51 protein-coding genes and 1 rRNA gene (1 of these 52 running past the window's edge) are annotated in these 51059 nt (G+C 70.2%); 22 read left to right on the top strand and 30 right to left on the bottom strand.

Annotated elements, in window-relative coordinates:
* Positions 1-88 (top strand): 5S ribosomal RNA (gene rrf / locus ACFYUV_RS23620); the annotation flags it as partial.
* 990 nt (positions 89-1078) lie between these two features.
* On the opposite strand, the gene ACFYUV_RS23615 is transcribed toward rrf, so the two are convergent.
* Together ACFYUV_RS23615 and ACFYUV_RS23610 are read right to left on the bottom strand one after the other, a co-directional pair.
* On the bottom strand, positions 1079-2533 hold the full coding sequence (locus tag ACFYUV_RS23615) for a PQQ-binding-like beta-propeller repeat protein (RefSeq protein WP_387671293.1): 1455 nt from the start codon (positions 2531-2533) through the stop codon (positions 1079-1081).
* Positions 2534-2867: 334 nt separating this feature from the next.
* The gene (locus ACFYUV_RS23610) at positions 2868-4220 is read right to left on the bottom strand and encodes a hypothetical protein (protein WP_387671291.1); all 1353 of its coding nucleotides are present in this window, start codon (positions 4218-4220) and stop codon (positions 2868-2870) included.
* Between the two features lie 317 nt (positions 4221-4537).
* Between ACFYUV_RS23610 and ACFYUV_RS23605 the strand changes: the two genes are divergently transcribed.
* Positions 4538-5566, top strand: a complete 1029-nt coding sequence (locus ACFYUV_RS23605; protein WP_387671290.1) for a serine hydrolase — start codon at positions 4538-4540, stop codon at positions 5564-5566.
* Here the strand turns inward: ACFYUV_RS23605 and ACFYUV_RS23600 are convergent.
* From ACFYUV_RS23600 to pstS, 5 genes are read right to left on the bottom strand one after another with little or no spacing between them, the layout of a single operon-like run.
* Complete coding sequence (locus ACFYUV_RS23600; protein WP_358289033.1) at positions 5535-6260, bottom strand: response regulator transcription factor; 726 nt, start codon at positions 6258-6260, stop codon at positions 5535-5537. The genes ACFYUV_RS23605 and ACFYUV_RS23600 overlap by 32 nt on opposite strands.
* The gene (pstB, locus tag ACFYUV_RS23595) at positions 6260-7036 is read right to left on the bottom strand and encodes a phosphate ABC transporter ATP-binding protein PstB (RefSeq protein WP_352322866.1); all 777 of its coding nucleotides are present in this window, start codon (positions 7034-7036) and stop codon (positions 6260-6262) included. The genes ACFYUV_RS23600 and pstB overlap by 1 nt, the downstream gene beginning before the upstream one ends.
* 15 nt (positions 7037-7051) lie before the next feature.
* Positions 7052-7924, bottom strand: coding sequence for a phosphate ABC transporter permease PstA (gene pstA / locus ACFYUV_RS23590; RefSeq protein WP_387671288.1), 873 nt, complete (start codon positions 7922-7924; stop codon positions 7052-7054).
* The gene (gene pstC / locus ACFYUV_RS23585) at positions 7921-8901 is read right to left on the bottom strand and encodes a phosphate ABC transporter permease subunit PstC (RefSeq protein ID WP_352322868.1); all 981 of its coding nucleotides are present in this window, start codon (positions 8899-8901) and stop codon (positions 7921-7923) included. Before pstC ends, pstA begins: the two co-directional genes overlap by 4 nt.
* 6 nt (positions 8902-8907) lie before the next feature.
* The gene (gene pstS / locus ACFYUV_RS23580; RefSeq protein WP_387671286.1) at positions 8908-10023 is read right to left on the bottom strand and encodes a phosphate ABC transporter substrate-binding protein PstS; all 1116 of its coding nucleotides are present in this window, start codon (positions 10021-10023) and stop codon (positions 8908-8910) included.
* A 137-nt stretch (positions 10024-10160) separates the two neighbouring features.
* On the opposite strand from pstS, the gene ACFYUV_RS23575 reads away from it, so the two are divergent.
* The 3 genes from ACFYUV_RS23575 to ACFYUV_RS23565 all read left to right on the top strand — a co-directional run bounded on the left by ACFYUV_RS23575 (position 10161) and on the right by ACFYUV_RS23565 (position 11944).
* A complete protein-coding gene (locus ACFYUV_RS23575; RefSeq protein WP_387671284.1) occupies positions 10161-10634 on the top strand; it encodes a low molecular weight protein-tyrosine-phosphatase in 474 nt (157 codons plus the stop codon).
* Entirely contained in the window at positions 10621-11406 is a 786-nt protein-coding gene (locus ACFYUV_RS23570) for a fructosamine kinase family protein (protein WP_387671282.1), read from the top strand. The genes ACFYUV_RS23575 and ACFYUV_RS23570 overlap by 14 nt, the downstream gene beginning before the upstream one ends.
* A 166-nt stretch (positions 11407-11572) precedes the next feature.
* A complete protein-coding gene (locus tag ACFYUV_RS23565) occupies positions 11573-11944 on the top strand; it encodes an Rv3235 family protein (RefSeq protein WP_352366048.1) in 372 nt (123 codons plus the stop codon).
* Positions 11945-11953: 9 nt separating this feature from the next.
* Here ACFYUV_RS23565 and hisN read toward each other — a convergent pair whose 3' ends face one another.
* A complete protein-coding gene (hisN, locus tag ACFYUV_RS23560) occupies positions 11954-12787 on the bottom strand; it encodes a histidinol-phosphatase (RefSeq protein ID WP_387671280.1) in 834 nt (277 codons plus the stop codon).
* 54 nt (positions 12788-12841) lie between these two features.
* On the opposite strand from hisN, the gene ACFYUV_RS23555 reads away from it, so the two are divergent.
* Entirely contained in the window at positions 12842-13297 is a 456-nt protein-coding gene (locus ACFYUV_RS23555; protein ID WP_387671278.1) for a DUF4442 domain-containing protein, read from the top strand.
* An 11-nt stretch (positions 13298-13308) separates the two neighbouring features.
* Here the strand turns inward: ACFYUV_RS23555 and rsgA are convergent, their stop codons facing one another.
* Complete coding sequence (rsgA, locus tag ACFYUV_RS23550; protein ID WP_358289078.1) at positions 13309-14340, bottom strand: ribosome small subunit-dependent GTPase A; 1032 nt, start codon at positions 14338-14340, stop codon at positions 13309-13311.
* Between the two features lie 91 nt (positions 14341-14431).
* Positions 14432-15706, bottom strand: coding sequence for a 3-phosphoshikimate 1-carboxyvinyltransferase (gene aroA / locus ACFYUV_RS23545; RefSeq protein ID WP_358289015.1), 1275 nt, complete (start codon positions 15704-15706; stop codon positions 14432-14434).
* Positions 15707-15897: 191 nt separating this feature from the next.
* Here aroA and ACFYUV_RS23540 point away from each other — a divergent pair, with 191 nt between their 5' ends.
* Together ACFYUV_RS23540 and ACFYUV_RS23535 are read left to right on the top strand one after the other, a co-directional pair.
* Complete coding sequence (locus ACFYUV_RS23540; RefSeq protein WP_358289013.1) at positions 15898-16641, top strand: SOS response-associated peptidase; 744 nt, start codon at positions 15898-15900, stop codon at positions 16639-16641.
* A 156-nt stretch (positions 16642-16797) separates the two neighbouring features.
* Positions 16798-17130, top strand: a complete 333-nt coding sequence (locus tag ACFYUV_RS23535) for a TraR/DksA C4-type zinc finger protein (protein WP_364330906.1) — start codon at positions 16798-16800, stop codon at positions 17128-17130.
* Between the two features lie 86 nt (positions 17131-17216).
* On the opposite strand, the gene ACFYUV_RS23530 is transcribed toward ACFYUV_RS23535, so the two are convergent.
* On the bottom strand, positions 17217-17957 hold the full coding sequence (locus tag ACFYUV_RS23530) for a methyltransferase domain-containing protein (RefSeq protein WP_352322877.1): 741 nt from the start codon (positions 17955-17957) through the stop codon (positions 17217-17219).
* 123 nt (positions 17958-18080) lie between these two features.
* Between ACFYUV_RS23530 and ACFYUV_RS23525 the strand changes: the two genes are divergently transcribed.
* From ACFYUV_RS23525 to ACFYUV_RS23495, 7 genes are all read left to right on the top strand, one after another.
* Positions 18081-18797 carry a sigma-70 family RNA polymerase sigma factor gene (locus tag ACFYUV_RS23525; RefSeq protein WP_387654924.1) on the top strand — a complete coding sequence of 239 codons (717 nt, stop codon included), beginning with the start codon at positions 18081-18083 and terminating at the stop codon, positions 18795-18797.
* A complete protein-coding gene (gene rsrA, locus ACFYUV_RS23520) occupies positions 18794-19060 on the top strand; it encodes a mycothiol system anti-sigma-R factor (protein WP_352322878.1) in 267 nt (88 codons plus the stop codon). The genes ACFYUV_RS23525 and rsrA overlap by 4 nt, the downstream gene beginning before the upstream one ends.
* A 10-nt stretch (positions 19061-19070) precedes the next feature.
* Positions 19071-20009, top strand: coding sequence for an NAD-dependent epimerase/dehydratase family protein (locus ACFYUV_RS23515; protein ID WP_358289007.1), 939 nt, complete (start codon positions 19071-19073; stop codon positions 20007-20009).
* A gap of 225 nt (positions 20010-20234) precedes the next feature.
* Positions 20235-21590, top strand: coding sequence for an HD-GYP domain-containing protein (locus ACFYUV_RS23510; protein ID WP_387671274.1), 1356 nt, complete (start codon positions 20235-20237; stop codon positions 21588-21590).
* Positions 21587-22885, top strand: coding sequence for an HD-GYP domain-containing protein (locus tag ACFYUV_RS23505; protein ID WP_387671273.1), 1299 nt, complete (start codon positions 21587-21589; stop codon positions 22883-22885). Before ACFYUV_RS23510 ends, ACFYUV_RS23505 begins: the two co-directional genes overlap by 4 nt.
* A 99-nt stretch (positions 22886-22984) precedes the next feature.
* Positions 22985-24364 (top strand): acetyl/propionyl/methylcrotonyl-CoA carboxylase subunit alpha, encoded by a 1380-nt coding sequence (locus ACFYUV_RS23500; RefSeq protein ID WP_387671271.1) that lies wholly within the window; start codon positions 22985-22987, stop codon positions 24362-24364.
* Positions 24365-24406: 42 nt separating this feature from the next.
* Complete coding sequence (locus tag ACFYUV_RS23495) at positions 24407-24619, top strand: biotin/lipoyl-binding carrier protein (protein ID WP_358289001.1); 213 nt, start codon at positions 24407-24409, stop codon at positions 24617-24619.
* Here the strand turns inward: ACFYUV_RS23495 and ACFYUV_RS23490 are convergent.
* A complete protein-coding gene (locus ACFYUV_RS23490) occupies positions 24609-24992 on the bottom strand; it encodes a thioesterase family protein (RefSeq protein WP_358288998.1) in 384 nt (127 codons plus the stop codon). The two genes, ACFYUV_RS23495 and ACFYUV_RS23490, sit on opposite strands and share 11 nt — an antisense overlap.
* Before the next feature lie 239 nt (positions 24993-25231).
* Here ACFYUV_RS23490 and ACFYUV_RS23485 point away from each other — a divergent pair, with 239 nt between their 5' ends.
* A complete protein-coding gene (locus ACFYUV_RS23485; protein WP_387671269.1) occupies positions 25232-26929 on the top strand; it encodes a serine/threonine protein kinase in 1698 nt (565 codons plus the stop codon).
* A gap of 4 nt (positions 26930-26933) precedes the next feature.
* Here ACFYUV_RS23485 and ACFYUV_RS23480 read toward each other — a convergent pair whose 3' ends face one another.
* The 4 genes from ACFYUV_RS23480 to ACFYUV_RS23465 all read right to left on the bottom strand — a co-directional run bounded on the left by ACFYUV_RS23480 (position 26934) and on the right by ACFYUV_RS23465 (position 31224).
* Positions 26934-28580, bottom strand: a complete 1647-nt coding sequence (locus ACFYUV_RS23480; RefSeq protein ID WP_387671267.1) for an acetolactate synthase — start codon at positions 28578-28580, stop codon at positions 26934-26936.
* A 63-nt stretch (positions 28581-28643) separates the two neighbouring features.
* Entirely contained in the window at positions 28644-29423 is a 780-nt protein-coding gene (locus ACFYUV_RS23475) for a DUF4097 family beta strand repeat-containing protein (protein WP_387671265.1), read from the bottom strand.
* Complete coding sequence (locus ACFYUV_RS23470; RefSeq protein WP_352366075.1) at positions 29420-30073, bottom strand: response regulator transcription factor; 654 nt, start codon at positions 30071-30073, stop codon at positions 29420-29422. Before ACFYUV_RS23470 ends, ACFYUV_RS23475 begins: the two co-directional genes overlap by 4 nt.
* Positions 30064-31224 (bottom strand): histidine kinase, encoded by a 1161-nt coding sequence (locus ACFYUV_RS23465; RefSeq protein WP_387671263.1) that lies wholly within the window; start codon positions 31222-31224, stop codon positions 30064-30066. Before ACFYUV_RS23465 ends, ACFYUV_RS23470 begins: the two co-directional genes overlap by 10 nt.
* A 135-nt stretch (positions 31225-31359) precedes the next feature.
* Between ACFYUV_RS23465 and ACFYUV_RS23460 the strand changes: the two genes are divergently transcribed.
* Positions 31360-31935, top strand: a complete 576-nt coding sequence (locus ACFYUV_RS23460) for a hypothetical protein (RefSeq protein ID WP_387671262.1) — start codon at positions 31360-31362, stop codon at positions 31933-31935.
* Here the strand turns inward: ACFYUV_RS23460 and bioD are convergent.
* Together bioD and ACFYUV_RS23450 are read right to left on the bottom strand one after the other, a co-directional pair.
* Positions 31932-32639: a dethiobiotin synthase gene (bioD, locus tag ACFYUV_RS23455; protein ID WP_387671260.1), complete on the bottom strand. Its 708-nt coding sequence runs from the start codon at positions 32637-32639 to the stop codon at positions 31932-31934. The genes ACFYUV_RS23460 and bioD overlap by 4 nt on opposite strands.
* A 35-nt stretch (positions 32640-32674) precedes the next feature.
* The gene (locus ACFYUV_RS23450; protein WP_125648113.1) at positions 32675-33394 is read right to left on the bottom strand and encodes a GntR family transcriptional regulator; all 720 of its coding nucleotides are present in this window, start codon (positions 33392-33394) and stop codon (positions 32675-32677) included.
* Positions 33395-33868: 474 nt separating this feature from the next.
* Between ACFYUV_RS23450 and ACFYUV_RS23445 the strand changes: the two genes are divergently transcribed.
* Complete coding sequence (locus ACFYUV_RS23445; RefSeq protein ID WP_387671259.1) at positions 33869-35338, top strand: histidine kinase N-terminal domain-containing protein; 1470 nt, start codon at positions 33869-33871, stop codon at positions 35336-35338.
* 183 nt (positions 35339-35521) lie between these two features.
* On the opposite strand, the gene ACFYUV_RS23440 is transcribed toward ACFYUV_RS23445, so the two are convergent.
* Entirely contained in the window at positions 35522-35776 is a 255-nt protein-coding gene (locus ACFYUV_RS23440; protein WP_113705541.1) for a WhiB family transcriptional regulator, read from the bottom strand.
* 275 nt (positions 35777-36051) lie between these two features.
* On the bottom strand, positions 36052-37026 hold the full coding sequence (locus ACFYUV_RS23435) for a diacylglycerol/lipid kinase family protein (RefSeq protein ID WP_387671257.1): 975 nt from the start codon (positions 37024-37026) through the stop codon (positions 36052-36054).
* Positions 37027-37115: 89 nt separating this feature from the next.
* Here ACFYUV_RS23435 and ACFYUV_RS23430 point away from each other — a divergent pair, with 89 nt between their 5' ends.
* Positions 37116-37499 carry a hypothetical protein gene (locus tag ACFYUV_RS23430; protein WP_387671255.1) on the top strand — a complete coding sequence of 128 codons (384 nt, stop codon included), beginning with the start codon at positions 37116-37118 and terminating at the stop codon, positions 37497-37499.
* Here ACFYUV_RS23430 and ACFYUV_RS23425 read toward each other — a convergent pair.
* The 3 genes from ACFYUV_RS23425 to sodN form a co-directional block, all read right to left on the bottom strand.
* A complete protein-coding gene (locus ACFYUV_RS23425) occupies positions 37496-38275 on the bottom strand; it encodes an RNA polymerase sigma factor SigF (RefSeq protein WP_352352343.1) in 780 nt (259 codons plus the stop codon). The two genes, ACFYUV_RS23430 and ACFYUV_RS23425, sit on opposite strands and share 4 nt — an antisense overlap.
* 17 nt (positions 38276-38292) lie before the next feature.
* The gene (locus ACFYUV_RS23420; RefSeq protein WP_352352342.1) at positions 38293-38718 is read right to left on the bottom strand and encodes an anti-sigma factor; all 426 of its coding nucleotides are present in this window, start codon (positions 38716-38718) and stop codon (positions 38293-38295) included.
* 126 nt (positions 38719-38844) lie between these two features.
* Positions 38845-39246, bottom strand: a complete 402-nt coding sequence (sodN, locus tag ACFYUV_RS23415) for a superoxide dismutase, Ni (protein WP_352331376.1) — start codon at positions 39244-39246, stop codon at positions 38845-38847.
* A gap of 89 nt (positions 39247-39335) precedes the next feature.
* Between sodN and ACFYUV_RS23410 the strand changes: the two genes are divergently transcribed.
* Positions 39336-39629 (top strand): S24 family peptidase, encoded by a 294-nt coding sequence (locus tag ACFYUV_RS23410; RefSeq protein ID WP_387671253.1) that lies wholly within the window; start codon positions 39336-39338, stop codon positions 39627-39629.
* A gap of 15 nt (positions 39630-39644) precedes the next feature.
* Here ACFYUV_RS23410 and ACFYUV_RS23405 read toward each other — a convergent pair whose 3' ends face one another.
* Genes ACFYUV_RS23405 through ACFYUV_RS23390 form a run of 4 tightly spaced genes read right to left on the bottom strand, consistent with a single transcriptional unit; the run spans position 39645 to position 42557 of the window.
* Entirely contained in the window at positions 39645-40073 is a 429-nt protein-coding gene (locus ACFYUV_RS23405) for a CGNR zinc finger domain-containing protein (RefSeq protein ID WP_352331380.1), read from the bottom strand.
* 55 nt (positions 40074-40128) lie between these two features.
* Positions 40129-40872 carry an amino acid ABC transporter ATP-binding protein gene (locus tag ACFYUV_RS23400; RefSeq protein WP_352352340.1) on the bottom strand — a complete coding sequence of 248 codons (744 nt, stop codon included), beginning with the start codon at positions 40870-40872 and terminating at the stop codon, positions 40129-40131.
* A complete protein-coding gene (locus tag ACFYUV_RS23395; RefSeq protein WP_358288969.1) occupies positions 40869-41696 on the bottom strand; it encodes an amino acid ABC transporter permease in 828 nt (275 codons plus the stop codon). The genes ACFYUV_RS23400 and ACFYUV_RS23395 overlap by 4 nt, the downstream gene beginning before the upstream one ends.
* A gap of 3 nt (positions 41697-41699) precedes the next feature.
* Positions 41700-42557: an ABC transporter substrate-binding protein gene (locus ACFYUV_RS23390; protein ID WP_387671251.1), complete on the bottom strand. Its 858-nt coding sequence runs from the start codon at positions 42555-42557 to the stop codon at positions 41700-41702.
* Between the two features lie 263 nt (positions 42558-42820).
* Between ACFYUV_RS23390 and ACFYUV_RS23385 the strand changes: the two genes are divergently transcribed.
* Together ACFYUV_RS23385 and ACFYUV_RS23380 are read left to right on the top strand one after the other, a co-directional pair.
* Positions 42821-44029, top strand: coding sequence for an NADP-dependent malic enzyme (locus tag ACFYUV_RS23385; RefSeq protein WP_358288964.1), 1209 nt, complete (start codon positions 42821-42823; stop codon positions 44027-44029).
* A 302-nt stretch (positions 44030-44331) separates the two neighbouring features.
* The gene (locus ACFYUV_RS23380) at positions 44332-45690 is read left to right on the top strand and encodes a hypothetical protein (protein ID WP_387671249.1); all 1359 of its coding nucleotides are present in this window, start codon (positions 44332-44334) and stop codon (positions 45688-45690) included.
* A 127-nt stretch (positions 45691-45817) separates the two neighbouring features.
* Here the strand turns inward: ACFYUV_RS23380 and ACFYUV_RS23375 are convergent, their stop codons facing one another.
* From ACFYUV_RS23375 to ACFYUV_RS23365, 3 genes are all read right to left on the bottom strand, one after another.
* Positions 45818-47401 (bottom strand): trypsin-like serine peptidase, encoded by a 1584-nt coding sequence (locus ACFYUV_RS23375; protein ID WP_387671247.1) that lies wholly within the window; start codon positions 47399-47401, stop codon positions 45818-45820.
* A 181-nt stretch (positions 47402-47582) separates the two neighbouring features.
* Positions 47583-49178, bottom strand: a complete 1596-nt coding sequence (locus tag ACFYUV_RS23370) for a hypothetical protein (protein WP_358288957.1) — start codon at positions 49176-49178, stop codon at positions 47583-47585.
* Positions 49179-49617: 439 nt separating this feature from the next.
* A protein-coding gene (locus ACFYUV_RS23365) for a trypsin-like serine peptidase (RefSeq protein WP_387671245.1) crosses the window boundary here: on the bottom strand, positions 49618-51059 show its 3' portion. It continues 142 nt past the right edge of the window; the window shows 1442 of its 1584 coding nt (coding positions 143-1584); its start codon lies off the right edge, out of view; it ends in the stop codon at positions 49618-49620.

The following is a 51059-nucleotide window of genomic DNA, read 5'->3' as shown; positions in this document are numbered from 1 at the left end:
CGGTTACATTCCGAACCCGGAAGTTAAGCTTCTCTGCGCCGATGGTACTGCACTCGGGAGGGTGTGGGAGAGTAGGTCACCGCCGGACAATCTTTGGGAAGGGCCCCGACTTCGGTCGGGGCCCTTTCTGCATTTCCGGGGTGTTTCTTCCATTCCGGGTGTGGTGGTGTGGTGCTGAGGGTGGGCGGTGCTGGTTCAGGGGGCCGGCTCGTGGCGGGTCCAGTGGATCCCCGGCCCCTGGCCCCCCGGCCCCCTGGGCCGGTGCGCTGGTGGGCCGGTCGGCCGCTTGGAGGTGCGCTGTCGCAAGGCGGAGGTGGCGCTTTCGGTGGATCGCAGCCGGTTCCGGCTCTGGTCAGTCCGAGCCGGCCCGTTTTGGAGAGTTAGGGTTCGTGTCCCGCCCCATTTCGTAGGAGATCAAGGGGGCGTAGCCGGCCCGGCCTCGCCGGAGACCCAAGGGCTCGTATCCGGCCCCTGAGCTGACGTTCCTCAAGCGCCGTCCTGGGGGGCGGCCCTATGCCTGCGCTGAGTGCCGGCCGTCAACCGCCTGCGCGCGGTGGTGCTGATCCCCGCGACCGCAGACAGACTTCAGGTGTCATCAGCCCGCAGGTCCAGCACATCTCCGCGTTTCAGACCGGTCCCCGCCTACGTAGAGCCGATGGGGACGGGGCGGAGGAATTGAGGCGAGTGTGGGGGCGTCATGCCCTCCGGCACCTGATGCATCTCCGGCATACGCCAGGCATGCCCCGGACTGTCACCGCGTCCCAGGCTTCCCCGGGCTCTCGGGATCTCTCAGCCTCCTGGTCAGGCGCCCGGCCAGGAGGTTGGCTGGCCTTGATGCGCCGTCCATTCATGGAGTGGCGCTGGGGGGCCCTGCTGGTGGGAGCAGTGGGTTGGGGCGCCCCGGATCGTTCTGCCCAGCAGAGTCACTCACAGGCCCATCAACCGCGCCTCACACATGCAACCCGCCACCTGACGCGGTGCAGGGCTGGGGATGTGGTTGTGAAGGTGGGAAGACGGGAGAAGGGCCTCACGCCGGGTGCGTGGGGCCCTTCTGTTGTTGGGGTCAGGATCTTTGGGGTCAGGATTTGGTGTTGACGTAGGTGACGGCGTATCTGGTGGCTACGGAGGTCCAGGGGACGGTGATCACTACGCCGTTGCGTTCGAAGACGCGGGCCTTTTCGGCCTCGGTGCCGTACTTCTGGGGGAGGGTGGCCAGTTCGGTGGCTTTGCCGGTGGCGGCGTCCAGGCGGATCAGGCGGGGGGCCAGGTCGCGGCGGTCGCCGGTTTCGACGGCCAGCAGGCCCTGGTCGTCGGCGCGGACGTAGGTGAGGATCGTGTCATGGGTGCCGGACGATTCCCACAGCTGCTTGCCGGTCTTCAGGTCGTAGGCGAGGGCCTTGTTACGGGAGCGCATGCTCTGCGGGACGTTCTCCGGGAACGTGGCCAGGTAGAGGCAGTCACCGTGGATGGTGTAGCGGTGTTGTTCGAACAGGCCGTTGACCATGGCCACGGTGTTCATGGCGAGCATGTCCACCTCGGGGGTCTTGAACTCGGTCACCTTGGTCGCGGCGTCGGAGTAGACCGTGAAGTTGTTCTGGCCGCCGGACTCGCTGCGGATGATGGCAGGAGCGGCTGACAGAAGGCTGGTCATGAGGCTGAGCTCGCCCAGCGTGGCCTGCTTGGTGATCTTGCCGGTCTTCGGGTCGAGGTACTGGAGGCGGGTGCCGCCTCGGAAGGTGCAGTCGAGGATGACGGCGACCCGGGTGGGGGCGGTGTTGATGTCCTTGATGTGGCAGCCGTCGTCGGCGGATGCGGCGGCGCTCCACAGTTTGTGGCCGTCGGAGAGGCGGTAGGCGACCACCGCGTCGTCCAGCTCGGTGACGGCCACGCCGTCGGCGCTCATGATGCGGGGGACGTTGATGGAGTTGGCGAGGGTGGACTTCTCGGCCGGGATCTTGATCTTCCAGGTGAGCTTGCCCGTGGTGGCGTCGATGCCGGCCAGGTGGTCGCACGAGTTGCTGCTGCCGTACGCGATGGCGGCCTTGCCGCCGGACAGGTCCGGGGTGGCGCCGCAGAGCTGGGCGCCCGGCGAGGGGATGCCCCAGGAACGTTTTCCGGACGCCAGGTCGTAGGCGAGGACGCCGTCCTTCTGGGCGCGGATGACGACCTTGTCGGTCAGCCAGCTGCCGAAGGCCAGGGCGGTGGTGAAGTCCCAGCTTCCGGCGTTGGGGAGGGGGACGTCCCATTCCGCCCCGTCGCCGCCCCCGTCGCCGAATGCGGTGATGCCGCCGCCGGTCGTCCCGGTGGTGGCGACGAACCAGGCGGTGCCCGTGCTGACGGAGAGGAGGACCACGGCCGCGCCGGTGGCCAGCAGGGCGGTCTTCCACTTGGGCCGGGGGCTCTGCTGCGGGGGCGCGGGCTGGCCGCCGTACGGTGTGCCGCTGCCGGGTGCGGGGGGCTGCGGGGGTTGCCCGTAGGGCGAGGGTGCGCCGGGGGAGGGAGGGTTCGGCGGGTATGTGGGCTGGTTGCCCATGGATGGTGGGTAGGTGGGCTGATTGCCCGTGGGGGGTGGATATGTGGGTTGGTTGCCTGGTGGCGGTGGGTATGCGGCTGGGTTGCCCGTTGGCGGGGCATACGCGCCGGGAGAAGGAGCGTAAGGATTGGCGGGTGGTTGCGGGTGGCCCGCGGGTGGGTAGGCGGCCGGGGCCGTGCCCTGCGGGGGGTACGCGGCCGGGCTCTGGGGCCACGGCTGCGCGGGCGGAGGATAGGAGCCGGCGTTGGGAGCCGGCTGGCCGTACGGGTTGGGGGGTGGGGAGCCGTACGGGCCGGGTGGGGTGTTGGAGTGGTCGGTCATGGTTGCTCCCCGTTCAGGCCAGCTGCCCGCGGACGTACGACGCCCACTGCCGTTCGAAGTCCGCCTTGCTCACGCCCAGCACCTTGAACAGTGCCGCCTCGCTGTCGTCGCCCTTGGCCCGGTAGGCCGCGATCACCGCGCTGGTCAGCTTCTGCTCGCCGTACCGCTGGGCGATGTAGCGCATGGCCAGGTGTCCCATCAGGTAGTGCACGTTCGTCATGCCGTTGGCGTCCCACGACGGGTTGTCGGGGAGCTGGCCCGAGAAGCGGGTGCTGAGGCGGCCGGCCAGGTACGCGCGGCCTTCTTGGAAGCGGATGTTCTGGTTGATGGGGTGGCCGCGGTTGGCGGAGTACTCGGCGAAGCCCTCGATGACCCAGTTGGGCTTGCCGAAGAGGGAGAAGTCGGCGCTGTCCAGCCCGGCCAGCAGGGAATGGGCCAGCTCGTGCGTGCTGATCTCCAGAATGCCCTCGGACGACCGGAAGAAGGACGTGGTGGTGTCCATGACCACCCGGGTGCCGCCGACCTTGACGTCGTCGCCCAGGGAGGCCCAGGCGAGCATGGGGATGGACACGCCCGCTTCGTGCGCCTTCTCCTTGCGGAACAGGTTGCCGAGCTGGTTCTGCCCCTCGACCAGCGCGACCGCGAACCCGGCCGGCACGGGCGCGGTGGCGTCGCCGTTGCGTTTCCAGAAGTCCAGGTTCTTCTTCGCCGCGTTGGCGACCACCGGGGCGACGCGCCTGGCCATGGCCGCGTCCTGGGGACGGGCCAGGACGATGCTGGCGCCGGCGCGGACGACGGTGATGTCGGGCCAGATGTCCCACGGGCCCGGGTAGTACACGGACTTGCTGCCCTCGCTCACCATGGGTGGCGGCGCGCCGTCCACCTTGGTGACGACCAGTGGCGCGTCCTTGGACGCCTTCTCCAGCGTCCAGCGGTACCACTCCGAGACCGGCCGCAGGTCGATGCCGGCGAACCGGTGGACGAACGCGACGTCCTGGGTGAACTTCAGGGCTCGCCCGAAGCTGTCCTCGGCGCGGCCCTCGCGACGCATCACCTTGTACGACGCCTCGCTGAGCGGCACCTTGCGCAGGTTCGTGAACACCTTGCGCTGGTCGCGGACGAGCGCCGCGTTGCCCTTGTCGAAGATCGAGGTGAACGCGTCGGCGTTCCCGCTGCTCAGCGCCTTGCCGTGCTCGTAGACCAGCTTCTCGATCTCCTGGTCGGTGACGATCACGGCGTTCGGGTCGCTCTTGCCCGACGCCTCCTGGCGGCGTAACGGGTCCTGGACGCCGTTGATGCGGCCGCGCAGGACGAGGCCGACGCCGGCGCCCACGGCGATCGCCACCACGAGCGAGACGATGCCCATGGTGACCCAGAAGCCGGTCCGGCGCCTGGGCGGAGAAGGAGGATTGGATGGAGGTGGCGGTGGCGGCGGCTGCATGGCCGGCCACTGTTGCTGCTGCTGTTGCCCCTGATACTGCGGAAAACTCGGCCCCGTTGTCACTTTTGCCCCGAGAGTGCTGACAAACCCCGAAAGAGGGGAATCGTACCAGTGGCCACATCGCGAGTCTTCGGGGTGGTCGGGTTCTATGTGGAGTGGTGAGTAGGTGAAGATGTTTTCCGGCGACTCGTAGCGCGGTGTTGCCATTTTTCGTGATAATTCACCGCATGATCGCGGGCAGCGTGAGGACGCTTCCACGGCTGGCCATCGCGCTCGCCCTCCTGCCGCCGCTCCTCGCCCCAGGCACAGCCGCGGGGACGGCACTGCCGACGCACGCGGCGCCGGGGACGGTGGGTGCACACGTGGCGGTGCCAGGGCAGGTGAGCGCCCCGGAGCCGGGGACCCTGCGCGCCGCGCCCGGGCCGGTACGCATGCCGCACCACCTCGGCCCCCCGGCGATCGCCGTAACGGTCCCGGCCAAGAAGGCGAAGGCCGTGAAAACCGTCCAGGCCAAGACGGAGGCCGTGAAGCCCGTCCCGGCCAAGAAGATCACCGAGCGGCTCGACCGCTTCCTGGCGGGCCGGCCGGGGCCGGTCACGGCCATGGTCAAGGATCTGACGACCGGCCGCGTCTACCGCTACCACCCGGGCGAACGGCTGATCACCGCCAGCACGGCCAAGGTCCAGATCCTGATGGCGCTGCTGCTCGGGAAACCGTGGCGCAGGCTGCCCGGGTCCGTCAGGCGCGACGCCGAGCTCATGATCCGCTACAGCGACAACCACGCGGCCGACCGCCTGTGGTTGCGCATCGGCGGCGCGGCGGGCTTCACCGAGGCCGGCAGGAGGTTCGGGCTCAGGCACACCAGGGGCGTCCCGGGGGACTGCGTCGACCTCTACTGCTGGGGCATCACCGAGACGTCGGTGGACGACCAGGTCCGCCTGATGAAGGCGCTGGTGTCCGGGAAGAGCCCGCTCAAGGCGAAGGAGCGCGCGCAGGTGCTCGAACTGATGGGCGCGGTCGTCCGCGGCCAGGACTGGGGGGTCTCCGCCGCGGCCTGCGCGGGCGAGCGCGTGCGTCTGAAGAACGGCTGGCTGAAGCGCGTCTCCAACGGGCGCTGGGCCACGGTCAGCGTGGGGCTGATCCGGGGCCGCGGCCACGACTACGCGGTCGCCGTCCTCACCGAGGGCAGCGCCGAGGTGGGGGACGGCATCGCGACCGTCGAGGGCGTCGCCGCGCGGATCATGCGGGACTTCCGGAGGTGCCGGGCGTGACCAGCCGGTAGCCGACGCCGCGCACGGTCTGGATGAGCTGGTCGTCGTTGTCGCCGAGGCGCGCGCGCAGCCGTTTGACGTGCACCGCGATCGTGTTCGTGGACGTGGTCGCGGCGGCGTGCCACACGTGCCGCATGATCTGCTCGCGGGTGACCGTGCGGTCGGCGTTGCGCATCAGGTACTGCAGCAGCTCGAACTCGCGCAGCGGGAGGTGCACGGCGCGGCCCTCGACGCGTACCTGGTAGGCCTGGACGTCCAGTTCGACGCCGCCGACGGCCAGGACCTTGCGGGACTCGGGGGAGGACGCCTGGATGAACGGCAGCAGTTCCGGCACCCGGTACGGCCGGGCCACGCAGGCCGCCGCCCCCGCCGCGAGCGCGCGTACGGCCTGCTCGGCGTTCCCCTCGCCGACGCCGAGCAGGACGGGCACGGCTCGCGCGAGCCGTACCGCGCGGACGAAGTCGACCGCGTCGATGACCGGGAGCGTGGCCGACACGAGCACCACGTCCGGCTGCAGCGCTCCCGCCTGGAGCAGCCCTTGGGCGCCGTCCGGCGCGCCGGTGACGGCCACGCCCTCGCGTTCCAGCGCCGTGGCCAGGTCGTCGACCACGGCGTCGTCGGGGTCGGCGATGAGCAGTACGGGCTTGGTCCGCGTGTCCCCGTTCATCGTGGATGCCGCCTGCTGTGGGGTCATCAGCCGAAGCGTCCCGTGATGTAGTCCTCTGTTGCCTTCTCCGAAGGGTTGGTGAACATGCGGGAGGTCTCGTCCATCTCGATGACCTTGCCGGGCTTGCCCTGGGCGGCCAGGTTGAAGAACGCGGTCCGGTCGCTGACCCGGGCGGCCTGCTGCATGTTGTGGGTCACGATCACGATCGTGAACTCTTCCTTGAGCTGGGCCATCAGGTCCTCGATGGCCAGCGTCGAGATCGGGTCGAGCGCCGAGCACGGCTCGTCCATGAGCAGGACCTGCGGCTTGACCGCGATCGCGCGGGCGATGCACAGACGCTGCTGCTGACCGCCGGACAGGCCGGCGCCGGGCTTGTTCAGCCGGTCCTTGACCTCGTTCCAGAGGTTGGCGCCCTTCAGCGACTCCTCCACGATGCCGTCGAGGGTGGACTTGCCGACCCGGCCGTTGAGGCGGAGCCCGGCGGCCACGTTCTCGTAGATCGACATCGTGGGGAACGGGTTGGGGCGCTGGAAGACCATGCCGACCATGCGCCGGACCGAGACGGGCTCGACGGTGGGGGCGTACAGGTCTTCGCCGTCGAGCATGACCTTGCCCTCGACGCGGGCGCCGGGGATCACCTCGTGCATGCGGTTGAGCGTGCGCAGGAACGTCGACTTGCCGCATCCGGACGGGCCGATGAACGCGGTGATCGAGCGCGGCTCGATGGTCATCGACACGTCCTCGATCGCCTTGTGCGACCCGTAGTACGCGTCGAGGCCCGAGACCTGGATCTGCTTGGACATTGTGGCGGTTACCCCCTATCGGCCCCTGGCGGGCCTGCGCCACCAGGCGATCAGGCGCGCCACCAGGTTGAGCAGCATGACGATCAGGATCAGCGTGAGGGCTCCGGCCCAGGCACGGTCGATGGCGGTGTCGTTGGGACGGGCCGCCTGGTCGAAGACGAAGAGCGGAAGGCCCATCTGCGGCCCGCTGAACGGATCGTTGTTGATGGAGTCGGTGAAGAACACCGTGAGCAGCAGCGGCGCGGTCTCGCCGGCCACGCGGGCGACGGCCAGCATGACGCCGGTGACGATGCCCGTGAACGCGGTCGGCAGCACGACCTTCAGGATCGTGCGCCACTTGGCCACGCCCAGCGCGTACGAGGCTTCGCGCAGGTCGTTGGGCACCAGCCGGAGCATTTCCTCGGCCGATCTGACCACGGTCGGCATCATCAGGATCGACAGCGCCAGCGCGCCGGCGAAGCCGGAGAACGGGTTGCCCAGGAAGAGCACCCAGAAGGCGAGGATGAACAGGCCGGAAACGACTGAAGGGACGCCGGTCATGACGTCCACGAAGAAGCTGATGGCCCGGCTCAGGCGGCCGCCGTGGCCGTACTCGACCAGGTAGATGGCGGTGAACAGGCCGATCGGGACCGAGATGAGCGAGGCCAGCAGGACCTGCTCCAAGGTGCCGACGATGGCGTGGTAGGCGCCGCCGCCGACGTCGCGGGCGCCGATGTTCCGCATCGAGTGGGTGAGGAACTCCAGGTCGAAGCGGGCCAGGCCGTTCGAGATCACCAGCCAGAGGACCGAGATGAGCGGCACCACGGCCAGCGCGAACGCCAGGTAGACCAGCCCCTGGACGAACCTGTCCTTGATCCGGCGGCCGGTCGAGATGTGCTGGATGGTCATGCCCCCACCGCCCTGAACTCCTTGCGCCGGTTGATCACCATGCGTGCGCCCATGTTGACCAGCAGCGTGATGACGAACAGCACCAGACCGGAGGCGATCAGCGCGCCCCGGCCGACCTGCGTGGCCTCGCCGAAGCCGTTGGCGATGTTGGCCGCGATGCTGTTGGCGTGCGGGGTGAGGATCTCGAAGCTGATGTCGAAGGTGGCGGGGAAGATCAGCGCGACCGCGATGGTCTCGCCCATCGCGCGGCCGAGGCCGAGCATGGCGGCGCTGATGACGCCGGGCCGGCCGAACGGCAGCACGGCCATCCTGATCATCTCCCAGCGGGTGGCGCCGAGCGCCAGGGCCGCCTCCTCGTTCATCTTCGGGGCCTGGAGGAACACCTCGCGCGAGATGGCCGCGATGATCGGCAGGATCATGATCGCCAGGACGATGCCGCCGGCGAGCATGGTCTTGCCGCCGATGGCCCCCTCGCCGGAGAACAGCGGGAACCAGCCGAGGTGCTCGTTGAGCCACTGCGACGGCGTGCGCAGCAGCGGCACCAGGAACGTCACGCCCCACAGGCCGTAGACGACGCTGGGCACGGCGGCCAGCAGGTCGACCAGGTAGCCGAGCGGCCCGGCCAGGCGGCGGGGCGCGTAGTGGGAGATGAACAGCGCCACGCCCACCGCGATGGGGGTGGCGATGACCAGCGCGATCGCCGAGCTGAGGACGGTGCCGAAGGCCAGCGCGCCGATGCCGAAGACCTGGCTGCCGTTGGGCTCCCAGATCAGGTCGGTGAAGAAGTTGCCCTTGTTCGCCTGCAGGGCCGGGACGGCCTCGCTGATGAGGAACACGGCGATGGCCGCCATGATCCCCAGCAGCAGGACGCCGGCACCGGTGGAGACGAACTTGAAGGGGCCTTCACCATGGCTGCGCCGCGAGGCGGACCGGCGCGTGGCCGGCCCGCCCCCACGGGTACGAACGTTGGTCGTCATGCTGTGCTAGGAGATCGCGCCGACGGCGGTGCGGACCTTGGTGAGCAGCTCGCCCGCGAGCGGGGCGTAGCCGAGGTCCTTCAGCGCGGCCTGGCCCTCGTCGCTGGAGGTGTAGGTGAGGAACTCCTTGACGAGCTTGGCCTGCTCGGGCGCGAGGCCCTTCTCGCAGGTGATCTCGTACGTCACCAGCACGATCGGGTACGCGCCCGCCGTCTTGGTGGCGTAGTCGATGCTCAGCTTCAGGTCGTTGCCGGTGCCGGTGATCTCGGCGGTCTCGACCGTCTTGGCCGCGCTGTCGGCGGTCAGCTCGACGAACTCGCCGGAGCCGTTGGCCACCTTGGCCTTGCTGAGCTGGGAGTTCTCGGCGAAGGAGAGCTCGACGTAACCGATGGAGCCCTCGGTGCTCTTGACGCTGGCCGCGACCTGGTCCGAGCCCTTGGCGCCCTGGCCCTTGGCCTCGGCGGGCCACGCCTTGGCGGGCTCGTACGGCCAGCCGGCGGTCGCCTTGAGGAACTTGGTGAAGTTGTCGCTGGTGCCCGACTCGTCCGAGCGGTGGAAGGCCGAGATCGGCGTGGACGGGAGCTTGGCGTCGGGGTTGTCGGCCTTGATGGCCGCGTCGTCCCACTTGGTGATCTTGCTGTCGAAGATGCCGCCGATGGTCTTGGGCGACAGCTGCAGGCCGTCCACGCCGGGGAGGTTGTAGACCACCGCGACCGGGCCGGTCACCATCGGGATGTTGATGGCCTTGCCGGTCTTGCACCGGGCGTCGGCCTGGGCGGGCTCGCCCTTGTCGTCCTTGAGAGCGGAGTCCGAACCCGCGAAGTCGACCGTGCCCGCGATGAACGACTGCACACCGGCACCCGAACCGCTCGGCTGGTAGTTCAGGCTCACGCCCGAGTTCTTGGCCTGGAAGTCCTTCTTCCACTGGTCGATCGCGTTGGCCTGGGCCGACGAGCCGGCGGCGTTGATGGTGCCGCTCAGGCCGTTGTCGTTGCCCGCGGCGGGAGCACTGGCGGAGCTGGTGCCGGTCGTGCCCCCGGAGCTGTTGTTGTCTGTGCCGCACGCAGCGAGCGAGAGCGCGCCGACGACGGCGACGGCGGCGAGCCGGCCTGCATACTTCACGGTTGGGTTCCCCTCACTTGGTCCTTAGTCGTCCATGAAGCTATGCAGGCAAAGTGACTCAGACCCCCCAACAAGGGTGAACGTTCGGTGAACGCGCCTGGTCGTCTCCATCAATGTGACCAGCGAAGATGGGATACATGAGCTATCGCGTGTGTCTCGTGTGCATGGGCAACATCTGCCGTTCCCCGATGGCGGAGGTGGTGCTCCGCCGGACCCTGGAGGAGCGCGGGCTCGGCGGCCGGGTCGTCGTCGAGAGCGCGGGCACCGGCGGCTGGCACGCCGGCGATCCGATGGACGAGCGGGCGCTGGGCATCCTGGCCGAGCACGGCTACGACGGCGCCGCCCACCGCGCCAGGCAGTTCACGCGGGACTGGTTCGACCGCTACGACCTGGTGCTGGCGATGGATCGCGACAACGCGGCCAACCTGCGCCGCCTGGCGCCCGCCGGCGTCGAGGTGCGCCTGTTCCGCTCGTTCGACCCCGGCGCGCCGGACGGCGCCGAGGTGCCCGACCCCTATTACGGTGGCCGCGAGGGTTTCGAGGAGGTGCTGACCATGCTGGAGACGGCCTCCAAGGGCGTGGCCGCGCACATCGCCGATGAGATCGACTGAGGACCTCGGCTCCTCCCACGGCCGGCGGTTGCAGCGCGGCGTGCTGGAGGACGGGCGGCAGGCGTTCGCCAAGATCGGTCCCGCCTCCGACGTGTTCGCCTCCGAGGCCGCCGGGTTGCGCTGGCTGGGCGAGGCGATCGCCGTGCCCGAGGTCGTGGAGGCCGGTCCCGACCGGCTGGTGTTGTCGTGGGTGCCGCAGGAGGCGCCCACCGCCGAGGCGGCCCTGCGGTTCGGCCGTGACCTGGCCCGTCTGCACCGCGCCGGGGCGGCGGGGTTCGGCGCGCCCTGGCCGGGGTTCATCGCCGAGCTGCCCATGGACAACTCGCCCGACGGTGACTGGCCGTCCTTCTACGCCTCCCGGCGGGTGTTGCCGTTCCTGCGCCGGGCGCGGCTGCCGGTCGCGGACGTGACGCTGGTCGAGCGGGCCGTGGCGCGGTTCGCCGAGGTGGCCGGGCCGCCGGAGCCGCCCGCCCGCGTCCATGGGGATCTGTGGAGCGGGAACGTGTTGTGGTCCGGCGGCACCGGGGTGCTGGTCGATCCGGCGGCCCACGGCGGGCACCGGGAGACGGATCTGGCCATGCTGGCCCTGTTCGGGCTGCCGTACCTGGATCGGGTGATGGGGGCGTACCAGGAGGAGTTCCCGCTCGCGCCGGGGTGGCGGGCGCGGGTGCCGTTGCACCAGCTCCATCCGCTGCTGGTGCACGTGGTGCTGTACGGAGCCTCCTACCGCGACTCGTTGATGAATGCGGTCGCCCGGGTGTTGTCGCTCTGAACAACCGATAAAGAAATAGGGGATCCAGCCCCGCGATGCATTTCTCCGCCCAAGGGGAGGAAAGAGGACGGCGGCCGGGTAAAGTTGGCGGATTTCGTATCCGGCGGCCCCGGCCGAAAACTCATTAAGGCGTTTCCTTCTTCCCCCTGAGTCAATTGGAGGGCGCATGGCGGACGACTCCACGCACGGCGCACTGGCCCTGACCCCGCTCGTCTGGGGCCCGCCCGGAGCCCGGCCCGACGAACGCAGGCTGCGTCAGCTCGGGCAGGCGCTGGCCGAGGTGCTGACGGGCCGCCGCCCGCCGGAGTCGGTGGCCGACCGGCTCACCGGCGGGGCCTACCGCGACCTCGTCAGGGCCGGGCGGATGATCTCCGCCGATCGGCCGCCGTTCGTCGGGAGCCCGCACGTCAAGGAGCCGAGGGACGGTGCCGTCGAGATGTGCGTGCTGGTGCACTGCGGCGAGCGCAGCCACGTCCTGGCCGTACGGCTGGAGCGGCACGGCCATCGATGGTTGTGCACCGACTTCGAGACGGCCTGAAGCGGGCCGTCAGGAGGTGATCGTGGTGCCGTTGAGCCGGTTCAGCACCTCGTCGTGGAGGGCGCCGTTCGTGCAGACCAGGCTGCCGCCCTCCAGGCCGCGCACGCCGGCGAGGTCGGTCCAGACGCCGCCGGCCTCCTCGACGATCACGGTGAGGGCCGCCATGTCCCAGGGCGACAGCTCCGGCTCGGCGGAGATGTCGGCCGAGCCCTCGGCGACCATCATGTGCGACCAGAAGTCGCCGTACGCGCGGGTGCGCCAGCAGGCGCGGCCGAGGTCGAGGAAGTTGTCCAGCTTGCCGAGCTCCTCCCAGCCGCCGAAGCTGGAGTAGGAGAAGGAGGCGTCCTCCAGCGCGGTGACCGAGGAGACGCTCATCCTGGTGGCCTTCGCCAGGCTCTTGCCGGTCCAGGCACCGCCGCCGGTGGCCGCCCACCAGCGACGGCCGAGCGCGGGGGCCGACACCAGGCCGACGACGACCTTGCCGTACTCCATGAGCGCGATCAGCGTGGCCCACACGGGCACGCCGCGCACGTAGTTCTTGGTGCCGTCGATGGGGTCGATGATCCACGACCGGGCTCCCCACCCGGTCTTGCCGAACTCCTCGCCCACCACCGCGTCGCGCGGCCGGGCCCGGCGCAGCGTGCCGCGGATGGCCTCCTCGACGGCGCGGTCGGCGTCGCTGACCGGCGTCAGGTCGGGCTTGGTCTCGACCTTGAGGTCGACCGCCTTGAAGCGCCGCATGGTCAGGTCGTCGGCGGCGTCCGCCATGACGTGAGCGAGGCGTAGATCGTCGTTGTAACCCTGCACGGTCAGCCACGCTATCGCGTCGGTCGTGCCGGACATCAGTCACCGGCGCCCCTTTTCTGGTAACTCCCTTTTCGCCTACTGACCAGTAACATGTCTCCTATGTCCACTGATGTAGGTGCCTTCCTTCTCGAAACCGTTCCCTTCGCCCGGACGTTGGGGATCGTGTTCGACGCGGTCGAGGACGGCCGGGCGGAATGCCGGCTGCCCGACCGGCCCGAACTGCACAACCACGTGGCCGGGCCGCACGCGGGCACGCTGTTCACCCTGGCCGAGTCGGCGTCGGGCGCGGCGGTGCTGTCCAGGTTCGGCGACCAGCTCAGCCGCAGCGTGCCGCTGCCCACGACGGCGACCATCGAGTTCCGGAAGGTGGCCCTGGGGGAGGTGCGGGCCGAGGCGCGCGTGGCCGCATCGAGGGAGGAGGTCGTCGGCAAGCTGGACGCCGGCGAGCGGCCCGTCTTCGACGTGCTGGTCGACGTGCGCGACGCGGCCGGCACCCTGGTCTCCAGCCTCACCGTCACCTGGACGCTGCGCCCCAACCGCCCCTGAACGGCCGGTGATCAGGCGGCGGGCTCGTCGGGGGCGCCCTCGCGGCTGGACAGCAGGCGGCGCAGCGACTCCAGGCGGGCCGGGTCGGCGTTGCCCGCGGCCGCCCAGGCGTCGAGCGCGCAGCCGTCGCCGAGATGGGTGCAGCCCTTCGGGCAGGTGACCGTGCCCTCCACCAGGTCGGGGAAGGCGGCCAGCACGGTCTCGACCGACACGTGGGCCAGGCCGAAGCTGCGCACCCCCGGCGTGTCGATGATCCAGCCGCCCTCGGGCAGCTCCAGCGCGACGGCCGAGGTGGAGGTGTGCCGGCCGCGGCCGGTGACCGCGTTGACGTGCGAGACCGCGCGGTTGGCGTCGGGCACCAGGGCGTTGACCAGGGTGGACTTGCCCACGCCCGAATGGCCCACCAGCACGCTGATGCGGCCGGCCAGGTGGTCGCGCAGCTCGTCGAGGGAGCCGCCCTTGTGGACCACGATGTGCGGCACGCCCAGCGGCTCGTACAGGGCGACCAGCTCGTCGGGTGGGGCGAGGTCGGACTTGGTCAGGCAGAGCAGGGCGTCGATCTCGGCGTCGAACGCCGCCACCAGGATCCGGTCGATCATCCGGGGCCGGGGCGGCGGGTCGGCCAGCGCCGTGACGATCACGAGCTGGTCGGCGTTGGCCACGACCGGGCGCTCGATGCCGTCGGTGTCGTCGGTGTCGTCGGCCGAGCGGCGCAACATCGAGGTGCGCGGCTCCACCCGGACCACCCTGGCCAGCGTGTCGGGCAGGCCCGACACGTCGCCGACCAGGGCCACCCGGTCGCCGACCACGATGCCCTTGCGGCCCAGCTCGCGGGCCTTCATGGCGACCACGAGCCGGCGCTGCTGCTGCTTGCGCTTGTGGCCGCGGTCGGGCTCGACCAGGGTGGTGTAGCGGCCCCGGTCGACGGCGACCACGAAGCCCTCCACGGCGTCCTCGTGCGCGGGACGGATGCGGGTGCGCGGGCGCGAGCCCTTGCCCGGCCTGACCCGTACGTCGTCCTCGTCGTATTCCCGCTTTCTCAGCGGTCCGCTCCCATGCGCTCGCTTCCTCTCACGCCGGACCCTCCTGCGAAGTGCCCCCGCCGCCTGCCGCGAAACGCGCGATCATCGCCGCTCATCGGGCCTCCAGCATCGCCGCCCACATCTGGACGAACTCGGGCAACGTCTTGGCGGTCGTCGCGATGTTCTCCACCTCCACGCCCGGCACGGCGAGGCCGATCACGGCCCCGGCCGTGGCCATGCGGTGGTCGTCGTAGCTGTGGAACACGCCGCCGTGCAGCGGGCGGGGACGGATGAGCAGGCCGTCGGCCGTCTCCTCCGCGTCGCCGCCGAGGGCGTTGATCTCGGTGGCCAGCGCGGCCAGCCGGTCGGTCTCGTGGCCGCGCAGGTGGCCGACCCCGCGGATGCGGCTCGGCGTGGTGGCCAGGGCGGCCAGCGCGGCGATCGTGGGGGTCAGCTCGCCCACCTCATGGAGGTCGGCGTCGAGGCCCTTGACCTCGCCCGTGCCGGTGACGACCAGGTCGTCGCCGTCGCGGGTCACCGTGGCGCCCATGGTGGTGAGCAGGCCGCGCAGCGCGTCGCCCGGCTGGGTGGTCTCCGCCGGCCAGCCGGGGACCGTGACCGTGCCGCCCGTGACCAGCGCGGCGGCCAGGAACGGCGCCGCGTTGGACAGGTCGGGCTCGACCGTCATGTCCCTGGCCGCGATCGGGCCCGGCTCGACCCGCCAGACGTCGCGCTCGGTGTCGTCGACCTTGACCCCGGCCTCCCGCAGCATGTGGACGGTCATCTCGATGTGCGGCTGGGAGGGCACCGGCGGGCCGACGTGCCGGATCGTCACGCCCTTCGCGAACCGCGCCGCCGTCAGCATCAGCCCTGAGACGAACTGCGAGGAGCCGGAGGCGTCGATCGTGACCTCGCCGCCGGTCAGCGGCCCGGTGATGGTGAACGGGAGCGCGTCGTTGTCGATGCGCGCCCCGAGCGCGCGCAGGGCGTCGAGGATCGGGCCCATCGGACGCCTGCGGGCGTAGGGGTCGCCGTCGAAGAAGACCGGGCCGTCGGCCAGCGCCGCCATCGGCGGGACGAACCGCATGACCGTGCCCGCGAGCCCCGCGTCGATGCGCGCGCCGCCGCGGACCGGGCCCGGCGTCACCTCCCAGTCGACCGCGTCGGTGGTCTCGCGCACGGCCGTCAGCGTGGCGCCGAGCGCGCGCAGGGCCGACACCATGAGGTCGGCGTCGCGGCTGCGCAGCGCCTGGCGGACGACGCCCGGACCGTCGGCCAGCGCGGCGAGCAGCAGCGCCCGGTTGGTGACGGACTTGGAGCCGGGCAGGCGGACGGAGGCGTTGACGGGCGTGTCGGCCGTCGGCGCGGGCCAGTGCTGAGCGGGCATGTCCAAAGCCTACTGGCCCTGGTACGGCCCGTTCACGGCCTGTGGACGACGCGTCGCCCTTCCGCGGGGCCGAGACGCCCCGGCCGGACGCGTCGCCCTTTCGCCGAGCCGAGCCGATCCGAGCCGAGCCGGGCCGCCCCGGCCGGAGGCGAAGCCGCGAGCGACACCCCGGCGTATGGCAATGTGGGGACATGTGCGGTAGATACGCCTCGGCGCGCAAGAAGCACGAGCTGCTGGAGGAGTTCCAGGTCGAGCTCGACGGCGAGCCCGACAAGGAGCTGGGCGCCGACTTCAACGTCGCCCCCACCAAGAACGTCTACGCGGTCATGAGCCGGTCCTCCAAGGAGGACGAGCACGCGGTCCGGCAGCTCAGGATCGTCAGGTGGGGTCTCGTGCCCGTCTGGGCCAAGGATCCGTCGATCGGCTCCCGGCTGATCAACGCCAGGGCCGAGACGCTGGCCGAGAAGCCGTCGTTCCGGCAGGCGTTCGCCAAGCGCAGATGCCTGATCCCGGCCGACGGCTACTTCGAGTGGATGGCCGTCGAGGGCGAGAAGAAGAAGCAGCCGTACTTCATCCACCCGGCCGACGGCGGCGTGCTGGCCATGGCGGGCCTGTACGAGTTCTGGAAGGACCGCACCCGCGACGACGACGACCCGCTCAAGTGGCTGGTGACCTGCACGGTCATCACCACGGACGCCGAGGACCAGCTCGGCCGCATCCACGACAGGATGCCCATGATGATCGAGCGCGACCGCTGGGCCGACTGGCTGGACCCGGCCCTCACCGACACCGAGCGCGCCTCACGACTCCTGGTGCCCGCGGAGGCCGGGAGGCTGGCGGCATATCCCGTTTCTACTGATGTCAATAATGTCCGGAACAATGGGCCGGATCTCATCAAACCGCTCCCCGACGAGGAGGAAGCCGGCCTTTTCTAAAGGTGTAAGAAGCATGGTAAGTGGGCATTCGGTGAGGAAAGCGATGCGACCGTTCACTCGGTGTCACCGCCACGACATGCCCCTAATTGCGCCGGGCGGGACAACCGGGGAGTCCCAGCCGCGGGCTTCCCCCCTTTCACCCGGAGGTGCGGATTCGTGGACGTCACGACCGCTCGTCAGCGGCTCGAAGACATGCTCGCGGAGCTGGACCGCTCGATCGGGGTCCTCCAGGGCGACCCCGTCGCGATCCGTGAGCACTCGGCGGCCGACGCGGGCTCCGACCTCACCGACGCCGACCGCGCGCAGGCCATGCTCACCGTGGCGACCGCGCAACGCCGCGCGGTGACCGAGGCGATCAGACGCCTGGACGAAGGCGCGTACGGCAGGTGCGTCGACTGCGACGAGCCGGTGCCCGAGGGCCGGCTGGAGGCCCGCCCGGAGGCCGCCCGCTGCGTGCCGTGCCAGGGAAGACGCGAACGCCGCCGCTGATCCGCGAAGGAACCGGAGGCCGCCGGACGAGGAGAACGGCGGCCTCGGGAACGGCCGGCGGTCAGGGAAACCGGTCGGCGGGTCGGTCAGCTCTTGCGGGCGCTGGCCACCAGGTGGATGCCCACCGTGTCGTCATCATCGGGATGGGCGTCGAGCTCGGTGCGCACGAGCCAGGTCAGGGCCCGCCCGTCGGACCCGAGCACGTGGTCCACCGTGGACGGCGACAACACCGTGCGCGGCCGCATCCACTCCACCTCCAGCCCGGCCCCCATCAGCAGCTCGCGGAGCTGGCCGCTGCTGAAGCAGCGCGTGATGCTGCCGTCGGGCCAGGGCACCAGCATGACCTCGCCGGTCTGCCGCAGGTGCTGCCACTGCTCCTGCTCGGCCAGGATCGCCATGCCCAGCACCAGCGAGTCGACGCACACCAGCGCCCGCCCGCCCGGACGCAGCACCCTGGCCACGTCGCTCATCGCCGACTCGGCCATGAGCTCGATCGACATCGCGCGTTCCTCGGCGACCACCGCGTCGACGCTCTCATCGGGAAGAAACGCCAGATCATCGGCGCGTACGTGCCGAACCCGGTCGGCGTCCCGCAAACGGGACTGCGCGTCCACGGTCCGGCGGAAGTCGAGCACCTCGATCACCCGGTGTCCCGCCCTCGCGGCCTGGCCGGACCAGCGTCCGCGGCCGCCGGACAGATCGAGGATCACCGACGGTTCGCCGGGGAGCCAGCGGTTCAGTTGCTCGGCGGCGACGGCGCGGTAGAAGGTCCAGTACGGCCCGAGCGTCCCAGAGCCGTTCAGTTCCTCGGCCGGAATGGGCAGCACACGCGACTCCTGAGTTCCGGAAAAAGGGCTACCAGCCGGTACGTATGGACGTTCCCCGCACCGGGTCCTCTGTACCTTCTATCTTGCGGGAACAGACAAGGGCGCGGGCGTGTTGCGACGAGCATGCTCACATTGGAAAGACCGCGCCCCGATGACCAGGAGGTCATCGGCCAGCGGGTATTCTCCCCTGAGTACGGTGTACCGCCACAGCCGGCCACCGGTGATCTTAGGGGGGTGGGTCCGGTGCCCGCGACAGGCGCGGAGACTCTGGAGCAGCGCAGCGAGCGGTTCGAGCGCGACGTCATGCCGTATCTCGAACAGCTCTACTCCGCCGCGCTCCGGATGACCCGGAATCCAGCGGACGCGGAGGACCTGCTTCAGGAGACCTTCGCCAAGGCGTTCGCGTCGTTCCACCAGTTCCAGGAGGGCACGAACCTCAAGGCGTGGCTCTACCGGATCCTGACGAACACGTTCATCAACAGCTACCGCAAGAAGCAGCGTGAGCCCAAGCAGTCCGGCACCGAGGAGATCGAGGACTGGCAGCTCGCGCGCGCCGAGTCCCACACCTCGAGCGGGCTGAAGTCGGCCGAGGTCGAGGCGCTGGAGCACCTCCCCGACGGCGACATCAAGCAGGCGCTCGCGGCGCTGCCGGAAGAGTTCAGGATCGCCGTCTACCTCGCCGACGTCGAAGGCTTCCCCTACAAGGAGATCGCCGACATCATGGGCACTCCCATCGGCACCGTGATGTCCAGGCTGCATCGGGGACGCAGGCAGCTCCGGGGCCTCCTTGAGGACTACGCCCGCGAGCGCGGCCTGGTCCCCTCGGAGGGATCGAAATGAGCTGTGGCAACCCGCACGACACCGACTGTCGCGAGGTGCTGGACAAGGTCTACGCCTATCTCGACGGCGAGCTGACCGACGGTGACGTCTCCGACATCCGCGTGCATCTCGACGAGTGCAGCCCGTGCCTGAAGGAGTACGACCTCGACAAGGCGGTCAAGGCGCTCGTGGCCAAGCACTGCGGCTGCGACCCCGTCCCCGCCGATCTGCGTTCCAAGGTGCTGGCCCGGATCGAGCAGGTGAGGTCGGAGCTGGCCGACTAGGATTCACGCCATGCGCGTCCTAGTCACCGGTGGTGCCGGTTTCATCGGGTCGAATCTCGTCGACCGCCTGCTCGCGGACGGACACGAGGTCGTCGCCGTAGACGACCTGTCCTCCGGCAGCAGGGACAACCTGGTCAACGCCGCCGAGAGCGACCGTTTCAGCCTGCACGTCCTCGACGTGCGAGACCCGGCGATCATCGGGCTGGCGGCCGAGCTGCGGCCCGAGGTCATCTGCCACCTGGCCGCCCAGATCAGCGTACGCAGGAGCGTGGCCGACCCCGTCCACGACGCCCGGCTCAACGTCGAGGGCACCGCGTCGGTGCTGACGGCGGCCAAGGAGGGCACCACGCGCAAGGTGGTGTTCGCCTCGTCGGTGGCGGTCTACGGCCGGCCCGCCACGATCCCCGTGCCCGGCGACGCGCCCACCGACCCGCGCTCGCCGTACGCGGCCTCCAAGCTGAGCGCCGAGATCTACCTGGCGACCTTCCGCGCCCTGTACGGCCTGGAGTACACCACGCTGGTGCTCTCCAACGTCTACGGCCCGCGCCAGTCGCCCGACGGCGAGGCCGGCGTCGTGTCGATCTTCACCGACGCCCTGCTCAACGGCACCCCCACCGTCCTCTACGGCGACGGCACCCAGACCCGCGACTACGTCTACGTCGACGACGTGGTCGACGGCTTCGTCCGGGCCTGCGGCAGCGAGGGCAACGGCCGCCGCTTCAACCTCGGCACCGGCATCCAGACCACCGACAGGCGCCTGCACTCGCTGATCGCCGACGCGGCCGGGGCCCAGGACAAGCCGGGCTTCGCGCAGCCGCGCGTCGGCGACCTGCCGGCGATGGCCGTCGATCCGGTGCCCGCCCACGAGGGGCTGCGCTGGGAGCCGCGCACCGACCTGCCGACCGGCGTGAAGAGCACCGTGGCCTGGGCGCGGAGTCGCGCCAGGTAGTTGCTTGATTACACTTTGCTTGCGATTTCCCGCTCGGCCCGTACGGTGACGTCCTCTTCTGTAGCGTGAGCTCCAGAAGTCGACGTGGAGGCATGTGGGATGTTGAAGGACAGGTTCACCCGGTCGCTCGCCGCCGTCATCGTGCTCACCTCGATGGTGGCCCTGGCCGGCATCGGCGCGCTTCCGCCAGGGGTTTCCTGGACCTGACCGCCGTAGGGGGCCGCAATGCGTGACCTGCCCTGGCCCGCGAGGGTCTACCTGGTCGCCGTGATCGCGGCGGCGGCCGCGCTCATCGGGCACAGCGCGATCGTCTCCGGCCCGCTCGTGGCGCCGGAGAAACTCGACATCCTGCTGGTGCTCGGGCTGCTCTTCCTGGTGTGCGAGTCGATGCCGACGCTGCTCAACGTGGAGCAGTTCGCGGTGTCGGTGAGCTTCTCGGCGTCGCTGGCCGCGGTCGTGCTGATCGGGCCGGAGGGCGCGGCGCTGGTGGGGCTCACCGCCGCGGTCAGCGTGCGCCCGGGGCTGCCGCTGATCAAGCGGCTGTTCAACGGCGCGCAGTTCGCCGTCTGCGGCTACGCCTCCGGCTGGGTCTACGAGTGGCTGCACGGCACGGTCGGGGTGCCGCGGGTCAACGAGTTCGACAGCCTCATCGGCCCCTACGCCGCCGCGACCGCCGTGTTCGTGCCGCTCAACATCGTGCTCACGCTGACCATGATCAGCCTGGCGACCAGCGTGCGGGCCACGGAGGTGCCGCTGCGCGGCATGGTCCAGTTCCTGCTGTCCTATCTCGGTTACGGCACGTTCGGGCTGCTGGTGGCCGGGTTGTGGGCGACCGTGCAGTCGATCTCGGCGGTGCTGGTGCTGCTGCCGCTGTTCGTGGCCCGGTGGGCGTTCGGCCAGTACCACGCCCAGCAGCGCTCGTACGACGCCACCATCGCCGCGCTGTGCCAGGCCGTCGAGACCAAGGACTACTACACCCGGGGCCACTGCACGCGCGTCTCGCTCGCCTCCAGCATGATCGCCGAGGAGATCGGCATGCGGCTCGAACGCCTGCGCGCCATCCGCTACGCCGGCATGCTCCACGACGTCGGCAAGCTGGGCGTGCCCACGAAGGTGCTGCAGAAGGACGGCCCGCTCACCGAGGGGGAGCTCGCCGCGATCCAGCTCCACCCGATGCGCGGGCTGGAGATCGTCCGCGGCATCGGCTTCCTCGACGAGGCCTACGCCGGGATCATGCACCACCACGAGCGCCACGACGGCACCGGCTACCCGATGGGCCTGGCCGGCGACGAGATCCCCGAGTTCGCCAAGGTGATCGCCGTGGCCGACGCGTTCGACTCGATGACCTCCGACCGTTCCTACCGGGGGGCGCGCCCGGTCGAGGTGGCCGTGGAGGAGCTGCGCAAGTGCTCCGGCACGCACTTCGACCCGGTCATGGTGGCCGCGTTCATCCGGGCGCTGGAACGCAGTCCCTGGCAGCCGCCGCGCCGGGTCGAGGCGCCGCCGCCCGACGCCGCCGAGGCGACGATCAAGGACCACGACGACCCGACGATGCCGATCCAGGTCGTGAGCGGGCCATGACCACCGCAGAGCGCGTCCGGCGCGCCGACCGGGCGCAGGCCACCGTCCTGCGCCGGCTCGACTCCGGCCAGTTGTTGCTGATCTGCGCGGCCGGGCTGGTCGCCGTCGCGGGCGTGGCGCACACGGCGGCCGTCGGGCTCGACCGTCCCGAGATCGCCATCGGGTTCGGCGCGTTGATCGCGGTCGGCGAGCTGGCCCGGCTGACCATGCCGGGCAACAGGGAGGTCGCGCCCATCGGCGCCGCCGCGGCGCTCGGCTACACCCTGCTGCTCGACCTCAGCCAGAACCAGTTGCGCCACTCCGCGCTGCAGGTCGTGGCCGTGATCGCGGCCGGGATGATCGCGGGCGCGCTGCCTCACCTGGCCGTCGGCCGGCCACCGCGGCTCGACGCGATGGCCCGCCGCCTGCTCACCGGCGCGCTGCTGGCCTTCGCCTTCCGCCCGCTGGCCGACCCGCTCTACCAGCTCACCAAGCCGCCGCCGGGCGCCCACACCTGGTGGCCGGCGCTCGTGGTGATGGTCTCGCTGATCACGGTGACGCTGCTGGTCGACGTGCTGATCGCGGCGCTGCTGCGGGCCGAGCGGCTGCGCACGGCGTTCCGGGTGGCGGTGCGCGACGAGATCAACATGGCGTTCCCGCTGGGCGCCGCGGTGGCCGCCTCCGGTGTGCTGCTCGCGCTCGCCACGCACAGCATGGACCTGGTGGCGCTGCTGGTGTTCGCCGCGCCGCTGCTGGTCACGCAGGTGGCCTTCCGCAAGTACGCCGGCATCCGCGCCACCTACCTGCAGACCGTCCGCGCCCTGTCGCGGGTCACCGAGGTCGGCGGCTACGTCGAGCCAGGCCACTCGCGCCGGGTGTCCCGGCTGGCCGTGGCGGTCGGCCGGGAGCTGGGCATGGCCGAGCCCGAGCTGCTGGAGCTGGAGTACGCGGCCCTCATGCACGACATCGGCCAGCTCTCGCTGCGCGACCCCATCCCGGGCGGCGCCACCGTGCTGGCCGATCCGGAGCAGGCGCGGCGCATCGCCGAGCTGGGAGCCGAGGTGATCAGGCAGACGGGCGTGCTCGACCGGGTGGCCGAGGTGGTCCGCAGGCAGTGCGACGAGATCGCCGACGACCCGCCGCTGTCCAGCCGCATCATCAGGGTCGCCAACGCCTACGACGATCTGGTGGGTCCGTCCACCGATCGCGACCGGTCGGGGGCGGCGCTGGAGCGCATCGGGCTCACGGCGGGCAGCGCGTACGACGCCGCCGCGCTCGACGCCCTGACCCGGGTGGTCGGCAGAGGCCGCGTGTAGCCGATTGCCCGGCTTTGTGGGGTTCCTACAGATCATTCTCCGCTGATCGGTACTTCACGAGAAAAGGGACGAGCCGACGCCGGTCATAGGGTTGTCCGCGTGACTGCTGAGACGCTCGGACCCGTTCTGATCGCCAACCGGGGGGAGATCGCCCGGCGGATCATCCGTACGGTCAGGCGCATGGGCCTGCGTGCCGTCGCCGTGCACTCCGAGGCCGACGCCGGGCTGCCGTTCGTGCGCGAGGCCGACGAGGCGGTTTTGATCGGCCCGGCCGACCCCGCGCAGAGCTATCTCGACCCCGCCAGGCTGCTGGACGCGGCCCGCGCCACGGGGGCGGGCGCGGTTCATCCCGGTTACGGCTTCCTGTCGGAGAACGCCGCGTTCGCGCGGGCGGTGATCGAGGCCGGGCTCGTGTGGATCGGGCCGTCGCCGGAGTCCATCGACCGCATGGGCGACAAGATCAACGCCAGGAACCTCATGGAGCAGGCGGGCGTGCCCGTCGCCGCGGGCACCAGGGAACCGGTCACCGACCTGGTCGCGGCGCTCGACGCGGCCGAGCTGATCGGCTACCCGGTCATGGTCAAGACCGCCGGCGGCGGTGGCGGGATCGGCATGAGCGTGGCCCGTGACGACGCCGGGCTGGCCAAGGCGTTCGAGCAGGCGGCCAGGACGGCGGCCAGGTTCGCCGCGGCGGCCGCGGCGGGCGGCGCGGGCGACGCGCTGGCCGGGCCCGCGGTCCTGCTGGAGCGTTACGTCGAACGTGCCCGCCACGTCGAGGTGCAGATCATCGGCCTGCCCGACGGCCGGGTGCTGGCCCTGGGCGAGCGCGACTGCTCGGTGCAGCGCCGCCACCAGAAGGTCGTCGAGGAGTCGCCGTCCCCCGGCATCGGGCCCGAGCTGCGCGAACGCATGCTGGCCGCGGCCGTGCGGGCCGGCGAGGCCGTCGGCTATCTCGGCGCGGGCACGGTCGAGTGCCTGGTCGACGCCGACGCCCAGGACTTCGTGTTCCTGGAGATGAACACCAGGCTGCAGGTCGAGCACCCGGTCACCGAGCTGGTCACCGGCCTCGACCTGGTGGAGCTGCAGCTCCGCGTGGCCGCCGGGGAGAGCCCGGAGATCACGGTGGCGCCGCAGGGGCACGCGATCGAGTTCCGGGTCTACGCCGAGGACCCCAAGCGTTTCCTGCCCGGTCCCGGCCGGATCACCACCTGGGACGAGCCCGCCGGCGCCGGCATCCGCGTCGACGCCGGCTACGCGGCGGGCGACACGGTGACCATGTTCTACGACCCGCTGATGGCCAAGCTGTGCGTGCTCGGGGCCGACCGGACCGAGGCGCTGGAGCTGGGCCGCAAGGCGGTCGCGGAGTTCACCGTCGAGGGGCCGAGGAGCAATCTGCCCTTCTGTGCCGAGCTGCTGGAGAACCCGGCATTCGTCGCGGGAGACTACGACACGGGTCTGGTCGGGCGAATGCGGGCCTGACCCGGTCGACATTGTTGGTGACGTCGGAAGAGGAGAGCGCCGGTGGCCGAGGTACGCGCCGAGATGGTGGCGAACGTGTGGAAAGTGGTCGTCCGGGAGGGCGAGGCGGTCTCCGAGGGGGACACGCTGGTCATCCTTGAGTCGATGAAGATGGAGATCCCCGTGCTCGCCGAGGACGCGGGCGTGGTGTCGCAGCTCAAGGTGGCCGAGGGCGACGTGATCCAGGAGGGCGACCTGATCGCCGTCATCGACTGAGGCGGGCCAGGAACCTGGCGCGGTCGACGACCGTCCGCTCGACCGTGCCGCGGCCCACGAGCGTGCCCTGCCGGTCGCGGGCCTCGAAGGCGAAGACCAGGCGCCGGCCGTCCACGGCGGTGAGCTCGGCGGTGAGCTGGACGTGGTCGCCGACGGCGCTGGCGGCCAGGTGTTCGAGCTCGACCCGGGTGCCGACGGACGTCTCGCCCTCGGCCAGGTGCGGGCGCACGGCCTCGACGGTGGCCCGTTCGGCCAGCGCGAGCAGCCTGGGCGTGGCCAGCACGGGCACGTCGCCGCTGCCGGCTCGCTCGGCTGTGTCGGATCTCTCGACCATGGTGAGCAGTTGCGAGCGGAGGCCAGGTGAGAGCGTCATGGGGGTCAGCCTATCGAGGGCGGTTCTGATCTCCTGGAAACGCGGACAACACCGCCTATAAGGCTCCAGGATAGGGTTTGTACGGCTTGCGGCATATGAGTGGCATATGGGGCTCCTGAGACAGGTACACTCTCGGAGTTTCCGTGACCACTGTGTTACCTCACCGCGACAAAAGTTCGCTTTGTTGGAGAACCGCGGGGTGGGCGAGGTTACCGATGTAGGGGGGTAGCGGGGGAGTCATGGTGGCCGAAGGCACGACGCTGGCGGGGCGGTATCGACTGGATACCCGCATCGGCGCCGGCGGCATGGGCGAGGTGTGGCGAGGCGAGGACATCGTGCTCGCCCGCACCGTCGCCGTCAAAGTGCTGCTCCCAGGCCGCATGGATGATCGGGGGTTCGTCGCCAGGTTCCAGGGGGAAGCCAGGGCGATGGCCACGATCAACCATTCCGGCGTGGTCGACGTCTACGACTACGGGGTGAGCGGCGACACCGTCTACCTCGTGATGAAGTTCGTGGACGGGGAGCCGCTCGACCGGCTGCTGGCCCGGCTCGGCCGGATCCCGCCGCAGGCGGCCATGGAGCTCATCGCGCAGGCCGCCTCGGCCCTGCAGGCGGTGCACGACCAGGGAATCGTGCATCGCGACGTGAAACCGGGCAACCTGCTCGTCCAGCGCGACGGCACGCTGGTGCTCACCGACTTCGGCATCGCCCGTTCCGACCTGGCCAACCGGCTGACCGACGCCGGCATGGTGCTCGGCACGGCCGCCTACTGCGCGCCCGAGCAGGCCGAGGGCGCGCCCGTCACCCCGGCCGTGGACATCTACGCGCTCGGCGTGGTCGCCTACGAATGCCTGGTGGGACAGCGGCCGTTCGACGGTGACAGCGCGGTCACGATCGCGCTCAAGCACATCCGCGAGGCCCCGCCGCCGCTGCCCGCCGACATCCCGCCGCAGATCCGGACGCTGGTGGAGGTGGCGCTGTCGAAGGACCCCGCCCGGCGTTTCCCGACGGCGAAGGCCATGAGCGAGGCGGCCCGCGCGGCCGGTCAGGGCCAGGCGATCACGCCGGTGGCCGAGATCGCGCCGCCGGCCACGGGCGCCACGATGGCCGCGCCGCCCGAGTCGTACCAGACCGGCGCCTACCAGGCGGGCCACTCCCAGCCGACGGGCGCCCACCAGCCGGGCCAGCCGCCCGCCTACCCGGGAGGACAGCAGCCGGCCGGAGCCGGCGGGTTCCAGACCGGGGCGCACCTGCCCGCGTCGTCGGAGGAGACCACCGCCGCCGTCGGCGAGCGCCGGCCGGGCGGCCGCCGCGCCGCCAAGGCGCCGCGCAGGACCGGCCTGGTCGTCGGCCTCGCGGTCGCGGTGGTGCTCGGCGTGGGGGCGGGGGCGGTCGCGCTGACGGGCATGGTGCCCGGCGCGCCGACGCCGACCGTCACGGCTACCCACGACGGCAACAGCGACGACATCCCCGGCCCGACGAAGACCGGTTCCGCGAAGTCACCCAAGCCCACGCGGACCCCCACGAAGACGGCCCTGCCGCCCACCACCAGGCCGCCCACGCACGCCGAGACCGAGGAGCCGGCGGAGACCGAGGAGCCGACGACCACGCCCACCACCACCCCGACCACCACGAAGGAGCCGACCAAGTCGCCGTCGAGCACGCCGACGCCGACGGTCAAGAACATCACGGTGCCCAAGGTCGCCGGGCAGCCCTTCCTCAAGGGGCAGGAGATGGTCGAGGCGGCGGGGCTGCAGGTGCGCGTCCGCGACTCGTCCGTGACCACCGACGACCCCGCCTGCCGCAGGATCACCAAGACGGTGCCGGCCGGCGGCACGGTGGTCCCGGAGACGAAGGTGGTCACGCTCTACGTCATCGACGGCATCTGCACGACGCCGTCGCCGTCGCCGTCCCCCACGGCGACGCCGAAGTCGTAGGGGGTCAGATCCCCGTGGTGTTGCGGGGATAGGCGATCTGCGGATCGGTGGCGATGTTCACCATGTACGGGATGCCGGAGTCGAACGCCCTGCGCAGCGCCGGCCCGATCTCCGACGGCTTGGTGACCAGCTCGCCGCCGCCGCCCAGCGCCGTCACGACCTGGTCGTAGCGGCACTGCGGCTGGAGGTCGGCGGCCACGTCGTAGCCGTACAGGAACCGCATGGGGTGCTTCTCCAGGCCCCACATGCCGTTGTTGCCGCAGATCATGACGACCGGCAGCCGGTGGCGGACGAGGGTGTCGACGTCCATCAGGGAGAAGCCGGCGGCGCCGTCGCCGAGCAGGAGCACGACCTGCGAGGACGGGCGGGCCAGGCGGGCGGCGATGGAGTAGCCGAGCCCGGTGCCGAGGCACCCGTACGGGCCGGGGTCGAGCCAGTTGCCCGGCTGCTTCGGCTCGACGTACTTGCCGGCGTAGGAGACGAAGTCGCCGCCGTCGCCGATCACCACGGCGTCGTCGGCCAGGACCTTGCCCAGCTCGCCGTAGATGCGCATGGGGTGGATCGGGTCGGTGTCGGCGGCCAGCAGCTCGGCGTCGTCCTCGATCGCCGCGGCGGCGGCCTCGGACAGCGTGGACGCCCAGGAGGCGTACGAGCTGGGCTTGACGCCCGCGTCGCCGCAGGCCGCGCCGAGGCTCCACAACACCACCGACAGGTCGCCCGCGGCCTTGGCGGCGGGCTGCATGTGAGTGGCGAGCTGCGAGGGCGCGTCGGCGATGTGCACGACGCGGGCCAGGGGCGCGCCGTCCTTGCCGCCGAACGAGCCGTAGCCGAGCCGGAAGTCGAGCGGGGCGCCGATCACGATGACCAGGTCGGCCTGGGAGAAGGCCAGGCTGCGGGCGCGGGTGACGAGCAGCTCGTGCCCGGCGGGCAGGATGCCGCGGCCCTGGCCGTTGGGGATGACCGGCAGCCGCCAGGTCTCGGCGAAGTCGCGCGCGGCCTCCTCGGCCCGGTCCATCCACACGTCGGAGCCGTAGACCAGCACCGGGCGCTCGGCCTCGGACAGCAGCCGGGCGATGGCGGCCAGGTCGGCGGGGTCGGGCTCCAGCGGCGAGGGCGACTGCGTGTGCACCTCGTGGGCGGGCGAGGGGGCGAAGAGGTGGTCCATGTAGAAGTCGAGGAAGACCGGGCCGCGCTGGGGCGCGACGGCGGTGCGGAAGGCCGACTCGACGTCCTGGCCGATCGAGTCGGCGCCGGAGGCGGTGAACGACAGCTTGGTGATCGGGCCGAGCAGCGGCGGGTGGTCCATCTCCTGGAGGGCGCCGCTGCCCCAGCGCGACTGCGGCGCGCGGCCGCCCATGACGACCACCGGCGAGCCGTTGAAGTGCGCGGTCGCGATGCCGCTGACGCCGTTGGTGATGCCGGGCCCGGCGGTCAGCACGGCCAGGCCGGGCTTCCTGGTCAGCCGGGCCGTCGCCTCGGCGGCGAAGACCGCGCTCTGTTCGTGGCGCACGTCGAGGATGCGCATGCCCTCGTGGACCGCGCCGTCGTACAGCGGGAAGACGTGGCCTCCCGAGAGGGTGAACATGGTCTCGACGCCGTAGGCCTTGGACACGGCGACGGCGACGTCACCGGCGTGCTTCGCAGACTCCATGCCGGGAACTTACCAACCAGTGATAAGAGTAAACAGATCTCAAGAGTTGCGTCCGGCCGCGTCCTAGCCCTGTCCGCAGCAGACCCGGACCGAGCCCAGCGGCGCCCGCGCCTCGATCTTCCGGGGCGCGCCCTTCACCGCGTCGACCTCCACCTCGGTGCGGCGGCCCTCGGTCGTCACGTCGTAGGTCTCCGGCGGCAGCCGCAGGTCGACGTCGCCGGTGGCCCGCGCGACGGCCCTGACCGTGAGCGGCGGGTTGGCGAAGTCGAGCCGTACGTCGCCCGAGCCGGTCTCGACGTCGGCCTGGCTGCCGAGCATCGCGTCGCCGAAGACGGACCCGGAACCGGACCTGGCCCAGACCTCGCCGGTGACCCCGTCGGCCCGCACGTTCCCCGACACGGTCGTCAGCCGAACGGCGCCGACCACGCTGTGGACCCCGAGGTCGCCGACGGTCGTCCGGGCCTCGACCCCGGTCTCGAAGGGCACCAGCAGCGTGTAGTCCGCCCGGCACACCGGACCGTCCGGACGGGGTGCGGTGCCGCACCGGATGTCCAGCCGCAGGGTGTCGCCGTTCCAGTCCTCGGTGATCACCGGCCGGTCGATCGAGGTCCAGTTCACGGACCGGGAGATCGTCAGCTCTCCCGCGGGGCCCGGCACGATCTCGACGTTCACCTCGCCGCTGCCCGTGGTGACCTTCAGCGTGTCCAGCGCGAACGGGACCGTCCTGGCCCGCGTCTCCTGCGGCGCGGTGGCGCGGGCGAACCCGTTCCAGACCAGCAGGACGGACAGCAGCAGGGCGGTCACCGTCGCCACGGTTCCCGCCGTCAGCCAGATGGCCCTCACGGCATGCTCCTGATCTTGAGGAACTGCAGGACGGCGAGGACCCGGCGGTGATCGCCCTCCGCGGGGGACAGGTCGAGCTTGGTGAAGATGTTGCCGATGTGCTTGCCCACGGCCCCCTCGCTGAGCACGAGGGCCTGGCCGATGCCGGCGTTCGAGCGGCCCTCGGCCATGAGCTTGAGCACCTCGTGCTCGCGGGGTGTCAGCCGTTCCAGCGGGTCGCTGTCGCCGCGCAGCAGGAGCTGGGCGACGACCTCGGGGTCGAGGGCGGTGCCGCCGCCGGCGACCCGGCGCAGGGCGTCGATGAACTCGGCCACGTCGGCCACCCGGTCCTTGAGCAGGTAGCCGACGCCGCCGGCCGCGGTGGACAGCAGGCGGGCGGCGTAACGTTCCTCGACGTACTGGGACAGCACCAGCACGGCCAGGCCGGGATGCTGGCGGCGCAGCACGAGAGCCGCGCGCAGCCCCTCGTCGGTGTGCGTGGGCGGCATCCGGACGTCGGTGATCACCAGCTCCGGCCGGTGCTCCTCGACGGCCCGCAGCAGGCCCTCGGCCTCGTCCACGGCCGCCACCACCCGCATGCCGGACGCGTCGAGCAGCCTGATCAGCCCCTCGCGCAGCAGGACGGAGTCCTCGGCCAGCACTACTCGCACGGCAGCTCCACCTCGATCGTGGTCGGGCCGCCGAACGGGCTGGACAGACGCAGCGTCCCGTCCACGGAGTCGATGCGCTGGGCCAGGCCGCGCAGGCCGGTGCCGCCGTCCAGCCGGGCGCCGCCGCAGCCGTCGTCGTGGACGAGCACGTGCAGGCGGTCGCGCTCGCGCCGGACCGCCACCTCGGCCCTGGTCGCGGCGGCGTGTTTGGCGATGTTGGTCAGTGCTTCGGACACGATGAAGAAGGCCACCGCCTCGATGGTCGGGGAGGCGCGCCGGTCGATGTCGACGCGCAGGCGTACGGGGAGAGGGGCGCGGGCCGCGACGCCGGACAGCGCCGCGTCGAGCCCCTGGTCGTTGAGCACGGCCGGATGCAGGCCGCGGACGAAGTCGCGCAGTTCCTTGAGCGCCTGCTTGGCCTCCTCGTGGGCCCGCTCGATCGCCTCACGGGCGGGCTCGGGCAGGTCGGTGAGGGTGGCCCTGGCCAGGCCGAGGTTCATGGCGAGCGAGACCAGGCGCTGCTGGGCGCCGTCGTGCAGGTCGCGCTCGATTCTGCGGCGCTCGGCGTCGGCGGCGTCGATCACGCCGGCCCGGCTCTCGGTCAGCGTCTCGATGCGCTGCCCCAGCTCGGTGCGGCTGGGCCCGAGCAGCGTGCGCGCCACCGACAGGTCGAGCGCCGCCATGCCCCTGGCCAGGACCGGGGCGAGCAGCAGCAGCGCCAGGCCGGTCGCCGTGGAGATCCCCACGATGACCGGATCGCGCAGATCGACGAGGAACACCAGCGGCGGCGCCTGCACCCGCGGCGGCACGAACGACAGCAGCCCCACCACGGCCCCGCCCCACGCCAGCGCGACGAGGAAGGCCGCCGCCGCACCCACGAAGGGCGACAGCAGGTGGTAGGCGATCTGCCGCCAGGTGGCCGCCCTGCGCCAGCCGGCCGGCGCCACCGGGGGCGGGATGCGGACGTCGAGGAAGGCCGCGAACCTGGACCGCTGCACCCGGGTGAACACCGGGACGCCGCGCCGCAGCACCGGCGGCGCCACGGCCAGCAGCAGCGTGAGCCCGCCGAGCACCACGGCGACCGGCAGCCCGATCATCACGTGGGACGTGTCGAGCCAGGCACGCGCCGACCAGGGACGGGGGACTTTCATGCGTCAAAGGTATTGACCCACCAGACCTCCACGAAATGGGCCTGGTGTGCCGGTGGACGGTAGAGCTAACCCCACCCTCGAACAATTGCCGCGCACCGAACATCTCACTCCCCAACAGACCAAGGGGAGGTTCGGATGTTCGCAGCAGGGGTCGCCGCGCTGGCGGCCGCGTCCACGGTCCTGGGCGGGTTACCGCACGGCATGTTGTTCCTGGAGAAGCACCCGCCCGCCAAGCAGTGGGAGACCTACACCGTCAAGAACTCCGCCACGCTGCCGCTCCAGCTCGACCCGTGCCTGTCGCACCGGCGGCGGGACGGCGGCCGGCTGATGGCGCGGGCCGTCCTGTACTCCAGCGAGGACGAGATGAAGTACGAGCAGCTCGTCGTCTACCGGAGCGTCCGGCACGCCAAGACCGCCATGCGCGTCCTGCGGGCGGACCTCAGGCGCTGCGCCGACGTGGGCAAGGGCGTCAACCGCCACCGCTACTTCAGCAAGCCCCTGGACGTGGGCGACGACGGCCTGCGCGCCGGCGGCCGGTTCTTCGAGAGCGGCGAGCACGCGGTCGCGGTCAGGCGCGGCGCGGCCCTCTACATCGCCGGCGAGTCGGCCTGGCCCACCGAGAGCCTGCCGCTCAAGGGCTTCCGCGGGCTGATCGACCAGGCCCGCCGGATGACCGTCAAGGTCTGCCGCCTGCCCGAGGCCGCCTGCTAGAGCACCCCCACCCGCCGCTTGAAAGCGGACGGGTCGAAGGAACCGCCCAGCGTGGCGCCCAGCCCCTCGCGCGCCATTCGGGCGAACGCCTCGCGGCCGAGTCGCCCGGCCCCTTCGGGCAGCACTCCCGCCAGCGGCCGCGCGGCCAGCATCTCCAGGTCGGCGACGTTGCTCCGCTCGATGATCCCGGTCTCCGGCGGCCAGCGCCCGATCACCACGCCCGCCGGGTCGAGCCCCCGGTGCGCCAGCGCCTCCAGGGTCAGCGCCGTGTGGTTGAGCGCCCCGATCCCGGCCCCCGCCACGACCAGCACCTGCGCGCCCACCAGCCGGGCCAGGTCGGCGATCGTCGCGCCGTCCTCGTCGAAGCGCACGAGCAGGCCGCCGGTGCCCTCCACGACGACCAGCCGGTTGCTCTCGGCCAGCTCCTCGACGAACCGGGCGGCGGCCGTCAGCGACACCGGCGGCGCCCCGGCCACCCGCGCGGCGGCGGCCGGCGAGAGCGGCTCGCCGAAGCGCGCCAGCTCGAACGTGGTGCTCACCCCGGAGAGCCGGATCACCTCGTCGAGATCGCGCCCGCCGCCGGTCTGCGCCGGCTTCACCACGGCGACGGACGCCCCCCGCTCCCTGGCCAGGGCGGCCACGGCGGCCGTCACGACGGTCTTGCCCACGCCGAAGTCGGTGCCGGACACGACGAGAACGCTCATCGTCCCAGCCTAGAAGCCGCCGCCCGCCATCCCGGTCAGGGACGCCGCAGGCGCGTGACGAACTTGTACCGGTCGCCGCGGTAGAGGGACTGCGCCCACTCCACCGGGTGGCCGTCGGCGTCGAAGGCGTGCCGGGTCAGCAGCAGCATCGGCAGGCCGACGTCCACGCCCAGGGCCTTGGCGTCGTACGGGGTGGCGAGCACGGTCTCGATGATCTCCTCGGCGTCCGTGAGCCGTACGTTGTAGGCGTTGTGCAGCGTCTCGTACAGGGAGGCGTGCACCTCCAGCTCCCGCCGCAGGCGGGGGAAGCGCCGCGCGGACAGGTGGGTGGTGTCGATCGAGACCGGCTCGCCGTTGGCCAGCCGGAGCCGGTGGATGCGCAGCACCCGGCCGCCGGGGTTGATGGCCAGCCGCCGCGCCAGGGCCTCGTCCGCGGTGATGTAGCCGATCTCCAGGATCTTCGTGTCCGGCTCCAGGCCGGCCGTGCGCAGGTCGCCGATGTAGGAGGTGAGCTGGAGCACCTGCGCCACCTTCGGCTGGGCCACGAACGTGCCCTTGCCCTGGATGCGCAGCAGCCTGCCCTCCACGACCAGCTCGGTCAGCGCCTGGCGGACGGTGGTGCGCGAGGTCTCGAACCGCACGGCCAGCGTGCGCTCGGGAGGCAGGGCGGTGCCCGCGGGCAGGCTCTTGGTGAGCTCCAGAAGACTGCGTTTCACGTCGTAGTACTTGGGAACGCGGGGGCCGTCGTCGGTCACGCTCTCACCTTCACTTCTGGCACGGCGGTGAGGGCGTGTCTGATCACCGCGAGATCATCGGAACTCATATCGGCCCGAGCGGTCAACCACCTGGGAGGACGGCATATCCGCACGGAGCGCGCACACCGCCAAGTACGCGCGAATCCGGGCAGCTCAGACTGATTGTGAAGGATATCCACAGCTGCGTGCGCGATCGCAACCGAGGCCGGTGTCAGGCCCGCGTCGTCGAGGAGCCACTCGCCCGTGTCGATCACCTCCGGCAATGCCCGCGAAGCCCCGTCATGGGGATCGGGCGATCCCGCCGTGTGACGGTTCTCACAGTACGAGATTCCCCGAAAGTCGCGCCGGGTGCACGGCGACGCACCCGTGCCGCGCCCGTGCCGCCCGCCTGCGGCGTCTTCACCGGGCAGGAGCTGCGCATTCGATCAGGGGGTCGGTTTGGCTGTTGGCGGCGAAAGCACGCATGATGCACTCGTGCCGACTCTCAGCGACCTCGTCGCCCGCCACACCGCACTCGACGAGGCGGACCTCGACTGGCTGCACTCGCTGGTCTCCGACTGGCAGCTGCTGGCCGACCTGTCCTTCGCCGACCTCATCCTGTGGGCGCCGCTGCTCGGTGGGAACGGCTGGATCGCCATCGCCCAGATGCGCCCCACCACCGGCCCCACCGTCTACCACGACGACATCGTCGGCAGCGTGGCCGCCAAGGGCGAGCGCCACCTCATCGACACCGCCTGGAACGAGCGCCGCATCTGCCGCGAGGGCGATCCCGACTGGTCCACGGGCGTCCCGGTGCGCGAGGAGACGATCCCGGTGCGCCGGGCGGTCGACAACGGCGAGGGCCGCTTCCTCGGGGTGATCCAGCGCTCCACGAACCTGTCCTCGGCGCGCACCCCGTCCCGGCTGGAGCTGACCTATCTGCAGAGCGCGTCGGACCTGGCGCAGATGGTGGCCGAGGGGCGTTTCCCGTTCTCGGGGGAGGAGCCGATCCTGGTGCGCTCGCCGCGCGTCGGCGACGGCCTGCTGCGGCTCGACCGGGCCGGGCGGGTCACGTACGCCTCGCCCAACGCGTTGTCGGCCTACCGGCGGCTGGGCCTGCACGCCGACCTGGTCGGCGCCGAGCTGGGCCGGGTGACGGCGACGCTGTGCTACTCCGACGAGCCGATCAACGAAGACCTGATGATCGTGGCCAGCGGGCGGGCGGCCAAGGAGACCGAGGTCGAGTCGGGCGGCACGATCGTGCAGCTCAGAGCCATCCCGCTGATCGTCGGCGGCGGCCGCATCGGCGCGCTCGTCCTCATAAGGGACGTCACCGAGCTGCGGCGGCGCGAGCGCGAGCTGATGACCAAGGACGCCACGATCCGCGAGATCCACCACCGCGTGAAGAACAACCTCCAGACGGTCGCCGCGCTGCTGCGGCTCCAGGCGCGGCGCCTGCAGGTGCCCGAGGGCCGTGAGGCGCTGGAGGAGGCCGTGCGCCGCGTCGGCTCGATCGCCATCGTGCACGAGACGCTGTCGCACGCGCCGGAGGAGTTCGTCGACTTCGACGAGATCGCCGACCGGGTGATCGCGATGGCGGGCGAGGTGTCGGCGGCCGAGGCGGCGGTCACGCCGCGCCGGGTGGGCGCGTTCGGCGTGCTGCCCTCGCTCATCGCCACGCCGCTGGCCATGGCGCTGACCGAGCTGCTGCAGAACGCGTTGCAGCACGGGCGTCCCAAGCGGATGGAGGTGCTGGTCGAGCCCGCCCCCGACCGGCTGAACGTCACCGTCTGGGACGACGGGCGCGGCCTTCCCGCGGACTTCGACCTCGACAAGTCCACCAGTCTGGGGCTGCAGATCGTCCGCACGCTGGTGGAGGGGGAGCTGTCGGGCAAGCTGACGATCGAGCCGCGGGAGGGCGGCGGCACGCACGTCGGGTTGTCGATCCCGTTGCCGTCCGCCTGAAGAGTCCGCCGGGCCGGGCGACCGTCGTCGAGGGCGGCGCCCGGTCCGTGCGAGCCTGGCCGCCGCGTGCACGACGCGACGGGGTCTTGGCGGAAACGTCGATCACGCCAAGCTGGGCGGCTCCTGCGGGGAAGGCAGGGTCGATCGGAGGTGGATCAGACGGGGCAGATCAGGTGAGGCAGATCAGGCCGAGGCGCGGGCGCGGGCGCGGGCGGTGCGGCGCTTGAGGGCGCGGCGCTCGTCCTCGCTCAGACCGCCCCAGACGCCGGCGTCCTGTCCGGACTCCAGCGCCCACTTCAGGCAGGCGTCGACGGCCGGGCAGGACCGGCAGACCTGCTTGGCCTCTTCGATCTGCATCAGGGCAGGGCCGGTGTTGCCGATCGGGAAGAACAGCTCGGGGTCCACGTCACGGCAGGCAGCTCGGTGGCGCCAGTCCATGCGTCCACTCCTTAGTAGATGGAACCTTTGGTCGGCTCCGTGCGGCTACTACTTTGTGAAGAGTTTCACTAACTCGCGCGAACAATTACCCGGATCCAGGTGTTGGACCGGGGTTGTCCGCCTGACAGCCGGAGGGCCTTGGGGTTGTTAAAGGTCCTACGTTCCGACGTCAGTCTTGAGCCTTCCAGCCACGCAGAGTGCACGCAAGGGGGTTGGGGCGAAGTTTTGGCGGTTATGGATGTCGGATGCGTCACACAATGACCGAATGTAACCAGCTAGACCAGAACTTGTAACGCGTTCGGGGTAGACCGGAACGTTACGGATTCGCGTTCGCCCAGGTAGTCCCCGTCCAGCTGGAAGGCCACGGGACGGTCGGCGGCGAGGGTGAACTCGGCCTCGTCGTGCAGCTGGACGAGGTGTCTGCCGGACGGGACGGCGTCACTCTCCGTGAGGATCTGCCGGATCAGCCCGGCGATCTGGACGGGCCCCATCCGCCTCAGCCCGAGCAGGTCGAGCCCGGTCTCGAAGCTCGCCCACGGCGTCGGCGTCACCGGCTTGGCCCCCAGGTACGTCCACGGCGAGGTGTTGGAGATGATCGCCATGAACACGCCGTCGGCCGCCGGGATGCCCGGCCCGGTCAGGGTCATCGGAGCGTGCCGTTTGTCCGTGGCCAGATAGTGCCGCAGAGCGGTGTTCACATACCGGGCGGGAGTGGCCTTCCTCCCGGTGCCGCGCAGGCCCTCCACGGCCCGTACGACCTCAGCGTCGTACCCCATGCCCGCGCAGAACGTGAAGTACCGGCTCTCTCCCTCCCAGAGCGCGTGCCCCAGGCCCACGGTCCGGCGCCGGCCCTCTCTCAGCGCCTCCAGGACCGCGCCGGTGGCCTCGACCGGGTCGTTCGGCAGCCCGAGGGAACGGGCGAACACGTTCGCGCTGCCGCCGGGGATCACGATGAGGCCGGGACGGCCGGAGCTCGGATCGTCGGCCGGCGGGATGTCGTGGACGTCGTGGCCGTCGACCGGGTTGAGCAGGCCGTTGACGGTCTCGTTGATCGTGCCGTCGCCGCCGAGCACCGCGACCACGTCGAAGCCCTTGGCGCGGGCCGTGGCCGCCAGCGTCGCGGCGTGCCCCCGGTAGCCGGTCTCCTCCACCGACAGCTCCACGGCCGCGCCCAGCGCGCGGATCAACACGTCCCTCGTGCGGGCGTTGGTGGTGGTGGCCTTGGGATTGACCAGCAACATTGCGCGCATATCGCCAGCGTAGTCGCTGATCGCCGAACCGCTCGGGGTGGGGGAACATCCCCGGCGGGACCGGACCCGGGGGCGGATAGGGTTTGGCTGTGTCGAAGCGTCCGTGGAGTTTGCTCGTCGCCGCCGTCGTCGTGGCCCTGGAGGGGCTCATCGCGCTCGGGCTCGGGATCTACGTCGCGGTGGAGACGGTGGTGAGCACCCCTGACAGTCTCACCACGGCCATCGCGGAGTCGGCCTTCGGGCTGCTGATCGGGGCCGGGCTGCTCTGGGTCGCCTGGGGCGGCCTGCTGCGGGCGGAGCGGTGGGGGAGGTCGCCGGGCGTGGTGACGCAGATCTTCCTGCTGCCCGTCGGGGGCACGCTCATCCAGTCAGCACAGCCCCTGATCGGCGTGCCGCTGATCGTGCTGGCCCTGACCGGGCTGGGGGCGCTGTTCGCGCCCCCCACCACCCATGCGCTCTACGGGGACGGTTAGTCCTCCGCGGTCAGCCCCTCGCGCAACTGGGCGAGGGTACGGGCCAGCAACCGGGACACGTGCATCTGCGAGATGCCGAGCTCGGTCGCGATCTGCGACTGCGTCATGTTCCCGAAGAACCGCAGCAGCAGGATGCGCTTCTCGCGCGGCGGCAGCCGTTCGAGCAGCGGCTTGAGCGACTCGCGGTACTCGACGCCCTCCAGCGACTCGTCCACGATGCCCAGCGAGTCGGACACCGCGGGGGCGTCGTCGTCGCCGGAGTCGGGCGCGTCGAGGGACACCGTGGAGTAGGCGTTGGCCGACTCCAGGCCCTCCAGCACCTCCTCCTCGGTCATCTTGAGGTAGGCGGCCAGCTCGGCGACCGTGGGCGCGCGGCCCTCGCGCTGCGACAGGTCGCTGATCGCCTTGGTCAGCGAGAGCTTGAGCTCCTGCAGGCGGCGCGGCACCCGGACCGCCCAGCCCTTGTCGCGGAAGTGCCGCTTGATCTCGCCGACGATGGTGGGCGTGGCGTAGGTGGAGAACTCCACCCCGCGCTTGAGATCGAACCGGTCGATCGACTTGATCAGGCCGATCGTGGCGACCTGGGTGAGGTCGTCGAGCCACTCGCCGCGGTTGCGGAAGCGGCGGGCCAGGTATTCGACCAGCGGAAGGTGAAGCTCGACCAGCTCGTCCCTGATGCGCTGGCGTCGCGGTTCCTCGGGACCCAGCTCGGCCAGCTCGGCGAAGAGCAAGCGGGCGCGAACCCTGTCGGGCACGGCGTGTTCGCTGGTGGCCATGGCTCCAGTCCTTTCCGTCACGCCGGCCTCGCTGCGCCTCGGCGCTTACGCAGGACGATCGCCATGCGGTCGGGGGAGTCGGTCACGGCGTCGACGTCGTCGGCCAGGGCGGTCAGCACCATCCAGGCGAAGTCGTCGCGCTTGGGGGCGGAGCTGCCGACGGTGGCCACCTCGACGCTGACCTTCATCACGTCGCCGGTCAGCTCGAACTCGGCGGTCAGGTCGGTGCCCGGAACCGCCTCGCTCAGCAACATGGCGCACGCCTCGTCGACCGCGATGCGCAGATCTTCGATCTCGTCCAGGGTGAAGTCAAGCCGGGCGGCCAGGCCGGCGGTGGCCGTGCGCAGCACCGACAGGTAAGCACTCGCGGCGGGGAGCCTGATGCTCACCACGTCGCGGATGCCCGCTACACCCTCCGCACGCGTCTCGGTTTCCTCGGTCACGTTCCTCCTCGCGTTTCCGACGCCAACTGCAACTTACCGCCCCCGGGAGGTCCTTGGCGGATTCAGACTCGCCATCAACGGAAAAGGCTCTGTGCGGTCTGGACCGCACAGAGCCTTTTATGCCGTTTAGGCGGCCTTGGTCTCCCAGAAGATCTTGGAGATCTCGTCGATCTTGGCCAGGAGCTCGTCGGCCTTGCCGCCGTCGACGGTGCCCTTGGCGGCCGCGGCGCCCGCCAGCTTGGTGGCCTCCCAGAAGAGCTGGTGCAGCTGGGGGTACTGCTCCAGGTGCGGAGGCTTGAAGTAGTCGGTCCAGAGCACCCACAGGTGGTGCTTGACCAGCTCGGCCCGCTGCTCCTTGATGATGAGCGCGCGGGTGCGGAAGACCGGGTCGTCGCTGGCCTCGTACTTCTCCATGATCGCCTTGACCGACTCGGCCTCGATCCGGGCCTGGGCGGGGTCGTAGACCCCACAGGGCAGGTCGCAGTGGGCGGAAGCGACATGCTTGGGTCGTAGCAGTCGTGCGAGCATCAGAAAGTCCTTCCTTGATGCTGAATCAGCTTGGTCCACAACCGACCTTACTCGGGTCCCAACGCCTGTGGAGTAGGGGGTCTCTGCCCATGAGAGTGCGTGTCGAGGGCGATTCGATGCGTCCGGCGCTGGTCCCTGGGGACTGGCTCCTCGTCCGCCGGGGGGCCGCCGTCCGTCCGGGTGACCTCGTCGTGGCCCGGCTGCCCGGGGACCCCGATCAGCTCATCGTGAAACGCGCCCAGTGGCACGGCGAGGGCGGCTGGTGGCTGGAGAGCGACAACCAGCGCGCCGGCGGGCGCCGCGACAGCTGGGACTTCGGGCCGGTCGAGGAGATCGTCGGGCGCGTCGTGCTGCGCTACTGGCCGCTGGTGCGCCGCAGGTGACCCCTCAGAGGCCCCTCAGCCCTCCTGGGCGCTCCTGCGGCGCCGGTAGGCCGCCACGTTGGCGCGCGTGGCGCAGCGGGGGGAGCAGTAGCGGCGGGAGCGGTTGGAGGAGGTGTCGAGGAAGGCGCGGGCGCAGCGTGGCTCGTGGCAGCGGCCCAGCCGGTCGGCGCCCACCTCGGCGACGACGGCCGCCAGGCCCATCACCGCGCTGGCGGCGGAGTCCTCGGCCAGGTGGAGGTGCCAGCCCTGGCCGTCGTGGTCCGACAGTCGCGGGTGCACCGGATAGCGCACGAGCAGGGCGTTGAGACGCTCGGCCACCGCGCGCGCGTCGCCCGCGACGTCGAACACGGCGGCCAGCTCGGCGCGCAGGGCGGTCAGCTCCGGGGGAGGGGCGGGATCGTTGATCAGTCGGACCGCCCACTCTGCGTAAGAGGTCAGGTCCATGCGGGAGTATTACACGAGTCGCCGGGCCCCCGGCACCTCCGGGGGCCCGGACGGCTCACTCCTCCGGGTGCAGCACCCGGTGCAGGAACGCGCGGGTGCGCTCGTGCCGCGGGTCGCCGATCACCTGGGCGGGGTCGCCGTCCTCGACGACGACGCCGCCGTCCATGAAGACCACCCGGTCGGCCACCTGGCGGGCGAAGCCCATCTCGTGGGTGACCACGAGCATGGTCATGCCCTCCTCGGCCAGCTTGCGCATGACCGTGAGCACGTCGCCGACCAGCTCGGGGTCGAGCGCCGAGGTGGGCTCGTCGAACAGCATCAGGTCGGGGTTCATGGCCAGCGCCCTGGCGATGGCCACCCGCTGCTGCTGACCGCCGGAGAGCTGGGTGGGGTAGGAGTCGCACTTGGCGCCGACGCCCACCTTCTCCAGGTTCTCCCGGGCCACGACCTCGGCCTCCCGCCTGCCGCGCTTCAGCACGCGCTGCTGGGCGATCATGACGTTCTGCAGCGCGGTCATGTGCGGGAACAGGTTGAACTGCTGGAAGACCATCCCGATGCGGCGTCGTACGGCGTCGATGTCCACGTCGGGGTCGGTCACCTCCACGCCCTGCACGAAGACCTTGCCCTTGGTGGGCTCCTCCAGCAGGTTCACGCAGCGCAGCAGCGTGGACTTGCCCGAGCCGGACGGCCCGATGACGCACACCACCTGGCCCGGCTCGACCGTCATGTCGATGCCCTTGAGCACTTCGTTCTGGCCGAAGTACTTGTGCAGCTCTCGTAGCTCGATGGCGTGCGTCATTGGCTCCTCCGCTTACGCCCCTCAAGCCGGGACGCGAGGTAGCCCAGCGGGATCGTGACGATCAGGTACGTCACGCCGGCGACCATGATGGGCGTGGCGTTGGCGTACTGGGAGGCCAGGTCGTTGCCGAACTTGGCCAGCTCGACGTACTCGCCGGAGACGCCCAGGAACAGCACCAGCGAGGAGTCCTTGAGCAGGGACACGAACTGGTTGGTGGTCGGCGGGATCACCATGCGGATGGCCTGCGGGATGACCACCGTCACCTGCGCCCGGGTCGCGGACATGCCGAGCGACCTGGCGGCCTCCGTCTGGCCCTTGGGGACCGCCTGCAGGCCCGCCCGGAAGACCTCCGCCTGGTAGGCGGCGCCGACCAGGCCGAGGCCCAGGATGCCCTGTCCGTACGTGCCGAACGGCACCTCGAACCCGGGCAGCGCGAGCGGCAGGAAGGTGATCATCAGGAAGATGAGCAGCGCCGGCAGGCCGCGGAAGATCTCGATGTAGACGGTCGCGATCCACCGGTACGGCCGCACCTGCGACAACCGCATGAGCGCGAGCAGCAGCCCGAGCACGAACGCGAAGACGAAACCGCCCACCGTGTAGATGATCGTGTTGCGCAGCGCGATCGTGAACAGGTCGGGCAGCGCCTGCTTGGCCACGTCGACCTTGGCGAAGTTCTGGGCGAGGCTGGCCCAGTCGGCGTACAGGACGACAGCGACGAGCACGGCGGCCAGCACGACGTACTGGACGGCCCGCGTGATCCGCTGTTTCTTCCGAGGGCTGAGCCCGGCCCGGCCGGGCTCAGCGGTCTTCGGCTGGTCGGCCATGGATCAGCCCAGCTCGCCGGGCTTCTTGCCGAACCACTTCACGTAGATCTTCTCGTAGTTCCCGTCCTGCTTGGCCTTGGTGATCTCTTCGTTGATCGTCTTGAGCAGGGTCGGGTCGGCGCCCTTCTTCAGGCCGATGCCGTACTGCTCGCCGGTGTCCAGGCTGGCGATCAGCTCGAACTTCTCGGCGATCTCGGGCTTCTTCAGCCAGGTCAGCACCACGGGAAGGTCCTGGACGATCACGTCGGCCTGTCCGGCCTGCAGGGCCAGCAGCTCCTTGGCCGAGTCGGCGTACTCGGTGGGGTTGAGGCCCTGCTTCTTGACGTAGTCGAGGCCGGTCGTGCTGGCCTGCGCGCCCAGCTTGAGGTTCTTGGCCTTGACGTCCTCAAGGGACTTGGCGCCCGAGCCCTTCTTGGCCAGCAGCGCCTGGGTGGCGTCGAAGTAGGGCTCGGAGAAGTCGATGTTCTGCTTGCGCTCGTCGGTGATCGTCATGCCGGCGGCGGCCACGTCGCACTTGCCCGCGGCCATGGCGGCGCCACTCTTGATCACCGCGAAGTCGATGTCCACGATGTTCTGGGTCACGCCGAGCTTCTTCGCGGCGAGGTCGACGATGTCCACGTCGAACCCGACGATCTTGCCGCTGTCGTCCTTGAACTGGAACGGCTCGTACGGGATGTTCGTGCAGACCGTGAGCTTGCCGGGCTGGACGAGCTTCACGCCGCCGGCCGCGGAGGCGCTCGCGCCGGTCGTGCTGCCGGAGGAGCTTCCGGTGTCGCTGCCACAGGCGCTGAGGGCGAGAGCGGCGGTCAGGGCGAGCGCGCCGACAGCGTAGCCACGGCGGCCCTTGGGGCTGAGGGCCATGTACGGCCTCCTCGAAAGAGTTATGCCACGTAACTTGCGTTTTGTGCAGTTTAAATGGGGTTTAGCTGCGGTCCGTCATCCCGCGTTTAACGATGCGTCAACGGAACGGCGTCGGCTCCGACACCATCGACCATCTCACCATGTGGCACTATGGGGAGACGGGTGACCCCCGTAACCCCTCAGAGACGACCGACGAGGGGGAGCTTGGCAGCTACCGAAGCCAGCCCACTCGCGCTCGTACGCCGAAGGTCTCTTCCGCTCCGATGAATACAGGGGTCGCTGTGTCTGCCACGCCCGCTTCTGCTTCCGTCGAACCGCTCGACCTCGATCCGGCCTTCGCGCTCCACCGCGGGGGCAAGCTGGAGGTCCGCTCGACCATTCCCGTCCGCGACGCCGACGACCTGTCGCTCGCCTACACGCCCGGCGTCGCCCGGGTCTGCACCGCCATCGCCGAGACGCCTTCGCTGGTCAACGACTACACCTGGGTCTCCAACGTGGTCGCCGTCGTCACCGACGGCACCGCCGTGCTCGGCCTGGGCGACATCGGGCCGTCGGCCGCCATGCCGGTCATGGAGGGCAAGGCGCTGCTGTTCAAGGAGTTCGGCAACGTCGACGCCGTCCCGATCTGCCTCGACTGCACCGACGTCGACGCGCTGGTCGAGACCGTCGTGCGCCTCGCGCCGTCGTTCGGCGGCGTCAACCTGGAGGACATCAGCGCCCCGCGCTGCTTCGAGGTCGAGGACCGGCTGCGCGACCTGCTCGACATCCCGGTCTTCCACGACGACCAGCACGGCACCGCCATCGTCGCCCTGGCCGCCCTGCGCAACGCCGCCCGCCTGACCGGCCGCGCGCTCGGCGACCTGCGCGCCGTCGTGGCCGGCGCGGGCGCGTCCGGCGTCGCCGTCACCCGCATCCTGCTGGGCGCCGGCATCGGCGACATCGCGGTCGCCGACTCCAAGGGCATGATCTACGAGGGCCGCGAAGGGCTCAACCCGGTCAAGGAGGCCCTGGCCCGCGAGACCAACCGGGCCGGCCACACCGGCTCCACCGAGGAGGCCCTGGCCGGCGCCGACGTCTTCCTCGGGCTGTCCGGCTCGACCGTCTCCGAGGCGGCCATCGCGTCCATGGCGCCCGACGCCATCGTCTTCGCGCTGTCCAACCCGACCCCGGAGGTCCATCCCGAGGTGGCCGCCAGGCACGCCAGGGTGGTCGCCACCGGGCGCTCCGACTTCCCCAACCAGATCAACAACGTCCTGGCCTTCCCGGGGGTCTTCCGCGGCGCCCTCGACGTGCGGGCCACCACGATCACCGAGAACATGAAGGTGGCCGCCGCCGAGGCGCTGGCCGCCGTCGTCGGCGACGACCTGTCGGCCACGTACGTCATCCCGAGCCCGTTCGACCGGCGGGTGGCCCCCGCGGTGACCGCCGCCGTGGCCGCCCAGGCCCGCGCCGACGGCGTCGCGCGCCTCTGATCCACCGACGGCGTCGCGCGCCTGATCCACCGTCACGAGCGGGGGCCGATCGGCCCCCGCTCGCTCGTTCTCCCGCTTCCGCCCAGGTCAGCAGGCATTGCGGTTTCCCGCCCGCGGCATGGGTAGGTGAGTTCCCCGTCCAGGTGAGCCGGATCCAGATCCTGATCCCGAGCAGGACTGGCGAAGGGATTGCGATGGAGTTCGCGTGACCTTGGGGAACTGCCGAAAAGCCTTTACGCAACGTGCTATAAAAATAGCTCTCTGTAAGGATGTGGGCGCCGACTCCTGTGACGAGGAGAGCGATGGAACGCGAGCCTAACCGACTGCTCCAGCAGCTCATCGCCGAGGCGGGTTTCTCCCACAAGGGATTGGCCAGGCGCCTCAACGACCTGGGAGCCGCGCGCGGCACCCCGGGCCTGAAGTACGACCACAGCTCTGTGCTGCGGTGGATCGGGGGTCAGAAGCCACGGGATCCCGTCCCGTGCCTGCTCACGGAGATATTCGCGCTGCGGCTCGGCCGCCCGGTGAGCTCGGAGGACCTGGGCATGCCGACCAACATCACGCCCCTCGATCTCGGTCAGGAGTTCACCCACACGTGGCAGGAGGGGGTCGCGACCGTGACGGCGTTGTGGCGGGCCGACGTGGAGAGACGGAGGTTTCTGATCGACTCCACCTTCGCGATCGGAGCAGGATCCGTCGGAGCCATACGCTGGCTGACGGCGCCTGCAGAAGGGCGTCCCAGCGGCACCGGGGCGCGCCGGGTGGGCAGGGCCGACATCGCCGCGATCCACGAGGTGACCCGGTCCTTCGGCGAGCTCGACAACCGCTTCGGCAGCGGCCGGGTCCGCTCGTCCGTCGTGAAGTACCTCGACACCGCCGTCTCCCCCCTGCTCAAGGACGGCAGCTACGGGGAGTCCACCGGCAAGCAGCTGGCCGCCGCGGCCGCGGAGCTGACCCGCCTGGCCGGCTGGATGGCCTACGACATGGAGCAGCACGGCCTGGCCCAGCGTTACCTGATCCAGGCCCTCCGCCTGGCCAGGGGCGCCGACGACCACACCCTGGGCGGCGAGATCCTGGCCGGCATGGCCCACCAGGCCATCTACATGGGCCAGCCGGCCCACGCCCTCGACCTGGCCAGGGCCGCCCAGCTCGCCGCCCGGCGGGCCGGCGTCCAGACCCTGCTGTCCTCCGCGCAGGTCCTGGAGGCCCACGCGCACGCGGGACTCGGCGACCCCAGGTCCTGCGGGGCCTCCCTGCACCAGGCCGAGCTGGCCTTCGACGCCCGCAGGCCCACCGAGGAGCCGCGCTGGCTCAGCTACTTCGACGAGGCCTACCTGTCGGCCAAGTTCGCCCACTGCTTCCGCGACCTGGGGGAGGGCGAGCGCACGGTGCGCCTGGCGCGGCGCTCCCTCGACATGGACACCCGGTACGTGCGGGGGCGCATGTTCAACCTCTCCCTGCTGGCGGCCGGGCTGCTGGAGTGCGGCGAGCTGGAGGAGGCGTGCCAGGCGGCGGGCAACGCGCTGGCGCTGGCGGGCGAGCTGCAGTCGGCGCGGTCCCGGTCGTACGCGGCGGACCTGCGGCGGCGGCTGGAGCCCTACAAGAACGAGCGGGCCGTGATGGCGCTGCGGGAGCGTACGCGCGAGCTCACGTCCGTGTGACGGCTCCGGGACAGCTTCGCGGCGGCGTCGGAACGGCTTCGCGACGGCTTCGCGGCGGCTCCGGGGCGGCTTCGGGACGGGCGAAGCCCCGGGGCGCCTCTTCGGCGGGCCCGGGGCTTCGGCGTCGCTAGTCGAGCAGTTCGCCGTTCGGGCCGACGATGCTCTTGGTCTCGGCGTAGTTGGCCTTGTTGTAGACGTCGGCCACCTCGCCGTCGAAGTAGGCGGAGCTGATGAAGTCGATCCGGTCGTTGCCGTCCTGGTCGTGGAACATGCTCGTCACGCCGTTGACGTAACCGGTGCGCTTGCCGTTGTCGTACTTCATGAGCCAGGGGCCGCCGTCGGCGCCGGGGGTCATGGAGCACTTGAGCACCTGGTGCTCCTCCACCCGGAAGGTGTTGACCTGGTACGTCTTGGTGCCGGTCGTGCCGGAGCACCACTTGGGGGTCACGCCGGTGTAGGGCTTGTCGCCGTCGGGGTGGGGGGCGGCGGGGTAGCCGAAGACGGTGACCTTCTGGCCGCGCGGCTGGTTCCACGCGAAGCCCTGCCCGCCGACGACGTCCCCGAGCCGGCCCATGTCCTTGGCCTTGGCGTTGTCCGGGAAGATGAAGTACGCGTCGTGGAAGTACTTGGTCGAGCTGCTGACCTTGTACCACTGGACGACGTAGTACTGGGTCAGCCAGTAGTCGCCCAGGTTGTCCTTCCAGACCTTGCCGGGCACCTTGCCCTGAGCCTTCTCATCAAGCTTCTGCTTGTACTGGGCCTCGGTGAGGGCGGTGTTCTTGGTGGCGCCCTTGTCGCCGTTCTTCCACAGGGCGGGGTTCTGGTTGGCGGCGGGGGCGGCGTTGTACTGGCCCTCGGTCACCTCGACCTCGTCCACGGTGGGGACCGAGTCCTCGAAGTTGCCGCCTGCCGCGTCCTTGGAGGTCACGTTGTCGGCGCGGAAGCCACCGTTGGGGCCGTACTTGTCCAGGCCCTCCTTGTACTGCTGCTCAGCGGTCTTCCCGCCGGGGATGTCCTTGAGCTCGGTGGACTTGATGTCCTTCTTGCCGTCGAACTTGTCGAACTCCGACTTCAGCACCTGCTTGCCCTCGGCCTGTTCGGCGACCAGGGAGAAGCCGTTGTGGACCGCGACGAAGGCGAAGTCGCCGTCGTAGTCGTCGTAGGTGTCGAGGTCGTAGGACGTGAAGGCGTAGGCGCCGACGTAGACGCCCCAAGGAGCCTTGCCCTGGTAGTAGCCGGGCACGAAGATCCACTTGGCGTAGACGCCCTTGCCGGTCTCGTACACACAGTGGCCGGCGGTCGCCACGAGGTTGCGGTTGCGAGCCTGGATGGAGGTGGCCGAGCACCAGCGGTAGCGGCCCGCGTGGTCGACGAAGAACACCTTGCCGATGGTCTTGGGCAGGTTGACGTTCTTGCTGGCCGTGGGCTTCGGCGTGCCGGTGGGAGCGGTCAGGCCGGGCTTGCCGTCGGGGGCGCCGTCCTTGCTCTGCGTGGCGACCAGCTTGGAGACGTTCTTGGCGTCCCAGTTGTACTGCGTCGCCTTGCGCAGGGCCGCGCCGTTCGCGCCCAGCCAGAACTTGGCGGTGCCGTACGCGTCGGCGGGCTTGGGCATCAGGTTGTCGGTGACCCAGTCAGGGGCGGCACTGGACGGCTGGGCAAGGAGTGCGGCGCTCAAGCCGGCGGCGGCGAGGGGGATGAGCAGGCGCTTCAAGGGAGGCTCCACGAAGTTGTCAAGAAGGGCGTCAAAACCCTATCGACCCTCTTGTCACTCTGGTAAGGGATCGTCTCAGTTTTCGCCAGAAAAGGCCGAAGGGCCCGGCAAATGCCGAGCCCTTCGGGTGAAGCTAGGTTGAGCGGAGGTTTGGACCCTCAGCCCGGTATCCGTCCGAAGATCAGCTGTCGGCCTTCGGAAGGATGGTGCCCGACCACACGTTCGCCGCGGCGGCGTAGACCGAGTTGGTCTCACCGTCGAAGTACGGCGAGGACATGTAGTCCCAGCGGTCGTTGTTGTCCGTGTCGTACAGAACGCTGGTCACGCCGTTGACGTAGCCCATGCGCTTGGCGTTGCTGTACTTGAGGAGCCACGGGGCGCCGTTGTAGCCGCCGGTGACGGCGCACTTCAGCGAGATGTGCTCTTCGATCTTCAGGCTCGGGACCTTGGTCGCCTTCGCGCCGGTCTTGCCGTAGCACCACTTCGGCGTAACGCCGGAGTAGGGCTTCGAGCCGTCGGGGTGCTTGGCGTAGGGGTAGCCGAAGGTACGGACGTACTTACCGGTGGGCTGGTTCCACGCGAAGCCCTGGCCACCGACGTTGTCGCCGAGGCGACCCGTGTCGGTCAGGGACAGGTCCCCACCCGGGTAGATGAAGAACGAGTCGTGGAAGTACTTGGTCGCGCTGCTGACCTTGTACCACTGGATGACGTAGTACTGGGTCAGCCAGTAGTCGCCCAGGTTGTCCTTCCAGACCTTGCCGAGCACCTTGCCCTGAGCCTTCTCGTCAAGCTTCTGCTTGTACTGAGCCTCGGTGAGCGGGGTGTTCTTGGTGGCGCCCTTGTCGCCGTTCTTCCACAGGCCGGGGTTCTCGCTGGCGGCGGGGGCGGCAGCGTACTGGCCCTCCGTCACCTCGACCTCGTCCACGGTGGGAACGGAGTCCTCGAAGTTGCCGCCAGCCGGCTCCTTGGAGGTCACGTTCTCGGCGCGGAAGCCACCGTTGGGGCCGTACTTGTCCAGGCCCTCCTTGTACTGCTGCTCAGCGGTCTTCCCACCGGGGATGTCCTTGAGCTCGGTGGACTTGACTTCCTTCTTGCCCTCGAACTTGTCGTACTCGGCCTTGGTGACCTGGTGCGACTCAACCTTGCTGTAGTTGAGGTTGACACCGTTGTAAACGGTGACGAACGCGTAGTCGCGGTCGAAGTCCTCGTAGTTCGAGAAGTCGTAGTGCGTGAAGGCCTGCTTGCCCACGTAGATGCCCCACGGGGTCTTGCCCTGGTAGTAACCCGGGACGAACACCCAGCGGGAGACGACCTCGTCGTTGGCGGCGATGTCGTACACGCAGTGACCAGCCGTCGCAACCAGGTTGCGGTAGTTCGACTGGATGGAGGTGCCGGAGCACCAGTACAGCTTGCCGTCGCGACCCTCGAAGAAGACCTTGCCGATGGACTTCGGCAGGTTCACGTTCTGGGACTTGACCGTGACGGTCTTCTCGGCGCCGATCGGCGGGGTGGAGCCGGGCTTGCCGTCAGCGACGTACCCGCCCTTCTGCACGATCTTCTTGACGTCCTTGTTGTCCCAGTAGTAGGCCGTGGCCTGCCGCAGGGCAGCGTTGTCGGACTTGGTCCAGAAGTTGATGATCTCAGCAGCCTTCTGCTGGCTGGCAGCCAGAGCGGCGGCGTCGACGTCCGGGTCGGCCTGAGCGGCACCGGCGAGGCCGGCGGCCAGCAGACCAGTGGCCAGAATGGCGCCACCGGCGGGGAGGAGGATGCGCTTCAAGGTAACTCCTTGCGCTGTCGTGGAACGCCTCTTGCGTCCCATGCGTCAGTAAAGGGATAGCCAGGAACATACAGTGTCGATCTTGAAGTCGGGTAGCCGCTTTGAGAGGAAAAGATGCGACAAGCCGGGCGTTATCGTTCTGTGATGTTTAGGGCGTTGTGGCGCAGGAGTCAGGGGAAGTCGGGCTTGAGGGCGTTTGCCCTGATCAACATGAACGAGGGGCGGGCGGCGGTTGCGGGGTCGCCGCTCGGCCTTGATCGGGTCCGCGAGAGCAGTGTGACGCAGATCACATCGGCCTGATGGCACCGTTTCGGCGCCGCATGCGTCCAAACGCCTTCACTTTCCGGCCCGGAAAGGCCGAAGGGCCCGGCGGATGCCGAGCCCTTCGGTTGCTGACGGTTCGTACGGGCGGTCAGGACCGCCCGTCGGAAGCCGTCAATCAGACGATCTTGCCGGACCAAACGTTGGCAGCGGCCTTGTAGACGACGTTCGTCTCACCGTCGAAGTACGGCGAGGAGATGTAGTCCACGCGGTTGTTGCCGTCCTGGTCGTTGAAGGTGCTGGTGACACCGTTCACGTAACCGAGGCGCTTGGAGTTGCTGTAGTTGAGGAGCCAAGGACCACCGTCGGCGCCCTCGGTCATGGCGCACTTGAGCGCCACGTGCTCCTCGATCTTCTTGGCGGCCGAACCGACCAGCTTCTTGGTGGTCTTGCCGTAGCACCACTTCGGCGTGATGCCGGTGTAGTTCTTGTGGCCGTCGGGGTGCGGCGCGGCCGGGTAGCCGAACACGCGGACGTACTTGCCCGTGGGCTGGTTCCAGGCGAAGCCCTGGCCGCCGACGTTGTCGCCGAGGCGACCGGCGTCCTTGGCCGCGACGTCTCCACCGGTGTAGATGAAGAACGAGTCGTGGTAGTACCGGGTCGTCTTGGTGACCTTGTACCACTGGACGACGTAGTACTGGGTCAGCCAGTAGTCGCCCTGGGCGTCCTTGTAGACCTTGCCGAGAACCTTGCCCGCAGCCTTCTCGTCAAGCTTCTGCTTGTACTGAGCCTCGGTGAGCGGGGTGTTCTTGATGGCACCCTTGTCGCCGTTCTTCCACAGGCGGGGGTTCTCGTTGGCGGCGGGGGCGGCGTTGTACTGGCCCTCGGTCACCTCGACCTTGTCGACCGTGGGGATCGCGTCGGTGAAGTTACCGCCGGAGGCCTCCTCGGTCGTGGTGGTCTCGGCGCGGAAGCCACCGTTGGGGCCGTACTTGTCCAGGCCCTCCTTGTACTGCTGCTCGGCGGTCTTGCCGCCGGGGATGTCCTTGAGCTCGGTGGACTTGACGTCCTTCTTGCCCTCGAACTTGTCGAACTCCGACTTGAGGACCTGCTTCTCCTGGACCGCGCTGGTCGAGAGGGAGACGCCGTTGTACACGGTCACGAACGCGTAGTCGCGGTCGTAGTCCTCGTACACGTCGAAGTCGTAGTGGGTGAAGGCCTGCTTGCCCACGTAGATGCCCCACGGAGCCTTGCCCTGGTAGTAACCGGGGACGAAGACCCACTTGGACATGACGTCGGCGTTGGCGCCGGTGTCGTAGACGCAGTGACCGGCCGTGGCGACCAGGTTGCGGTACTTCGACTGGAGCGAGGTGGCGGAGCACCACTTCTTCTCGCCCTTGCCGTTGACGAAGAACACCTTGCCGATGGTCTTCGGCATGTTGACGTTCTGCGTCTTGGCGGTGGTCTTCTTCTCCTCACCAATCGGGGCAGTGGTGCCCGGCTTGGTGTCGGCGCTGTAGCCGCCCTTGCTCTGCAGCTTGGCGACGTCCGCCTTGTCCCAGACGTTGGACTCGGTGGCGGCCCGGAGGGCGGCACCGTTGTTCTCGGCCCAGAAACCGG

It is taken from the genome of Nonomuraea sp. NPDC003560, assembly GCF_042878785.1.
Taxonomy (GTDB): domain Bacteria; phylum Actinomycetota; class Actinomycetes; order Streptosporangiales; family Streptosporangiaceae; genus Nonomuraea.
Note: the sequence above shows the minus strand (reverse complement) of the source record. Positions and strands in the feature narration are given on the sequence as shown.

Bases quoted from the DNA above. Each gene is read 5' to 3' on its own strand.
- ACFYUV_RS23395 (WP_358288969.1), bottom strand. From the start codon at position 41,696: ATGGCCGACCAGCCGAAGACCGCTGAGCCCGGCCGGGCCGGGCTCAGC.
- ACFYUV_RS23515 (WP_358289007.1), top strand. From the start codon at position 19,071: ATGCGCGTCCTAGTCACCGGTGGTGCCGGTTTCATCGGGTCGAATCTC.
- ACFYUV_RS23615 (WP_387671293.1), bottom strand. From the start codon at position 2,533: ATGGGCAACCAGCCCACATACCCGCCGAACCCTCCCTCCCCCGGCGCA.
- ACFYUV_RS23400 (WP_352352340.1), bottom strand. From the start codon at position 40,872: ATGACGCACGCCATCGAGCTACGAGAGCTGCACAAGTACTTCGGCCAG.
- ACFYUV_RS23525 (WP_387654924.1), top strand. From the start codon at position 18,081: ATGCTCACATTGGAAAGACCGCGCCCCGATGACCAGGAGGTCATCGGC.
- ACFYUV_RS23570 (WP_387671282.1), top strand. From the start codon at position 10,621: ATGAGATCGACTGAGGACCTCGGCTCCTCCCACGGCCGGCGGTTGCAG.
- ACFYUV_RS23600 (WP_358289033.1), bottom strand. From the start codon at position 6,260: ATGACCCCACAGCAGGCGGCATCCACGATGAACGGGGACACGCGGACC.
- hisN (WP_387671280.1), bottom strand. From the start codon at position 12,787: ATGTCCGGCACGACCGACGCGATAGCGTGGCTGACCGTGCAGGGTTAC.
- ACFYUV_RS23390 (WP_387671251.1), bottom strand. From the start codon at position 42,557: ATGGCCCTCAGCCCCAAGGGCCGCCGTGGCTACGCTGTCGGCGCGCTC.
- ACFYUV_RS23485 (WP_387671269.1), top strand. From the start codon at position 25,232: ATGGTGGCCGAAGGCACGACGCTGGCGGGGCGGTATCGACTGGATACC.
- pstB (WP_352322866.1), bottom strand. From the start codon at position 7,036: ATGTCCAAGCAGATCCAGGTCTCGGGCCTCGACGCGTACTACGGGTCG.
- ACFYUV_RS23490 (WP_358288998.1), bottom strand. From the start codon at position 24,992: ATGACGCTCTCACCTGGCCTCCGCTCGCAACTGCTCACCATGGTCGAG.
- bioD (WP_387671260.1), bottom strand. From the start codon at position 32,639: ATGAGCGTTCTCGTCGTGTCCGGCACCGACTTCGGCGTGGGCAAGACC.
- ACFYUV_RS23385 (WP_358288964.1), top strand. From the start codon at position 42,821: ATGAATACAGGGGTCGCTGTGTCTGCCACGCCCGCTTCTGCTTCCGTC.
- ACFYUV_RS23440 (WP_113705541.1), bottom strand. From the start codon at position 35,776: ATGGACTGGCGCCACCGAGCTGCCTGCCGTGACGTGGACCCCGAGCTG.
- ACFYUV_RS23435 (WP_387671257.1), bottom strand. From the start codon at position 37,026: ATGCGCGCAATGTTGCTGGTCAATCCCAAGGCCACCACCACCAACGCC.
- ACFYUV_RS23405 (WP_352331380.1), bottom strand. From the start codon at position 40,073: ATGGACCTGACCTCTTACGCAGAGTGGGCGGTCCGACTGATCAACGAT.
- ACFYUV_RS23460 (WP_387671262.1), top strand. From the start codon at position 31,360: ATGTTCGCAGCAGGGGTCGCCGCGCTGGCGGCCGCGTCCACGGTCCTG.
- sodN (WP_352331376.1), bottom strand. From the start codon at position 39,246: ATGCTCGCACGACTGCTACGACCCAAGCATGTCGCTTCCGCCCACTGC.
- ACFYUV_RS23410 (WP_387671253.1), top strand. From the start codon at position 39,336: ATGAGAGTGCGTGTCGAGGGCGATTCGATGCGTCCGGCGCTGGTCCCT.
- ACFYUV_RS23425 (WP_352352343.1), bottom strand. From the start codon at position 38,275: ATGGCCACCAGCGAACACGCCGTGCCCGACAGGGTTCGCGCCCGCTTG.
- ACFYUV_RS23465 (WP_387671263.1), bottom strand. From the start codon at position 31,224: ATGAAAGTCCCCCGTCCCTGGTCGGCGCGTGCCTGGCTCGACACGTCC.
- ACFYUV_RS23565 (WP_352366048.1), top strand. From the start codon at position 11,573: ATGGCGGACGACTCCACGCACGGCGCACTGGCCCTGACCCCGCTCGTC.
- ACFYUV_RS23510 (WP_387671274.1), top strand. From the start codon at position 20,235: ATGCGTGACCTGCCCTGGCCCGCGAGGGTCTACCTGGTCGCCGTGATC.
- ACFYUV_RS23555 (WP_387671278.1), top strand. From the start codon at position 12,842: ATGTCTCCTATGTCCACTGATGTAGGTGCCTTCCTTCTCGAAACCGTT.
- pstC (WP_352322868.1), bottom strand. From the start codon at position 8,901: ATGACGACCAACGTTCGTACCCGTGGGGGCGGGCCGGCCACGCGCCGG.
- ACFYUV_RS23380 (WP_387671249.1), top strand. From the start codon at position 44,332: ATGGAACGCGAGCCTAACCGACTGCTCCAGCAGCTCATCGCCGAGGCG.
- ACFYUV_RS23480 (WP_387671267.1), bottom strand. From the start codon at position 28,580: ATGGAGTCTGCGAAGCACGCCGGTGACGTCGCCGTCGCCGTGTCCAAG.
- aroA (WP_358289015.1), bottom strand. From the start codon at position 15,706: ATGCCCGCTCAGCACTGGCCCGCGCCGACGGCCGACACGCCCGTCAAC.
- ACFYUV_RS23505 (WP_387671273.1), top strand. From the start codon at position 21,587: ATGACCACCGCAGAGCGCGTCCGGCGCGCCGACCGGGCGCAGGCCACC.
- ACFYUV_RS23575 (WP_387671284.1), top strand. From the start codon at position 10,161: ATGAGCTATCGCGTGTGTCTCGTGTGCATGGGCAACATCTGCCGTTCC.
- pstA (WP_387671288.1), bottom strand. From the start codon at position 7,924: ATGACCATCCAGCACATCTCGACCGGCCGCCGGATCAAGGACAGGTTC.
- ACFYUV_RS23540 (WP_358289013.1), top strand. From the start codon at position 15,898: ATGTGCGGTAGATACGCCTCGGCGCGCAAGAAGCACGAGCTGCTGGAG.
- ACFYUV_RS23610 (WP_387671291.1), bottom strand. From the start codon at position 4,220: ATGGGCATCGTCTCGCTCGTGGTGGCGATCGCCGTGGGCGCCGGCGTC.
- rsrA (WP_352322878.1), top strand. From the start codon at position 18,794: ATGAGCTGTGGCAACCCGCACGACACCGACTGTCGCGAGGTGCTGGAC.